The sequence below is a fragment of the Caulobacter vibrioides genome, assembly GCF_002858865.1.
Taxonomy (GTDB): domain Bacteria; phylum Pseudomonadota; class Alphaproteobacteria; order Caulobacterales; family Caulobacteraceae; genus Caulobacter; species Caulobacter vibrioides.
Genome location: NZ_PJRR01000016.1, coordinates 216,318 through 271,121, shown reverse-complemented (window position 1 = coordinate 271,121; position 54,804 = coordinate 216,318). Strand labels below are relative to the sequence as shown.

General features: G+C 67.2%; 57 protein-coding genes, 1 other RNA gene and 1 pseudogene (2 of these 59 running past the window's edge). 18 read left to right on the top strand and 41 right to left on the bottom strand.

Translation table 11 applies throughout. The features are described 5' to 3' along the window. The 3 genes from CVUC_RS13360 to CVUC_RS13350 all read right to left on the bottom strand — a co-directional run. Positions 1–3,142: the 5' portion of an error-prone DNA polymerase gene (locus CVUC_RS13360; protein WP_096034315.1), read on the bottom strand. Its footprint begins 110 nt before the window's first position; the window shows 3,142 of its 3,252 coding nt (coding positions 1–3,142); the start codon lies at positions 3,140–3,142; its stop codon lies beyond the left edge, outside the window. Between the two features lie 125 nt (positions 3,143–3,267). Further along, positions 3,268–4,908 (bottom strand): Y-family DNA polymerase, encoded by a 1,641-nt coding sequence (locus CVUC_RS13355; RefSeq protein ID WP_272865296.1) that lies wholly within the window; start codon positions 4,906–4,908, stop codon positions 3,268–3,270. Next, on the bottom strand, positions 4,826–5,626 hold the full coding sequence (locus tag CVUC_RS13350) for an ImuA family protein (protein WP_164468227.1): 801 nt from the start codon (positions 5,624–5,626) through the stop codon (positions 4,826–4,828). The genes CVUC_RS13355 and CVUC_RS13350 overlap by 83 nt, the downstream gene beginning before the upstream one ends. A gap of 109 nt (positions 5,627–5,735) precedes the next feature. Between CVUC_RS13350 and CVUC_RS13345 the strand changes: the two genes are divergently transcribed. Then, entirely contained in the window at positions 5,736–8,972 is a 3,237-nt protein-coding gene (locus CVUC_RS13345) for an acetyl-CoA carboxylase family protein (RefSeq protein WP_096034317.1), read from the top strand. Positions 8,973–9,007: 35 nt separating this feature from the next. Here the strand turns inward: CVUC_RS13345 and CVUC_RS13340 are convergent, their stop codons facing one another. Then, the gene (locus tag CVUC_RS13340; protein WP_024265927.1) at positions 9,008–9,376 is read right to left on the bottom strand and encodes a VanZ superfamily protein; all 369 of its coding nucleotides are present in this window, start codon (positions 9,374–9,376) and stop codon (positions 9,008–9,010) included. Between the two features lie 146 nt (positions 9,377–9,522). Further along, complete coding sequence (gene serA, locus CVUC_RS13335) at positions 9,523–11,103, bottom strand: phosphoglycerate dehydrogenase (protein WP_096034318.1); 1,581 nt, start codon at positions 11,101–11,103, stop codon at positions 9,523–9,525. Between serA and CVUC_RS20855 the strand changes: the two are divergent. Beyond that, a pseudogene (locus CVUC_RS20855) lies at positions 11,102–11,173 on the top strand (hypothetical protein); the annotation flags it as partial. The gene serA and the pseudogene CVUC_RS20855 overlap by 2 nt on opposite strands. Positions 11,174–11,254: 81 nt before the next feature. Here the strand turns inward: CVUC_RS20855 and CVUC_RS13330 are convergent. From CVUC_RS13330 to CVUC_RS13320, 3 genes are all read right to left on the bottom strand, one after another. Continuing rightward, positions 11,255–12,445, bottom strand: a complete 1,191-nt coding sequence (locus CVUC_RS13330) for a phosphoserine transaminase (RefSeq protein ID WP_096034319.1) — start codon at positions 12,443–12,445, stop codon at positions 11,255–11,257. A gap of 135 nt (positions 12,446–12,580) precedes the next feature. Further along, positions 12,581–13,003, bottom strand: coding sequence for a hypothetical protein (locus CVUC_RS13325; protein WP_096034320.1), 423 nt, complete (start codon positions 13,001–13,003; stop codon positions 12,581–12,583). A gap of 70 nt (positions 13,004–13,073) precedes the next feature. Continuing rightward, positions 13,074–13,403: a hypothetical protein gene (locus CVUC_RS13320; protein ID WP_096034321.1), complete on the bottom strand. Its 330-nt coding sequence runs from the start codon at positions 13,401–13,403 to the stop codon at positions 13,074–13,076. A gap of 82 nt (positions 13,404–13,485) precedes the next feature. Between CVUC_RS13320 and CVUC_RS13315 the strand changes: the two genes are divergently transcribed. Together CVUC_RS13315 and CVUC_RS13310 are read left to right on the top strand one after the other, a co-directional pair. Further along, positions 13,486–15,459: an ATP-binding protein gene (locus CVUC_RS13315; protein ID WP_096034322.1), complete on the top strand. Its 1,974-nt coding sequence runs from the start codon at positions 13,486–13,488 to the stop codon at positions 15,457–15,459. Positions 15,460–15,596: 137 nt separating this feature from the next. Next, on the top strand, positions 15,597–15,962 hold the full coding sequence (locus CVUC_RS13310) for a hypothetical protein (RefSeq protein WP_010921053.1): 366 nt from the start codon (positions 15,597–15,599) through the stop codon (positions 15,960–15,962). 6 nt (positions 15,963–15,968) lie between these two features. Here the strand turns inward: CVUC_RS13310 and CVUC_RS13305 are convergent, their stop codons facing one another. The 18 genes from CVUC_RS13305 to ruvC form a co-directional block, all read right to left on the bottom strand. Continuing rightward, positions 15,969–16,796 carry a PhzF family phenazine biosynthesis protein gene (locus tag CVUC_RS13305; protein ID WP_096034323.1) on the bottom strand — a complete coding sequence of 276 codons (828 nt, stop codon included), beginning with the start codon at positions 16,794–16,796 and terminating at the stop codon, positions 15,969–15,971. A gap of 91 nt (positions 16,797–16,887) precedes the next feature. Next, complete coding sequence (locus CVUC_RS13300) at positions 16,888–17,472, bottom strand: nucleotidyltransferase family protein (protein WP_096034324.1); 585 nt, start codon at positions 17,470–17,472, stop codon at positions 16,888–16,890. Continuing rightward, on the bottom strand, positions 17,469–18,272 hold the full coding sequence (gene thiD, locus CVUC_RS13295; protein WP_010921056.1) for a bifunctional hydroxymethylpyrimidine kinase/phosphomethylpyrimidine kinase: 804 nt from the start codon (positions 18,270–18,272) through the stop codon (positions 17,469–17,471). Before thiD ends, CVUC_RS13300 begins: the two co-directional genes overlap by 4 nt. 52 nt (positions 18,273–18,324) lie before the next feature. After that, the gene (gene folP, locus CVUC_RS13290; protein WP_096034325.1) at positions 18,325–19,149 is read right to left on the bottom strand and encodes a dihydropteroate synthase; all 825 of its coding nucleotides are present in this window, start codon (positions 19,147–19,149) and stop codon (positions 18,325–18,327) included. 10 nt (positions 19,150–19,159) lie between these two features. Continuing rightward, the gene (locus tag CVUC_RS13285) at positions 19,160–21,139 is read right to left on the bottom strand and encodes a hybrid sensor histidine kinase/response regulator (RefSeq protein ID WP_233279795.1); all 1,980 of its coding nucleotides are present in this window, start codon (positions 21,137–21,139) and stop codon (positions 19,160–19,162) included. A 265-nt stretch (positions 21,140–21,404) separates the two neighbouring features. Further along, positions 21,405–23,285 (bottom strand): ATP-dependent zinc metalloprotease FtsH, encoded by a 1,881-nt coding sequence (gene ftsH, locus CVUC_RS13280; protein ID WP_096034326.1) that lies wholly within the window; start codon positions 23,283–23,285, stop codon positions 21,405–21,407. A gap of 96 nt (positions 23,286–23,381) precedes the next feature. Continuing rightward, positions 23,382–24,608, bottom strand: coding sequence for a tRNA lysidine(34) synthetase TilS (gene tilS, locus CVUC_RS13275; RefSeq protein WP_096034327.1), 1,227 nt, complete (start codon positions 24,606–24,608; stop codon positions 23,382–23,384). Then, positions 24,599–25,453: a tol-pal system protein YbgF gene (ybgF, locus tag CVUC_RS13270; protein WP_096034328.1), complete on the bottom strand. Its 855-nt coding sequence runs from the start codon at positions 25,451–25,453 to the stop codon at positions 24,599–24,601. Before ybgF ends, tilS begins: the two co-directional genes overlap by 10 nt. Positions 25,454–25,530: 77 nt before the next feature. Continuing rightward, complete coding sequence (gene pal / locus CVUC_RS13265; protein ID WP_010921062.1) at positions 25,531–26,097, bottom strand: peptidoglycan-associated lipoprotein Pal; 567 nt, start codon at positions 26,095–26,097, stop codon at positions 25,531–25,533. Between the two features lie 196 nt (positions 26,098–26,293). Then, positions 26,294–27,625 carry a Tol-Pal system beta propeller repeat protein TolB gene (tolB, locus tag CVUC_RS13260; RefSeq protein WP_164468228.1) on the bottom strand — a complete coding sequence of 444 codons (1,332 nt, stop codon included), beginning with the start codon at positions 27,623–27,625 and terminating at the stop codon, positions 26,294–26,296. Next, positions 27,622–28,434 carry a cell envelope integrity protein TolA gene (tolA, locus tag CVUC_RS13255; protein WP_096034329.1) on the bottom strand — a complete coding sequence of 271 codons (813 nt, stop codon included), beginning with the start codon at positions 28,432–28,434 and terminating at the stop codon, positions 27,622–27,624. The genes tolB and tolA overlap by 4 nt, the downstream gene beginning before the upstream one ends. Before the next feature lie 7 nt (positions 28,435–28,441). After that, positions 28,442–28,960, bottom strand: a complete 519-nt coding sequence (locus tag CVUC_RS13250) for an ExbD/TolR family protein (RefSeq protein WP_096034330.1) — start codon at positions 28,958–28,960, stop codon at positions 28,442–28,444. Positions 28,961–28,964: 4 nt separating this feature from the next. Further along, entirely contained in the window at positions 28,965–29,663 is a 699-nt protein-coding gene (gene tolQ, locus CVUC_RS13245; protein WP_010921066.1) for a protein TolQ, read from the bottom strand. A gap of 114 nt (positions 29,664–29,777) precedes the next feature. Beyond that, a complete protein-coding gene (gene ybgC, locus CVUC_RS13240) occupies positions 29,778–30,221 on the bottom strand; it encodes a tol-pal system-associated acyl-CoA thioesterase (protein WP_010921067.1) in 444 nt (147 codons plus the stop codon). Further along, positions 30,218–31,084 (bottom strand): FtsW/RodA/SpoVE family cell cycle protein, encoded by an 867-nt coding sequence (locus tag CVUC_RS13235; RefSeq protein ID WP_096034331.1) that lies wholly within the window; start codon positions 31,082–31,084, stop codon positions 30,218–30,220. The genes ybgC and CVUC_RS13235 overlap by 4 nt, the downstream gene beginning before the upstream one ends. After that, entirely contained in the window at positions 31,074–32,114 is a 1,041-nt protein-coding gene (gene ruvB, locus CVUC_RS13230) for a Holliday junction branch migration DNA helicase RuvB (RefSeq protein WP_096034332.1), read from the bottom strand. Before ruvB ends, CVUC_RS13235 begins: the two co-directional genes overlap by 11 nt. Beyond that, a complete protein-coding gene (gene ruvA / locus CVUC_RS13225; RefSeq protein WP_096034333.1) occupies positions 32,111–32,728 on the bottom strand; it encodes a Holliday junction branch migration protein RuvA in 618 nt (205 codons plus the stop codon). The genes ruvB and ruvA overlap by 4 nt, the downstream gene beginning before the upstream one ends. Next, the gene (gene ruvC / locus CVUC_RS13220) at positions 32,725–33,246 is read right to left on the bottom strand and encodes a crossover junction endodeoxyribonuclease RuvC (RefSeq protein ID WP_012640705.1); all 522 of its coding nucleotides are present in this window, start codon (positions 33,244–33,246) and stop codon (positions 32,725–32,727) included. The genes ruvA and ruvC overlap by 4 nt, the downstream gene beginning before the upstream one ends. 125 nt (positions 33,247–33,371) lie before the next feature. Between ruvC and CVUC_RS13215 the strand changes: the two genes are divergently transcribed. Next, on the top strand, positions 33,372–34,796 hold the full coding sequence (locus CVUC_RS13215; RefSeq protein ID WP_096034334.1) for a M20/M25/M40 family metallo-hydrolase: 1,425 nt from the start codon (positions 33,372–33,374) through the stop codon (positions 34,794–34,796). A gap of 119 nt (positions 34,797–34,915) precedes the next feature. Further along, positions 34,916–35,872 (top strand): TIGR02594 family protein, encoded by a 957-nt coding sequence (locus CVUC_RS13210; RefSeq protein ID WP_010921073.1) that lies wholly within the window; start codon positions 34,916–34,918, stop codon positions 35,870–35,872. Here the strand turns inward: CVUC_RS13210 and CVUC_RS13205 are convergent. Continuing rightward, positions 35,869–36,057: a hypothetical protein gene (locus tag CVUC_RS13205; protein WP_012640706.1), complete on the bottom strand. Its 189-nt coding sequence runs from the start codon at positions 36,055–36,057 to the stop codon at positions 35,869–35,871. The two genes, CVUC_RS13210 and CVUC_RS13205, sit on opposite strands and share 4 nt — an antisense overlap. A gap of 48 nt (positions 36,058–36,105) precedes the next feature. On the opposite strand from CVUC_RS13205, the gene CVUC_RS13200 reads away from it, so the two are divergent. Then, positions 36,106–36,303 carry a hypothetical protein gene (locus tag CVUC_RS13200; protein WP_010921074.1) on the top strand — a complete coding sequence of 66 codons (198 nt, stop codon included), beginning with the start codon at positions 36,106–36,108 and terminating at the stop codon, positions 36,301–36,303. A gap of 5 nt (positions 36,304–36,308) precedes the next feature. Here the strand turns inward: CVUC_RS13200 and CVUC_RS13195 are convergent, their stop codons facing one another. The 8 genes from CVUC_RS13195 to zauP form a co-directional block, all read right to left on the bottom strand. Then, a complete protein-coding gene (locus CVUC_RS13195; protein WP_096034335.1) occupies positions 36,309–37,271 on the bottom strand; it encodes a phosphoribosylaminoimidazolesuccinocarboxamide synthase in 963 nt (320 codons plus the stop codon). A gap of 67 nt (positions 37,272–37,338) precedes the next feature. Continuing rightward, positions 37,339–38,094 (bottom strand): YebC/PmpR family DNA-binding transcriptional regulator, encoded by a 756-nt coding sequence (locus tag CVUC_RS13190; protein WP_010921076.1) that lies wholly within the window; start codon positions 38,092–38,094, stop codon positions 37,339–37,341. A gap of 94 nt (positions 38,095–38,188) precedes the next feature. Continuing rightward, positions 38,189–39,022 carry a TIGR00282 family metallophosphoesterase gene (locus CVUC_RS13185; RefSeq protein ID WP_010921077.1) on the bottom strand — a complete coding sequence of 278 codons (834 nt, stop codon included), beginning with the start codon at positions 39,020–39,022 and terminating at the stop codon, positions 38,189–38,191. 21 nt (positions 39,023–39,043) lie between these two features. After that, positions 39,044–39,688: a 5-formyltetrahydrofolate cyclo-ligase gene (locus CVUC_RS13180; RefSeq protein WP_096034336.1), complete on the bottom strand. Its 645-nt coding sequence runs from the start codon at positions 39,686–39,688 to the stop codon at positions 39,044–39,046. Between the two features lie 102 nt (positions 39,689–39,790). Beyond that, positions 39,791–39,953, bottom strand: a non-coding RNA gene (gene ssrS, locus CVUC_RS13175) — 6S RNA. 69 nt (positions 39,954–40,022) lie between these two features. Beyond that, positions 40,023–42,008 carry an alpha/beta hydrolase family protein gene (locus CVUC_RS13170; protein ID WP_096034337.1) on the bottom strand — a complete coding sequence of 662 codons (1,986 nt, stop codon included), beginning with the start codon at positions 42,006–42,008 and terminating at the stop codon, positions 40,023–40,025. A 69-nt stretch (positions 42,009–42,077) separates the two neighbouring features. Then, complete coding sequence (locus tag CVUC_RS13165; RefSeq protein ID WP_010921080.1) at positions 42,078–42,404, bottom strand: cell division protein ZapA; 327 nt, start codon at positions 42,402–42,404, stop codon at positions 42,078–42,080. A 3-nt stretch (positions 42,405–42,407) separates the two neighbouring features. Next, positions 42,408–42,791: a cell division protein ZauP gene (zauP, locus tag CVUC_RS13160; protein WP_096034338.1), complete on the bottom strand. Its 384-nt coding sequence runs from the start codon at positions 42,789–42,791 to the stop codon at positions 42,408–42,410. 215 nt (positions 42,792–43,006) lie between these two features. On the opposite strand from zauP, the gene gap reads away from it, so the two are divergent. The 3 genes from gap to fba all read left to right on the top strand — a co-directional run bounded on the left by gap (position 43,007) and on the right by fba (position 46,641). Beyond that, the gene (gene gap / locus CVUC_RS13155; protein ID WP_010921081.1) at positions 43,007–44,014 is read left to right on the top strand and encodes a type I glyceraldehyde-3-phosphate dehydrogenase; all 1,008 of its coding nucleotides are present in this window, start codon (positions 43,007–43,009) and stop codon (positions 44,012–44,014) included. A 178-nt stretch (positions 44,015–44,192) separates the two neighbouring features. Then, positions 44,193–45,383, top strand: a complete 1,191-nt coding sequence (locus tag CVUC_RS13150) for a phosphoglycerate kinase (protein WP_096034339.1) — start codon at positions 44,193–44,195, stop codon at positions 45,381–45,383. Between the two features lie 166 nt (positions 45,384–45,549). Continuing rightward, positions 45,550–46,641, top strand: coding sequence for a class II fructose-bisphosphate aldolase (gene fba / locus CVUC_RS13145; RefSeq protein ID WP_010921083.1), 1,092 nt, complete (start codon positions 45,550–45,552; stop codon positions 46,639–46,641). Between the two features lie 50 nt (positions 46,642–46,691). Here the strand turns inward: fba and CVUC_RS13140 are convergent, their stop codons facing one another. The 3 genes from CVUC_RS13140 to CVUC_RS13130 all read right to left on the bottom strand — a co-directional run bounded on the left by CVUC_RS13140 (position 46,692) and on the right by CVUC_RS13130 (position 48,704). Then, a complete protein-coding gene (locus tag CVUC_RS13140; RefSeq protein ID WP_096034340.1) occupies positions 46,692–47,372 on the bottom strand; it encodes a DUF1109 domain-containing protein in 681 nt (226 codons plus the stop codon). Positions 47,373–47,533: 161 nt separating this feature from the next. Further along, positions 47,534–48,178: an anti-sigma-F factor NrsF gene (gene nrsF, locus CVUC_RS13135; RefSeq protein WP_096034341.1), complete on the bottom strand. Its 645-nt coding sequence runs from the start codon at positions 48,176–48,178 to the stop codon at positions 47,534–47,536. Further along, positions 48,165–48,704 carry a sigma-70 family RNA polymerase sigma factor gene (locus CVUC_RS13130; protein WP_096034342.1) on the bottom strand — a complete coding sequence of 180 codons (540 nt, stop codon included), beginning with the start codon at positions 48,702–48,704 and terminating at the stop codon, positions 48,165–48,167. Before CVUC_RS13130 ends, nrsF begins: the two co-directional genes overlap by 14 nt. 188 nt (positions 48,705–48,892) lie before the next feature. Here CVUC_RS13130 and CVUC_RS13125 point away from each other — a divergent pair, with 188 nt between their 5' ends. From CVUC_RS13125 to CVUC_RS13100, 6 genes are all read left to right on the top strand, one after another. Next, on the top strand, positions 48,893–49,174 hold the full coding sequence (locus CVUC_RS13125) for a DUF2282 domain-containing protein (protein WP_012640710.1): 282 nt from the start codon (positions 48,893–48,895) through the stop codon (positions 49,172–49,174). 78 nt (positions 49,175–49,252) lie between these two features. After that, positions 49,253–50,095 carry a DUF692 domain-containing protein gene (locus CVUC_RS13120; RefSeq protein WP_096034343.1) on the top strand — a complete coding sequence of 281 codons (843 nt, stop codon included), beginning with the start codon at positions 49,253–49,255 and terminating at the stop codon, positions 50,093–50,095. Next, positions 50,088–50,852, top strand: coding sequence for a DNA-binding domain-containing protein (locus CVUC_RS13115; protein ID WP_096034344.1), 765 nt, complete (start codon positions 50,088–50,090; stop codon positions 50,850–50,852). Before CVUC_RS13120 ends, CVUC_RS13115 begins: the two co-directional genes overlap by 8 nt. Continuing rightward, positions 50,849–51,301 (top strand): DoxX family protein, encoded by a 453-nt coding sequence (locus tag CVUC_RS13110; RefSeq protein WP_096034345.1) that lies wholly within the window; start codon positions 50,849–50,851, stop codon positions 51,299–51,301. Before CVUC_RS13115 ends, CVUC_RS13110 begins: the two co-directional genes overlap by 4 nt. A 123-nt stretch (positions 51,302–51,424) precedes the next feature. Then, the gene (locus tag CVUC_RS13105) at positions 51,425–51,925 is read left to right on the top strand and encodes a response regulator (RefSeq protein ID WP_096034346.1); all 501 of its coding nucleotides are present in this window, start codon (positions 51,425–51,427) and stop codon (positions 51,923–51,925) included. Beyond that, positions 51,922–52,350 (top strand): chemotaxis protein CheE, encoded by a 429-nt coding sequence (locus CVUC_RS13100; protein ID WP_096034347.1) that lies wholly within the window; start codon positions 51,922–51,924, stop codon positions 52,348–52,350. The genes CVUC_RS13105 and CVUC_RS13100 overlap by 4 nt, the downstream gene beginning before the upstream one ends. Positions 52,351–52,360: 10 nt before the next feature. Here CVUC_RS13100 and CVUC_RS13095 read toward each other — a convergent pair whose 3' ends face one another. Next, complete coding sequence (locus CVUC_RS13095) at positions 52,361–52,936, bottom strand: tryptophan-rich sensory protein (RefSeq protein ID WP_024265930.1); 576 nt, start codon at positions 52,934–52,936, stop codon at positions 52,361–52,363. Between the two features lie 164 nt (positions 52,937–53,100). Here CVUC_RS13095 and CVUC_RS13090 point away from each other — a divergent pair, with 164 nt between their 5' ends. Continuing rightward, positions 53,101–53,622, top strand: a complete 522-nt coding sequence (locus tag CVUC_RS13090; RefSeq protein ID WP_096034348.1) for a GNAT family N-acetyltransferase — start codon at positions 53,101–53,103, stop codon at positions 53,620–53,622. Here the strand turns inward: CVUC_RS13090 and bfr are convergent. Beyond that, complete coding sequence (gene bfr / locus CVUC_RS13085; protein ID WP_010921095.1) at positions 53,619–54,098, bottom strand: bacterioferritin; 480 nt, start codon at positions 54,096–54,098, stop codon at positions 53,619–53,621. The two genes, CVUC_RS13090 and bfr, sit on opposite strands and share 4 nt — an antisense overlap. 152 nt (positions 54,099–54,250) lie before the next feature. Then, a complete protein-coding gene (locus tag CVUC_RS13080) occupies positions 54,251–54,436 on the bottom strand; it encodes a (2Fe-2S)-binding protein (protein ID WP_010921096.1) in 186 nt (61 codons plus the stop codon). 131 nt (positions 54,437–54,567) lie between these two features. Between CVUC_RS13080 and thiE the strand changes: the two genes are divergently transcribed. Continuing rightward, a protein-coding gene (thiE, locus tag CVUC_RS13075) for a thiamine phosphate synthase (protein ID WP_096034349.1) crosses the window boundary here: on the top strand, positions 54,568–54,804 show its beginning. Its footprint extends 408 nt past the window's final position; the window shows 237 of its 645 coding nt (coding positions 1–237); it begins with the start codon at positions 54,568–54,570; its stop codon lies beyond the right edge, outside the window.

Here is a 54,804-nt window from a genome sequence, read left to right as displayed (position 1 = left end):
TGAAGCGCTCGGCCACCACGTGGATCACGTTGTCGGCCCGCTGCACCCGCCCGTGGACGATCAGGAACGAGGCGGTCATCACCACGTTGCGGGCCGCGTCGAACCGGTCTTTCCAGACCACCGCATTGGCCACGCCCGTCTCGTCCTCAAGGGTGACGAACACCACGCCCTTGGCCGTGCCGGGCCGCTGGCGGATCAGGACAAGACCGGCCACCGACACCCTGGCGCCGTCCTTCAATGACAGCAGTCGCTCGGCCGGAACCACGCCCCGGGCGGCCAGCATCGATCGATAGAAGCCGATCGGATGGGCCTTCAACGAGAGGCTGGTGGTGCGGTAATCCTCGGCCACCTCCTGGGTCGCGGCCATGGCGGGCAAGGCCACCCGCTCTTCGAACAGCGGCAGGCCCGCCAGCAGCGGCGCCTGAACCGGGGCCTTGTGCTCGCCCTTCAGTCCCTTCACCGCCCACAGCGCCTCGCGCCGGCTGAGCCCGACCGAGGCGAAGGCGTCGGCCTCGGCCAGAAGTTCCAGCGCCTTTTGCGGCACGCCGCCCTGGGCGAATTCGGCCGGCATGCGCGCGCCCTCGGCCCTGGCCTTCAACAGCGGCGGGATGTCGAGCGTCTCTCGCAGACCCTTGATCTGGCGAAAGCCCAGCCGCACCGCCTTCCAGCGCGGCCGCGTCTCCTGGCAGGCGACCTTGTCGTGACGAACGCGAGGCGGTCGGAAGCCCGTGCTGATCGGCGCCAGGGTGCAGTCCCAGTCGCTGGTCAGAATATCCGGCGGCAGCACCTCGACCCCGTGCTCTCGGGCGTCCCGCACCAGTTGGGCCGGCTGGTAGAAGCCCATCGGCTGGGCGTTGATCAGGGCCGCGCAGAACACGTCGGGCCAGGCCCATTTGATCCAGGCCGAGACATAGACCAGCTTGGCGAAGCTGGCTGCGTGGCTCTCGGGAAAGCCATAGTGGCTGAAGCCCTCGATCTGCTTGAAGCAGCGCTCGGCGAAGGCCCGCTCATAGCCGCGCCCGACCATCCCCTCGATGAACTTGTTGCGATAGGCGTCCGGCGAGCCCAGGTTGCGGAACGTGGCCATGGCCTTGCGCAGGCCATCGGCCTCGTCGGGCGTGAACTTGGCCGCCTCGATGGCCAGGCTCATGGCCTGCTCCTGGAACAGCGGCACGCCATAGGTCTTGCCCAGAATCTCTTGGAGCTCGTCGGGCGGACCATGCTCGGGCGAGGGCTTGGGCCAGTCGACCGGCTCCTCCTTGTTCCGTCGCTTCAGATAGGGATGGACCATGTCGCCCTGGATCGGCCCCGGACGCACGATCGCCACCTGGATGACCAGATCGTAGAATTCGCGCGGACGGAGCCTGGGCAGCATCGACATCTGGGCGCGGCTCTCGACCTGGAACACGCCTACGCTGTCGGCCGCGCAGAGCATGTCGTAGACGCCCGGGACCTCCTTGGGGATATCGGCCAGGTCCTTCAGCCAATCTTGGCCGTGGTCTTCGCGCAGCATGGTCATGGCCCGCTGGATGGCGTGCAGCATGCCCAGCGCCAGGATGTCGACCTTCATCAGGCCCAGGCTGTCGATATCGTCCTTGTCCCACTCGATGAAGGTCCGGTCCTTCATCGCCGCCTTGCCGATCGGCACGGTCTCGTCCAGGCGGCGCTTGGTCAGGACGAAGCCGCCGACATGCTGGGAGAGGTGACGCGGAAAGCCGATCAGGTCGTTGGCCAGCCCGACCGCGCGGGCGATCTCCGGCGCCTTTGGATCCAGGCCTGCGTTGCGCAGATGATCCTCGGGCAGGCCGTCGCCCCAGCTGCCCCAGACCGTGCCGGCCAGCAAGCTGGTGACGTCCTCGGTCAGGCCCAGCGCCTTGCCCACGTCCCGGATGGCGCTGCGCGGCCGGTAGTGGATCACGGTCCCGCAGATGGCGGCGTAGTCGCGGCCGTAACGCTGGAACACGTACTGCATGACCTCCTCGCGACGGTCGTGCTCGAAGTCGACGTCGATGTCGGGCGGCTCGCCCCGGTTCTCTGAAATGAAACGGGTGAACAGCAGGCGATGCTCGGTGGGGTCGATCGCGGTCACGCCCAGGCAGAAACAGACCGAGGAATTGGCCGCCGAGCCCCGCCCCTGGCACAGGATGCCCATGCTACGCGCCTCGCGCACGATGTCGTGCACGGTGATGAAGTAGTTGGGGTAGTCCATCTTCTCGATCAGCCGCAGCTCCTCCTGGATCTGGGCTGTGACCTTCGGGCTGACCCCGTTCGGATAGCGCCAGGCCGCGCCCTTCCAGGTCAGGTCGGTCAGGTGCTGCATCGCCGTCTTGCCCGGCGGGACCGGTTCGTCCGGGTACTGCTCGCGGATGTCCTTCAGGTCGAAGCCGATGCGTTCAACGATCTCGACCGTGCGCTCGACCGCGCGCGGCCAGCGATCGAACAGGCGCGCCATCTCCTCAGGAGACTTGATGTGGCGCTCGGCGTTGGCCTCCAGTCGGAAACCCGCCTCCTGGATCGCGCAGTGCTCGCGCACACAGCTGATCACGTCCTGCAGCGGACGTCGCTCCGGGCCGTGATAGAGCACGTCATTGGTGGCGACGATCGGCGCGCCGGAGGTCCGACCGAGACTCTCGAGCCACGCCAAGCGCTGGAGATCGCGTGCGGCATAGGCCCGACTGGCGGCCAGCCACGAACGGCCCCGCAGGTCGCCGGCCATGCGCGTGAGATGCTGCTCGAACGAGTCATCGAGAACCCGGGGCGGCACGATCAATCCCAACTGCCCCTCGGAATGGTCGAGAAAATCTCTCCAGGTCAGGTGGCACTCGCCCTTCTCGGCCCGCAGCTGCCCGATGGTCAGCAGCCGGGTCAGGCGGCCGAACGCCTCGCGGTCGGTGGGGTAGCAGAGCAGGCTGGGGGCGCCGTCCATGAAGTCCAGACGGCAACCGGTCAGTACACGGATCGATCGCCGTTTGGCCGCCGTCCAGGCGCGCACCACGCCGGCCAGACTGTTACGGTCGACGATGCCGATCGCCGTCAATCCCAGCGCCTCGGCTGTTAGCGCCAGCTCCTCGGCGTGCGAGGCGCCGCGCAGGAACGAGAAGTTGGTGGTCGCCTGCAGCTCGGCATAGGCGGGAAGGCGCATGTTAGGTCCTCCCCCTCGCGGGGGAGGTGTCGGCGTAGCCGACGGAGGGGGAAGCCTTTAAGCCTTGCCCCTCCCCCCTCCGACGCTTCGCGCCGCCTCCCCCATAGGGGGAGGATTTGAGCCCCCTAACCAAACAGGCCATGGATCCACCATTTCGGCGCGTCCTCGCCGCCATAGAGGCCCTGACGGAAGATCCAGAACCGCCCCCCGGCGTCATCCTCGACGCGGTAGTAGTCCCGGATCTTGCCGGGTCCGGTCTGGCCCTTCTCCACCCCGACCCGCCACCATTCCTGACCGATACGCTCGGGTCCCTCGGCCCGCCGGACCCGATGGGAACGCCCCCGCCAGGTGAACAGACGCGGCGGGTAGTCGGGGAGTTCGGCGGCGATGGCGACGATCGCCTCGGGCCGCTTGAACAGCCGCACCGGACGCGGCCGGTCGGCGTCCCAGCGCGCCGCCGCCGGCGGGTCCAGCGGCCCCACGCGCACGACCGAACGCTCGGGCACATGGCTCTCGAACGGATCGGCGCGCCAGACCCGGTTCTCGCCCAAGCGGTTGACTAGGCGATCGATCAACGGCGCCAGCGTCTCGTCGGCGCTGGCCGCAGCGTCCGCGTCGAGGCGCGCCTGCGCCGCCGCCATCGGCTCCACCGCTGAGGCGTGGACCGTCACCACCTCGATGCCGAAGCCCGGATCGACCATATCCAGCTTGGGCTTGACCAGCCTGGCCAGTCGCTGGGCGTCACGGCCGATCCGCGCCAGCCCCACGCGCACGGGGAAAGCCCGCCCGTCCAGGCGGTGGAACACGACCTCGAAACGCTTGGCGCCGCGCCCCTCGGCCTCCAGCCGGGCGCAGATCAGGGCCAGGGCGTCGGCGGCCACCCGGGCCAGATCCTCAGGCGCGCTGATCGGCTCGAAAAAGGCAAGGCGGTCAAACCACGGCGAGGCCGGGCGGCGGAAGGTCAGGGCCTCGCTGGCCGCGCCTAGGGCTTGGTCCAGGCGCAGGACCGCCGCCAGTCCGAACCGCTTGGCCAATTGGGCGCGCGGTAAGGCCAGCACCTGCCCGACGCGATGCAGGCCCAGGCGCGGCAGTTGGGCTTCGGCGGCGTCGCCAAGCCGCAGGGCCGCGACGGGAAGGGTCGCGATCGCGGCGCTCTGCTCGCCGGGCGGCGCAATGGCGAGGTCCGGGCCGGACCTCGCCAGGGCCCAGGCCGCGCCGGCCGTGTCAGCGATCGCCGCCCGCGCCGGCACGCCCCAGCGCGCCAGTCGCGACACTAGGTCGACCAGCATGGCCGCCTCGCCGCCCCACAGGTGGTCGGTCCCGGTGATGTCCAGGAAGAGGCCATCGTCACCGTCGATCGCCACCGCCGGCGAGAAGCGCACGCACCAGTCGCACAGCGCCTCCAGCGCCGCGCGATCGGCCGCCGGATCGTGGTCGGCCGTGACGAGGTCCGGGACCAGGGCGAGGGCGTCGGCGGCCTTCTGCCCGGGGAAGAGACCCATAGACCGAGCCTGATAATCGACGGCGGCGAGGCGGCGGGTTCCGCGTTCGGAGACGAGGAGGGCGAAGGGGAATCCTCCCCCCAGCGGGGGAGGTGTCGCCGCAGGCGACGGAGGGGGAAGTCCTGCTGGCTCGGCCCCTTCCCCCTCCGGCCTGCGGCCTCCTCCCCCTTGGGGGGAGGATTTATCCGAAGCGTCGTCCGGCCTCCGCCGCCGCCACGTCGTGATCGGCCAGTTGGGACACCAGACGGAAAGGATGCGGGCCATGGCCGGCCTCCTGAGCTTGCAAGATCCAGCCGCCGGGACGCCCGCCCCGGCAGCGCTCGAGTTCGACCCGCCAGCGCGGCGGGCCCAGGCCGATGTCGTCCGGCGGCGGACCGCTGGGCGCGGGCGCGATCCGCCAGCGACTGAACGACGCCGAGCCGGAGACGAGCCTTGGCTTGCCCCCTGCTCGTCCCCCGTAGGGGCGGCGGTGCAGCACCACGCCAAAGCCGCCACGCTTCTCGCAGGCCAGTTGCAGGCGGCGCCCGGCGGTCAGGTCCGGAGCCTCGGCCTCGGCCACAGCGGCGGCGACGCCTTGGGTCGACAGCGCGTCCTCCAGCAGCGACAGGGTTTCAGCCTCATCGCGGGCCCGCACCTGGATCAGCCTCGCCGCCGGAAACCCCAGCCCCAGCAGGCCTGGCGCGAAGAGATCGGCCCGTCGCGCCACCCAGACCACCGCTCCGCCCTTCCGATCTGTCAGCCCACGGATCAGCTGGGTGACAAAGGCGGCGGGCGCGGCGCCGGTTTCGTCCTCCAGCCCCGCACCGGTCACCTCATGCCAGCCGCCCAGCGGCAGACCACCGCCCGGAAAGCACCCGTCGATCAACGGCTCTCCGAACGACAGCACCGGAGTCGGAGTCCGAGTCCCCGCTTCCATCGCGGCGATCCGGCCTCTCAGGGCCGCAAGACGCGCCTCGCGCGATCCGGCCATTCCCAACTCCATGTTCCACTTTTGTTCTTATCTTCCCGGACTGGAGAGTCAAGGCTTGGAGAGTCGCGTCCAACCGGCCAAAGTGTCTCAAACGGCCGTATGAAGCCCTGCAGGAAGCGTCATGTCCCTCTCCCGCGTTCTGATCGCCAACCGGGGCGAGATCGCCGTCCGGATCGCCCGCACGGCGGCCGAGGCGGGGCTCGAGAGCGTGGCAGTCTACGCAGCCGACGACGCGGGAAGCCCGCATGTCACCGCCGCCGATCGCGCCGTCGCCCTGCCGGGCGCGGGGGCGCGGGCCTATCTCGACATCGCCGCCGTTGTCGCCGCCGCCAAGGCGCAGGGCTGCGACGCATTGCATCCCGGCTATGGCTTTCTGTCGGAGAACCCCCATCTCGCCCGCGCGTGCGCCGAGGCCGAGATCGTCTTCATCGGCCCCTCGCCTGAGCACCTGACGACGTTCGGCGACAAGGCCGCCGCCCGCGCCCTGGCCGCCGAGCGCGGCCTGCCGCTGATCCCCGGAACCGGCGCGATCACGCTGGAGGCCGCCCGCGCCTTCCAGGCCGAGCACGGCGCGATCATGCTGAAGGCCCGGGCCGGCGGCGGCGGACGCGGCATGCGGATGGTGCTCGACCCCGGCGAACTGGACGCCGCCTTCGCCGCCTGCGAACGCGAAGCCCTGGCCGCCTTCGGCGACGGCGGTCTCTATGCGGAAAAGCTGATCGAGCGCGCCCGCCACATCGAGGTGCAGATCGTCGGCGACGGCGATCAGGTGCTGGCGCTCGGTGATCGCGACTGTTCGCTACAGCGGCGCAACCAGAAACTGGTCGAGATCGCACCGGCCGCCCTGCCCGACAACCTGCGCGCCGCCCTGGCCGGCTGGTCCGAGCGCCTGTGCGCCGGCTATCGCGGCCTGGCGACCGTCGAGTTTCTGGTCGACGCCGATCCGCATTCGCCCTCGGGGGGCGAGGCCTTCTTCATCGAGGTCAATCCGCGCCTGCAGGTCGAGCACACGGTCACCGAGGAGGTCACGGGCCTGGACCTCGTGCGGCTACAGTTCGATCTGGCGGCGGGTCACCGCCTGGGCGAGCTGGAGCTGACCAACACCCCGCCGCCGTTCGGCGTGGCCATCCAGGCGCGGATCAACGCCGAGACCCTGACGCCTGAGGGTCAGGTGCGCCCGTCGACCGGGACCTTGAGCGCCTGGACGCCGCCGGGCGGCCCCGGCGTGCGCGTCGATGCGGGCGTCTCAGCGGGGCTCACCATCGGCGCGGCCTATGACAGCCTGCTGGCCAAGGTGATCGTCAGAGGACGGACGCCCGGCGAAGCCTCCAGCCGGCTGGACCGCGCCTTGACCGAGCTGAAGGTCGCCGGCGTGGCGACCACCGCGCCGCTGGTCCGCGCCATCCTGGCCCATCCGACCGCCGTGACCGGTGAGGCGACGACCACCTTCATCGCCCAGCACGCCGAGACCCTGGCCGCCGAGGCTCAGCGCCTGACGCCCGAGACCACGGCGAGCGTCACGCGCTTCGAGGTCCTGGCGGGCGCCGAGCCTGTCGTTGCGCCTCTGGCGGCCACGGTCGGCGCCATCACGATCCGCGAAGGCGACCTCGTCCGTCCGGGTCAGGCCCTGGCGGTGCTGGAGGCGATGAAGATGGAGCATCTGGTCTGCGCCAGCGCCGGCGGCCGGGTGGTGAAGATCGCCGTCCAGGGCGAAGCGACCGTCGCCGAGGGCCAGCCGCTGGTCTTCCTGGAGCCGGCGGAGGTGGAGAGCGCACTCGACGGGGAGACCGTCGAACAAGACCTGGACGCCCTTCGCCCGGACCTTGCCGAGGTGGTCGCCCGCCATCGCCACACCCTGGACGAGGCCCGCCCCGAGGCGGTCGCCAAGCGGCGCAAGACCGGCCACCGCACCGCGCGCGAGAACATCGACGACCTGGTCGATCCGGGCAGCTTCCTGGAATACGGCGCCCTGGCTATCGCCGCCCAGAAACGACGGCGCTCGACCGAGGACCTGATCGCCAATACGCCCGCCGACGGGCTGATCACCGGCATCGGAACCGTCAACGGCGCGCTGTTCCCACCCGACAAGGCGCGGACGGCGGCGCTGGCCTACGACTTCACGGTGCTGGCCGGGACCCAGGGGGCGATGAACCATCGCAAGTCCGACCGGCTGATGGCGCTGATCGCTGACCAGAAGCTGCCCGTGGTCTGGTTCGCCGAGGGCGGCGGCGGGCGTCCGGGCGACACCGACACGACCGCCGTGGCCGGGCTGGACGTACCGACCTTCCGCAGCTTCGCGCAACTGTCCGGCCTGGTTCCCAAGATCGCCATCGTCGCGGGCCGCTGCTTCGCCGGCAACGCCGCCATCGCGGGCCTGTCAGAGATCATCATCGCCACCCGCGACAGCAACCTCGGCATGGGCGGCCCGGCGATGATCGAAGGCGGCGGGCTGGGCGTCTTCCGTCCGGAAGAGATCGGGCCGTCGGCTCATCAGTGGAAGAACGGCGTCATCGACATCCTGGCCGACGACGAGGCCCATGCCACGCGGCTGGCCAAGCAGGCGCTGTCCTACTTCCAAGGAACGCTATCGACCTGGACCGCACCCGACCCGCGGCGCTTGCGCCACGCGATCCCGGAGAACCGCCTGCGCGTCTATGACGTGCGCGGCCTGATCAACCACCTCGTCGACGAAGGCTCGTTCCTGGAGCTGCGCGGCGGCTTCGCGGCGGGGATGGTCACCGGCCTGATCCGGATCGAGGGCCGCCCCATGGGTCTGATCGCCAATGATCCGCGCCATCTGGGCGGGGCCATCGACTGCGAGGGCGCCGAGAAGGCCGCCCGCTTCCTGCAACTGTGCGACGCCTTCGCCCTGCCGGTCTTGAGCCTCTGCGACACGCCGGGATTCATGGTCGGGCCAGACAGCGAGGACGCCGCCGCCGTGCGCCGGGTCAGCCGCCAGTTCATCGCCGGCGCCAAGCTGCGCTCGCCGCTGTTCACGATCGTGACGCGCAAGGGCTATGGCCTTGGCGCCCAGGCCATGGCCGGCGGCAGCTTCCACAGCCCCGCCTTCATCGCCGCCTGGCCGACCGGAGAGTTCGGCGGCATGGGCCTCGAAGGCGCCGTCAAGCTGGGCTACCGCAAGGAACTGGAAGCCGAGACCGATCCGGTCAAACAGAAGGCGCTCTACGACCAGCTGGTCGCGCGGCTATACGCGGCGGGCAAGGCCACCAGCATGGCGGCGGCGCTGGAGATCGACGCGGTCATTGATCCCGCCGACACGCGGCGCTGGCTGATCGGCGGCCTGGACACGGCGGCGGGCGTGAGCCGGCCGTGGGAAGTGCGGGTGGACAGCTTCTGAACAATCCTCCCCCGCTGGGGGGAGGATTTTCCATTCTAGTCGTCCGCGTTCAGCCACTGGGTGGCGATGATCGGCCCAAGGAAGAAGCCAATGCCCAGCGCGTCGGCCACGATGTCGAACACGTCCGCGTCGCGGCCGACGATCGGCAGCCCCTGCAGGACCTCGATGCCGATCCCGAAGCCCAGCAACACTGCGGCGATCTTCCACGGCCGGCTGCGCGGCAGGGCCATCGTCGCCAGGAAGGTGAGGCCGTAGAAAACGATGAAGTGCCTGGCCTTGTCCCAGGGGATCAGGCCCGTGTTGTCGTCGCCCGGCGCCAGAGCGGCGTAAAGCGTGAACACCACAGCGGCGACGAAGACCAGGAGGCCAGGCCAGCGGATCTTACGGGGAAGCAGCAGGGACATTCGGGGCCTTTGAGTTCCCTCTCCCCTTGCGGGAGAGGGTGGCCCGAAGGGCCGGGTGAGGGGTCGCGCCGGCCATACCGTGTAACCCCTCATCCGTCATCCTTCGGATGACACCTTCTCCCGCAAGGGGAGAAGGGCGATCAGCCTCAGAACGTCAGAGCGCGCGCTTCCTTCACGTGCGGCAGCGCCTGAATCTTGGCCAGCAGGCCCGCGTCCGGCGCCTGGTCAACGCCCACCAGCGCGATGGCGTCCTCGTCGGCCGAGACGCGGCCCAGGTTGAAGGTGGCGATGTTGACGCCCGCCTCGCCCAGCAGCATGCCCAGCGCGCCGATGAAGCCCGGCTTGTCCAGGTTGTTGACGTACAGCATGGCCGGCGAGAAGGCCGCGTCCAGCTCCATGCCCTTGACCTCGACGATGCGCGGGGCGCCGGCGATCACCGTACCGGCGAAGGCGCGCTTGCCCTTCTCGGTGGTGATGGTCACGCGCATCAGGCTGTCATAGGTGGGGCTGACTTCCTGGCGGCTCTCCGAGACGGTGATGCCGCGCTCCTTGGCGATGGCCGGGGCGGAGACCATGTTGATCTCGGCCAGCATCGGCTTCAGCACGCCCGCCAGGGCGGCCGAGGTCATCGGCTTGACGTTGAGGTTCGAAACCTCGCCCTCATAGGCGATGTCGATCGCCTTGACGCCGAAGTCGACCATCTGGCCCGCAAAAGCGCCGATCTTTTCGGCCAGGGCCACGAACGGCTTCAGCTTGGGAGCCTCTTCGGCCGTGATCGAGGGGCTGTTCAGGGCGTTGGTGACCGCGCCGGTCAGCAGGTAGTCGCTGACCTGTTCGGCGACCTGCAGGGCGACGTTCTCCTGGGCTTCATTGGTGCTGGCGCCCAGGTGCGGGGTGGCCACGACCTTGTCGCTGCCGAACAGCGGGTTTTCTTTGGCCGGCTCAACGGTGAACACGTCAAAGGCCGCGCCGCCGACGTGGCCCTCGTCCAGCAGCTTGCGCAGGGCGGCTTCGTCGACCAGGCCGCCGCGGGCGCAGTTGACGATCATCACGCCCTTCTTGGTCTTGGCCAGGTTCTCGGCCGACAGGATGTTGCGGGTCTTGTCGGTCAGCGGGGTGTGCAGGGTGATGACGTCGGCGCGGGCCAGCAGCTCATCGAGTTCGACCTTCTCGACGCCCATTTCCACAGCGCGCTCGGGCGACAGGAAGGGGTCGTAGGCCACGACCTTCATCTTCAGGCCCAGAGCGCGGTCGGCGACGATGCCGCCGATGTTGCCGGCGCCGATCAGACCCAGGGTCTTGGCGTAGAGCTCCACGCCCATGAAGCGGTTCTTTTCCCACTTGCCGCCTTGCGTCGAGACGTCGGCGGCGGGGATCTGGCGAGCCAGGGCGAACATCATGGCGATGGCGTGCTCGGCCGTGGTGATCGAGTTGCCGAAGGGTGTGTTCATCACGACGATGCCCTTGGCCGTGGCGGCCGGGATGTCGACATTGTCGACGCCGATGCCGGCGCGGGCGATGACGCGCAGCTTGTTCGCGGCGGCGATCACGTCCTTGTCGAGCTTGGCGCCCGAGCGGATGGCGATGCCGTCATAGTCGCCGATCACGGCGATCAGTTCATCCTTGGACAGGCCGGTCTTGATGTCGAAGTCGAGGCCGCGGTTCTTGAAGATCTCGACGGCGGCGGGGCTGAGCTTGTCGGCGATGAGGACGCGGGGAGCGGTCATTGGGGATTTCCTTGCGGAGAATAGGTTGGGAAGCCCCCTCCACCGCCGTTCGGCGGTCCCCCTCCCCCGATAGGGGGGGAAGGGGGAAACGCGATCCTTCTTCCCCCTCTGGGGGAGGAGCGCGAAGCGCGGAGGGGGCCCGTAAAGGGCTTTAAGCGGCGGCCAGTTCGGCGGAGACGGTGGCGAAGGCCCAGTCGAGCCAGGGCGTCAGGGCCTCGAGGTCCGAAGCCTCGACCGTGGCGCCGCACCAGATGCGCAGGCCGGCCGGGGCGTCGCGATAGCCGCCGATGTCGAGGGCCGCGCCCTCCTTCTCGAGCAGGCTGGCCAGCTTCTTGGCGAAGTCGGCCTGGGCGTCTTCCGGCAGGGCGGCGATCGCGGGATCGACGACCTTCAGGCACACCGAGGTGTTGGAGCGGATCTCCGGCGTGGCGGCCAGGAAGTCGACCCAAGGGGTCTTGGCGACCCAGTCAGCCAGCACCTTCAGGTTCTGGTCGGCGCGGGCCTGCATGGCTTGCAGACCGCCGATGGACGAAGCCCACTTCAGGGCGTCCAGGGCGTCTTCCACGCAGAGCATCGACGGGGTGTTGATCGTCGCGCCCTCGAAAATGTCGAGGCTGACCTTGTTGCCCCCATCCTTATTGGCCTTGGTCATGCGGAACAGCTTCGGCATCGGCCAGGCCGGCGTGTAGCTTTCCAGGCGGGCCACAGCGCGCGGCGACAGGATCAGCACGCCGTGCGCGCCTTCGCCGCCCAGCGCCTTCTGCCAGGAGAAGGTCACGACATCGAGCTTGGTCCAGTCGAGATCCTGGGCGAAGGCCGCCGAGGTGGCGTCGCAGATGGTGATGCCTTCACGGTCAGCCGAGATGAAGTCGGCGTTGGGCACGCGCACGCCCGAGGTCGTGCCGTTCCAGGTGAAGACCAGATCCTTGGCTGGATCGACCTTGGACGTGTCGGGCAGCTGGCCGTACGGGGCGCTCAGCACCTCGACGTCGGGCAGCTTCAGTTGCTTGGTGACGTCCGTGACCCAGTCCTTGCCGAAGGACTCGAAGGCCATCAGCTGCACCGGGCGCGCGCCTAGCATCGACCACATCGCCATTTCGACGGCGCCGGTGTCCGAGCCGGCGACGATGCCGATCAGGAAGTCGGCCGGAACCTCCAGCACTTCGCGCGTCTGGTCGATGGCTGCCTTCAGGCGCGCCTTGCCCAGCTTGGAGCGGTGCGAGCGACCCAGGACGGCGTTTCTGAGATTTTCGGGGGTCCAGCCCGGGCGCTTGGCGCAGGGGCCGGAAGAGAACTCGGGGCGAGCCGGGCGGATCGCCGGCTTGGCGAGGGTCGTGGTCATAGCGATGTCTCCCATCCTTACAGATGGACTGCGCCCCGTTGGGGGGGCGTGGCCCGCCGGCGAGAAACCGCGTCTGGAGGGGAATTGCAAGGAGAGATTTGTCGCGGAGGCGCGAAAACCACCCGCTGCAGGGAATTATTTGTCCGCGCGACGAGCGGCCAGGATGACGCCGACCAGCAGACAGCAGAGAACGCCGAGCGTCACTAGATTGTTTACGGTGGCGTAGAGCTTGTCGTAGCTCTTGTTGGCGACAAGGTAGTAGGCGTGAAGGCTGAACTGCACACCTTGCAATAGGACTGCGACACCTAGCCAAGCGGTCGTATGGCGCAATGCGAGAAGCAAGAGCCCCAAGGCTAACGCGCCATCGAGCGCCAGATAAACCCCGCGCACGGTGTTCGTATCTGGGATAAAGCCCGACAGGGTGAACCCTATGGTTACGAGAAGGACTAAGAGCGCCCCTCGCCTTTCGGCCTCGCCTCCCCACCGCCGAGCGGTGAAAAAAGCTACAGCCAGGAGAAGCCAACCGGTCAGTACGAGGATTTGAAGGTGGGCGAACATAAGAACTAAGCCTCTAACCGAGATTAGAGGCCTAGAGTGTTAAACTATCGCAATGTGCGATCACGAAAACTTAGACAACCTCACGGAGGCCTTGCGGCGGCGGAAGCTGCTCTTCCTTGATCAGGCCACCCATGCGGGTGCGAATGCCAACGCGCAGGCGCGTTTCATCCAGTTGGCTATGAGCCTCGACGAGGGCGCTGCGGGCCGCCGCCAGGGCTTGGATCGCGTCGGCGACCTTCGAGCAAGCCGCGTCGCCGACCGTGGCCGAAAGACCCAGATCCTTACGAGCCTGCATCAGCTCGGCCATCATGCCGGAAACCTCGATCATCGCAGCGTCAACAGCCGCTTCCGTCGCGAACAACTTGGTCGCCACGCGTTGAGCAACAAAAACCTTTTCCACGCCCGCCTCCAGTTAATGAAACACTAATGAAAAAGGTAAACGAAATGTTAAAGCGAAGGCAACGCAAAAATGTGCGTTAGCGTTGTTTTGTCGCGCAACTCTCCTTTCGGATGGAAGCGAAGCGTTAGGAACATTCAGGCATACTCTCGCCAAGAGTGAAGTGCTGGGTGCGATGTCCGAAAACCGCAACCATAACGTGTCAAGCCACGCGCCGCTGCAGGCGCGAATCGCCGGTGTGGCCCTGGCCACGACGGTGCTCGCGCTCGTGGCCGCCTGCCTTTGCTTCATGCTTCAACAATGGAGCGTGGCGCGCCAGGAGGCGCGCGCCAACCACGAGGTGCTGGTGCAGATGGCCGCCGCCGGAGCCGCGGCCCCGCTGGCGGACCACAACATGGTCGGCGTCTATCGAGCCCTGGAAGCCGTGGCCAAGGCGCCGGGCGTCGCCGGGGTCCGCATCATCGACGCCAAGGGACGCGCCGTCGCTCAGCTGGGCGAGGCCAATCCTTCTAACGCCGACACACTGCAGCGCCCGATCAAGCTCTCATCGCAAACGGTCGGCACGCTGGTGCTCGTGGCCAAGCGCCCTGGCCTCGCTCAGACTCTGGCGCGTGATCTGGCGCTGACGGGCGCGCTGTTTTTCGGCGCGGCGGGCATGGCGATCCTTCTGGCCAACAGTCTGGCCCGACGCCTGGCCCAGCCTATGGAGCGGCTCTCCGAAGCCATGCACGAAACCGCCGTCGGCGGACGCTTCAAGGCTCTTGAGGAGACCGTTGACGACGACGTCTTCCGCAGCCTCATCGCAAGCTTCAACCACCTGGTGGCGCGCCTGGAATGCAATGATCAGGATCTGCGCGGCGCCATGGCCGAGCTGGTCAAGGCGCGTGACGACGCCAACGCCGCCAACGTCCTGAAGTCGCATTTCCTGGCCAATATGAGCCACGAGATCCGCACGCCGCTCAACGGCGTGTTGGCGATGGCCGACGTCATGGCGATGGACCAGCTCAGCGACATCCAGCGCGAGCGCCTGGCGGTGATCCGCGAGTCAGGCGCGGTGCTTCTGGGCGTTCTGAACGACGTGCTGGACCTGTCCAAGATCGAGGCCGGCCGGCTGGAGATCCAGGATCGGCCCTTCGACATCGCGCAGCTGGCGCAGTCGATCCGCGAAACCTTTGTGCCCCAGGCCCGGGCCAAGGGCCTGGCCTTCGAGGTCGGTGTCGCGCCGGAAGCTCAGGGCCTGTGGCGCGGCGACGCCGATCGCCTGCGCCAAATCCTGGGCAACCTGATTTCAAACGCGCTCAAGTTCACCCTGGACGGCGCGGTCGCCGTGCGCTTCGCCTCGGCCGAGGACGGCTCGGGCCTGCGGATCGATGTCGCTGACACCGGTATCGGGATCTCGCCAGAGATTCTGCCGCGCCTGTTCGACAAGTTCGTCCAGGCTGACAGCACGACCACGCGCCGCTTTGGAGGCTCGGGACTGGGCCTGGCCATCTGCCGCGAGCTGGCGGCGATGATGAACGGTTCGATCAAGGTGCAAAGCCGCGAAGGCCGAGGCTCGACCTTCACCGTGCTGGTGGGGCTACCGCGCGAGGAGACCCTGACCGACGTCCACTATATCGATGACGGCGATCCGATCATGGCGCCGCCCGCCGCCGAACCGCCTCGCCTCCGGGTCCTGGCGGCCGACGACAACCCGACCAATCAGAAGGTGGTGGCGGCGGTCTTGGCCCCGCTGAACGCCGATGTCACCCTGGTCGATGACGGCGCGGCGTGTGTGGAGGCCTGGAAGACCGGCGACTTTGACGTCGTGCTGATGGATATCCACATGCCGGTGATGGACGGCCTCGAGGCCGCCCGCAGCATTCGTGCGACGGAACAAGCGGAAATGCGTCGGCGCACCCCGATCATCGCGGTCACGGCGAACGCCCTGACTCACCAGATCGAGGAGTATCTGTCCGTGGGCATGGACGGCCACGTCGCCAAGCCTATCGAGGTCAGCAAACTCTACGACGCCATCGAGGCGGCGATGGCTGGTACGCGGCTTTCGCGCGCCGCGTGAGGCTGACGATAGACCGCTATCCAACATGAACGCAGGATAACGAGCGGCTCAGAACCGCTTCAGGCTCGCCGTGTTTCTCTTGGCTCAACGTCGCTTACCCCCGCAGCGACGGAGACATTCAAAGAGGAACCGAACCGATGAAGAAGATCCTGATCCCGATCGTTGCGGTCTCGGCCCTGGCCGCCGCCACCGTTCCTGCTGCGGCCTCGGCCCAGTCGATCAATGAGCGCCAAGACAGGCTGGAGCGCCGTATCGACCGGGGCCTGTACAACGGCACGCTCACTCGCCATGAGGCCTATCGCCTGCGCGCCGAGTTGCGCGAGGCCGCCCGCTTGGAGCACCGCTATCGTCGCGACGGCCTGAGCCGTTGGGAGCGCGCTGACCTTGATCGTCGCTTCGACCGCATCAGCGCCCAGATCCGCTACGAGCGCCATGACCGCGACTACGGCTATGGTTATGGCTATGGCCATGACCGCGACTATCGGGGCGACCGCCGCTGGTAGTCCCGCCTAGTTGCGAGCCGGTTCCAGCCGGAGCTGGCTCTCCATCACCGTAAAGCCGCGGCCGCGCAACAGAACGCGCGCGCCGCGGTTTTCGCATTCCAGGTCACCGCCGCGCCCCGGATAGGCCTGATGGAACTTGAGCCGGCCCGCGCCGAGCTTGTCGCCAAACAGCGGCATCAGGATGCAGTGGGCCGAGCCGGTCGCCGGATCCTCCGGGATGCCGAAACCGGGCGCGAAGAACCGGCTGACCACAGCGTAGTCGGCGCCGGCGTCGGCCTGGGCGACGACCACGGTCTGCCCTGCTCCGCCCGTCGCCTCGCCGCCGATCACCTTCAAGGCGCCAAGGTCCGGCCTCAGCTGACGGACAGTCGTCTCGTCGTCGACGACCGCGACCAGATAGGCCCCCGCCCAGACCTCGCGTGGCCGCACGCCGAGCGCCTCGGCCAGTCCCTCGGGGACCTCGGTCCGGCGCGGCGGATCGGCGGGAAAATCCATCTCCAACTGGTCGTCCGCGCGGCGGACGGTGAGCACGCCAGAAAGCGTTTCGAAGCTCAGCATGGCGACATCGACGCCGAGCTCTTCGAACAACACATGGGCGGCGGCGAGCGTGGCGTGGCCGCACAGCGGCGCCTCCAGCGTCGGGGTGAACCAGCGCAGTCCAAAGCGGTCAGGATCGGCGGTCTTCAGCAGATAGGCGGTTTCGGCCTGGTTGTTCTCGGCCGCCAGGGCCTGCATCCAGGCGTCAGTCGGCCAGACGTCAAACGGCTCCAGCACACAGGCCGGATTACCCCGGAAGGGACCGGTGGCGAACGCGTCGATGGTCCACTGGCGCATGGCGAGCCTCTGGCGAAATCGGATGAAGGCCCCTGTTATGCGCCGCGGAGACGGCCCGCAAAGCCTTTATCGCCCCAGCGACCATCCGGGCTCAGGGTTCGATCGAGATTTCCGGCCACCGCGCCTTGGCCGACGCCGTGGTTCGCGCCCAACCGCCCGCACCTTTGACGCGCAAGGGATTCGGACGAAGGCGCAGGGCGAACAGGTCCTCCAACCCGAATGGCGCCCAGACCTGGAGGCTGTCATCGGCCTGGAGACGCACACCCACGCAGAAGGCCGTCGCGACAAAGCGCTTCAAGGCTGCGGCGCTGTCCTCCAACGGCGGATAGGGCTCGTCGGCGCCGAACTTCTTTTCGAACCACAGATGCACGCGGGCCTGGTTACGCACCTCGACGAGATCGCGCAGGGGCGGCTCGAACGCTGCGGCGACGCGCTTGATCACCACGTCCTCGGCCTCATAGGAGGTGTCGCTGTCGTCGTGATAGGCGACGTCGTAGTCCTTGATGCCGTAGTCCGGCGCCCGGCCCGTCAGGTGATTCCAGACCGGCTGGTAAACCGCGCCCGAGAAGATCATCCAGTCCGGCAGGTCCAGCTCACGGACCGTCTTCAGGACATGCATCGTCGTGGGGACGCCGCGTAGGATCTCGACGAAGCGCTCTTCGAGACTTGAGGTCATGTCCGCAGGGTCCAGCCGTGATCCAGAGGCCCGTGGCCGGCGCCGAAGCCGGGCGCGCGCAGCATGGCCTCGTGCACATAGTTCCAGGCCTGAGCGACGGCTTCTTCGAGCTTCAGGCCCTTGGCCAAGCCGGCGGCGCAGGCCGAGGCGAGCGTGCAGCCCGTGCCATGCGTATGGCGCGTGTCGATCCGCTCGCCTTCGAAGGTGGTCTCGCCTGCTGGCGTCATCAGCACGTCAACCACGCGCTCGCCGGCCACATGACCGCCCTTCATCAACACCGCTCGGGCGCCGAGGGCGAGCAAAGCCTCGCCCGCGCGACGCAGATCCTCGGTGGTCTCAACGACAAGGCCTGTCAGCGCCGCAGCTTCGGGCGCATTGGGCGTGAGCAGGAACGCGCGCGGGATCATCAGGCTCTTCACGGCGCCGATCGCCGCTTCCGCCAGCAGGGGAGCGCCTCCCTTGGCGACCATGACAGGATCCACCACGGCCGGAACGCCGCCGGCGTGGTCCAACGCCTGGGCGACGATCTCGACGACCGCTGCATCGCCCAGCATGCCCGTCTTGATCGCATCCGCCCCGATATCGTCCAGCACGGCCCTGGCCTGCGCGGCGATCACGTCCAGCGGGATCGGGTGGACGCCTGTGACGCCCAAGGTGTTCTGCACCGTGACGGCGGTGATCGCGGTGGCCGCATAGCCGCCGAGCGCGGTGATCGTCTTGATGTCGGCCTGGATCCCCGCGCCACCACCGGAATCAGAGCCGGCGATGACGAGAACGCGACCTTTGTGAGCTTGGGACATGCAGCGTTCTTAGGCGGGAATCGGACGCGCACAAAGGGCGCTTGGATGCGCCTTAAGGGGGCGACCCGGCGCCACGAATAGCCCGCAGCACATCCAGCGCCTGGACGGTTTCGCGCACATCGTGGACCCGCACGGCCGCCACGCCCGCCTCGGCGCCGGCGAGATGCGCGGCGATCGAGCCGCCAAGACGGTCGGAGGCTTCATGGGCCGAAGAGTCGATCCCGGCGATGAACCGCTTGCGGCTGGCGCCCAACAGGATCGGATAGCCCAGAGCGACGAACCGCGGCAGGGCGGCGATCAGCGCGAGATTATGCGCCAGCGTCTTGCCAAAGCCGATGCCCGGGTCGAGCCAGATCTTGTCCTTGGCCACCCCGGCGGCCATGGCCGTAAACGCCCGCGCCAGCAGGAAGGCCTCGACCTCGGCCACGACGTCGTCATAGCGCGGCGCGTCCTGCATCGTGCCGGGCTCGCCCAGCATGTGCATCAGGACCACCTCGCAGCCCAGTTCGGCGGCGACTTCCGGGGCGTCCGGCGAGAACCGCAGGGCGGTGACGTCGTTCCACATCGTCGCCCCGGCCTTGACGGCGGCCCGCGCGACGGCCGGCTTCATCGTATCGATGGACACCGGAACATCGCTGGCGCGCCGCACCGCTTCAATGAGGGGAACAACCCGCAAGATCTCGTCAAACTCGGACACGGGCGCCGCGCCGGGACGCGTGCTTTCGCCGCCGATGTCCAGGATGTCGGCGCCCTGGGCGATCAGGCGACGCGCGTGCTCGACACCATCCTGCGCCGCGAGAAACTTGCCCCCGTCAGAGAAGCTGTCGGGCGTGACGTTGACGATCCCCATCACCCGGGGCCGGAAGGCGGTGCTCATGGCGCCAGCCTTACGCCTCCCCCAGCATCCGGTCGACCCGCCCGGTCAGGTCGCTGACCGCAAAGGGCTTGGTCAGCACCTCCATGCCGTACTCGATATGCCCGTGGTTCAGGACGGCGTTCTCGGCGTAACCGGTGATGAACAACACCTTGAGGCGCGGCAGGAGGGCGCGCGCGCCATCGGCGACCTGACGGCCGTTCAGGCCGCCCGGGAGACCAACATCCGTAATCAGCAGGTCGACCTGACGACCAGACTGCAGGATTCTCAGACCCGCCGCGCCATCAGGCGCCTCCAGACAGGCGTATCCAAGCTCTGACAAGGTGTCGACGACCAGCATCCGCACCGTAGGCTCGTCGTCGACAACCAGAACCGTCTTGTCGGCCTGGACGTGCGGCGCGTACGGCGCTGTCGTACTGGTCTCAACCTCCTCCTCGCCCAGATGACGGGGAAGATAGAGGCAAACCGTCGTACCGTGGCCGACCTCGGAATAGATCCGAACATGGCCGTTCGACTGCCGGGCAAAGCCGTACACCATCGACAATCCCAGACCGGTCCCCTGACCGATCGGCTTGGTGGTGAAGAAAGGATCGAAGACGCGCTCAAGCGTCGCCTTGTCGATGCCCGTACCGGTGTCGCTGACACTCACCGACACATACTGCCCGGGATCCAGCCCGTGTTCGCGCGCGGCCGGCCCGTCGAGCCACCGGTTGCTGGTCTCGATCATGATCTTCCCCCCGTCCGGCATCGCGTCGCGGGCGTTGATGCAGAGATTGAGGAGGGCGTTCTCCAACTGGTTGGCGTCCACGAGGGTGGGCCAAAGCCCCGTCGCCGCGACGTTCTCAACCTTGATCGACGGTCCAACCGTCCGTCGGACCAGCTCGACGAAGTCCGGCAACAGCCTGTTGACGACCATCGGGCGTGGCGCGAGCGTCTGGCGCCGCGAAAAGGCCAGGAGGCGATGGGTCAGGGCCGCCGCCCGGCGCGCTGCGCCCTGGCCGGCCGTCAGATAGCGCTCAACCTCCCCGGCGCGCCCCTGCGCTAGGCGCGCGCCGATCATCTCGAACGACCCCGAAATGCCGGCCAACAGATTGTTGAAATCGTGCGCGAGACCACCCGTGAGCTGGCCTACCGCCTCCATCTTCTGCGCCTGCCGCAGCGCCTCCTCCGTGCGCTCACGCTCGGCCAGGGCTTGGGCGATGCGGCTCTCGAGCGTCTCGTTGAGACCGCGCAGATCCGCCTCGGCGCGCTTGCGGGCGGTGACGTCCTGGAACAGCACCGCCACCTGCTTCAACTCGGGCGGCTCGATCCGAAAGGACGACAGTTCCAGGTGACGGCCCGTCGCCACCAGCTCTTGCTCGAAGCGGATGGGTTCTCCAGTCCGCAGCACTGCGCCATAGCGGGCGACCCATGCGTCGGCCTCCTTAGGCACTACCTCCCGAAGCGTCTGACCCACGACGTTGAAAATGCCGGCGTGCCGCTCGTAGGCGGCATTGGCCATGATGTGGACGTAGTCGCTGTCTGGCCCGTGCGGCCCGTCGAAGAACTCGATGACACAGAAGCCCTCGTCCATCGACTCAAAGAGCGCCTGATAGCGACGCTCGTCGGCGCGGTGGGCCCGCTCCTGCCGAACCCTTGCGGTGATATCGTTGCACAGGACCAGGACGCCCAGCACCTGCCCCTCATCACCGCAAACCGGCGAGAACATCAGGTTACACCAGGCCGCCTCGCCGTTGTCGCGCGTGAAACCGACACATTCCTGGACAACGCTCTCGCCCGCGCGCGCGCGCCGCAGCAGCGGAAGGCCGGCGGGAATGGGGAAGACATCGTCGAAACGTGCGCCCAGACCCCGGGCGACCAGCAGGGCGCGGGCGGCGTCGTTGTGCAACAGCAACGCCTCGTCACCCCAAGCCAGGAACGATGGGATGGGCGAGGCCAGCATCATGCCGGCCGCAACCTTCAGCGCCGGCGGCCACGCTTGGGGAAATCCCATCGGGGTTTCGGACCAGTCATGCGCAGCGATGGCCAGCCCTGCATCCCCCATTCTCGCCAGGAAGGCCGGAGGATCAGGGGGGGCTGGCAAGCCCCTCGGCTGGTTGGCGGACACGGTATCCAATCGAACAGCCCCGAAGCCGCATTGGCACGGCCAAGCTTTAACGGGCCTCGCGGTTTCCGGTTGCGGCGCGTCGCGAAAAAATCTGGCGAACAAAAAAGCCGGCCCTTTCGAGCCGGCTTTTCGTTGAGACCTTTGATGAGGGTCAGGCGGTGACGCTGGCGCCCGCGCCCGGCGACAGCGGCACCAGGGACGGCGCGATAACCGCCGTGGCCGCCTCTTCCTCTTCGCGCTTGGGGGGGATGCCCTTGAGGATGTCGGCGATCTCCTCGCCGGACAGGGTCTCGTACTCAAGCAGGGCCTTACCCAGGGTGTGTAGGTCGTCGATCTTCTCGGTCAGAATGCGGCGGGCCTCGTCCAGGCCGTACTGCACCAGACGCTTGACCTCGCTGTCGATCAGACGCGCCGTCTCTTCCGAGACGTTCTGGGTCCGGGCGACCGAGTGGCCCAGGAAGACCTCGTCCTGGTTGTCGCCATAGGCCACCGTGCCCAGGATGTCGGAATAGCCCCAGCGGGTGACCATGTTACGGGCCAGATCCGTGGCCGCCTTGATGTCACTGGACGCGCCCGAGGTGATGTTCTCCTTGCCGAAGATGATCTCCTCGGCCACGCGGCCACCCATCATGATGGCCAGGCGGCTGGTCATCTGCTGGTACTTCATCGAGTAGCGGTCGCCTTCCGGCAGCTGCATGACCATGCCCAGAGCCCGGCCGCGCGGCACGATGGTGGCCTTGTGCACCGGGTCGGCCAGCGGGACGTTCAGCGCCACGATGGCGTGGCCGCCCTCGTGATAGGCCGTCAGCTTCTTTTCTTCCTCATTCATGGCCATCGAGCGACGCTCGGCGCCCATCATGACCTTGTCCTTGGCCTGCTCGAAGTCCTGCATGGTGACCATGCGGCGGTTCTTGCGGGCGGCCATCAGGGCGGCTTCGTTGACGAGGTTGGCCAGGTCGGCGCCCGAGAAGCCTGGGGTGCCGCGCGCCAGCGTCTTGACGTCGACATCGGCGGCCAGCGGCACGTTCTTCATGTGCACGCGGATGATCTTCTCGCGGCCGGCGACGTCGGGGTTGGGCACCACGACCTGACGGTCGAAGCGGCCCGGACGCAGCAGCGCGGGGTCCAGAACGTCCGGACGGTTGGTGGCGGCGATCAGGATGATGCCTTCATTGGCCTCGAAGCCGTCCATCTCGACCAGCAGTTGGTTCAGCGTCTGCTCGCGCTCGTCGTTGCCGCCGCCCAGGCCCGCGCCACGATGGCGACCGACCGCGTCGATTTCGTCGATGAAGATGATGCAGGGCGCGTTTTTCTTGGCCTGCTCGAACATGTCGCGCACGCGGCTGGCGCCGACGCCGACGAACATTTCGACGAAGTCCGAACCCGAGATGGTGAAGAACGGCACGCCGGCTTCGCCCGCGACCGCGCGGGCGATCAGGGTCTTACCCGTACCCGGAGGACCCACCAGCAGGGCGCCCTTGGGGATCTTGCCGCCCAGGCGCTGGAACTTGGCCGGGTCCTTCAGGAAGTCGACGACCTCCTGCAGTTCTTCCTTGGCCTCGTCGACGCCCGCGACGTCCTCGAAGGTGATGCGGTTCTTGTTCTCCGTCAGCAGCCGCGCCTTGGACTTGCCAAAGCCCATGGCGCCCTTCGCGCCGCCCTGCATCTGACGCATCAGAAACAGCCAGACGCCGACGACCAGAAGGATCGGCAGCAGCTGCACGAGGATGGCCAGGAAGCTGATCGAGCCGCTCTTGAACTTCACGTCCGCGTTCTTGGCCACCATGCGGTTGACCAGTTCCTCGGAATTCATCGGCGCGTTGACCGTCAGGGTCTTGTTGTCGGCGGTCTTGGCCAGCACCGTTTGGCCGGCGATCTCGGCCGACTTGATCTTGCCCGCGTCAACGTCCTTGAGGAGCTGCGAATAGCTGATCTCGCTGCTGCTTTTCGTACGCGAGTTCTGGCTGACGACAAACACGCCGCCCAGCACCGCCACGATCACCAGCCAGATGGCCAGGTTTCTGAAATTCATACGCCTTGTCTTCCTAGCGAGTGGGGTCTTCCCAGCGAATAGGGTCTCGACCAACCAAGATAGGGGGTCTTGAGCGCTTGCGCCACGGACGTGACATCAGGTCACGGATTCTTGGTCGAGAAGGCCGACCGCAGCCTTGAACCGATCTAGAACGAGCGAACGCACGCGCGCTTCTCCATCGGCTTCAAGCTGCAGGTCGTCAAGCACGAGCTCCCCCGGAGCGTCACCGTCCAGGCTCAGCAGCACGGGCAGACACGGGCGCACGGCGGGCGCGATGGCCGAAAGTCTGGCGCGCTGCTCGGCGGGCAAGCTGGAGGTCCGCCCGCGCAGCGCGACGACCGCGAGCGCGGTCTTGCCCGCGACAACCTCCCAGCGACCGTCCCACACCCCGCAAGCCCCTGGAGCAAGATCAAGTCGGGCCAGTCCGCCGCGCGCGGCCTCGCCGGCGTCGCGGCAGATCAGCACCGCCTGATCGGCTTCGATCCGCGCGCCCGCCAGCGTGGCGGTAAACCGCGCGCCCGACCTTAGACGTTCGACCAGTCGCGCCAGGCGATCTCCCCTCGGGGGGCGCTCAGCGCCGCTGGCGCAGAGCAGGGCCGCCGCCAGGTGGGCGGGAACGACATCCCGGGGCAGGCGGATCGCACCGGCGGGATCAATCTCGAAAACCCCCGGCGGCGGCGACTCTCTCAGCGGAAGGGGCGGGGCGAGCGCCCCGGCGGCCCGAGCGCGCGCCCGTGCGTAGCGCAGGTCGAGATTGGCCGGGTCATCGAGCCAGGTTTCACCTTCCCGCGTAAGCGCGTCCCGGATTTCCGCACGCGTCAGCGTCAGCAGCGGGCGGAGCACGAACAGCCCTCGCCCCTCGGGCCACACCGGCGACGGCGCCCACGCCCGAGGGTTGGACACGGAGGAGCCCTCGGCGCGCATGGCCACACCCTCGGCGAGATCGCTGGCCGTATGGCCAAGGATCAACACCCGGGCTCCAGCCTCGCGCGCAGCGGTGGCCAGGAGCGCATGACGCGCCCGTCGCGCAGCGGCGGGAAGTCCTGTGCGAGGCTTTTGGTCCGTCCAGGTCAGTCCAAGGGCGGCGGCGCCGAGCGCCCGCGCCTTGGCGACCGCCTCCGCCGTCCAGGCTGCGCTTTGGGGCTGCAGTTGGTGGTCAACAACCAGGGCCAGCACCGGGCGGTCCAGAGGACGCGCCCAGTCCAGAACCGTCTTGAGCAGGAACAGCGAGTCTCCGCCGCCGGAAAACCCGACCGCGAGCGGCGCACGGGACGCCGGATCGAGCCGCCGGTCTAGAGCGGCTCGAACCTGATCTAGGCGCACTTGGCCGCGACGCGGGTCGAGGCCGCGCGCGAGTTCACCTGAGCGGGCGCCTTGGGGTAGCGCTTGGCCAGTTCGTCGAGGGTTCGACAGGCTTCGGTGGTCTTTTTCAGCGCGACCATCGACCGGGCGAGCTTCAAGGTCGCGTCAGGGGCCCAGCTGGTCTGTGGCCAGCCGCGGATCGCACCGATGTAGTTGCCGGCGGCGTCGGTATAGGCCTCGCGCACGAACTGCGTTTCACCCAGCCAGTAGCGGGCTTCCGGCGTCCTGGCGCTCTCCGGGTAATTGTTCACATAGGCTGCGAAGGCCTGCTCGGCATTGGCGTAATCGCCCGCCAACAACAGATCCTTGGCTTGCTTGAAGGCGACCGCCGGGTCGGCGGGCGGCGCGGGCGGCGGTGGGACATCTCCGGCCAGCGGCGGTGCGGCCTGGGCGGTCGCGGCCGCCTGCAGGTCGGCCAGCGTCTTCTCAATCGCGGCCAGCCGCTGCTCCAGCGCGTCAGCGCGAGCCTTCTGGTCAGTGGCGGCGCGCTGGGCCTTGGTCAGCTCGAAGTTCGTCGACTCGTTCTGGCCGTTCAGCCGGGTGAGCGTCTGCTCCAGGTCGGACACGCGCTCATTCAGCGCCGCGATCTGCGCGTCGGTCTCGGCCGGCTGCACCACCACCGGCTTGCCCGTATCGCGACCCTGGAAGACGATCGAGCGCAGCTCGCGCACGACCTTCTCCATGCGCTCGACGCGCTTGGCCGAGCGGTCATCGAGCGGATCGGCCGGCGGCAAGGGCGTCTGGGCCACCGCGACGGCGGCGGTGGAAGCGAACAGGACGGCGAGCAGGGCGGATTTCAGCGTCATGGCCGTGATTTACCGATAGAGCCGAGACAAAACTAGGGCGGCTTCCCGCTTGAGAAGCCGCCCTGTCTGAACGCGTCTTAGCGAGCGCCGTCCGTGATGGCCGTGCGGCCGTTCCGGTTCTTGGCCCAGGCTTCTTCGCTCGAGCCCGGATCGATCGGACGTTCCTTGCCGAACGAGATCGTCTCGATGCGCGCGCTCGAAACGCCCTGAGCGATCAGGAAGTCGCGCACGGCATTGGCGCGGCGAGCGCCCAGAGCCAGGTTGTACTCACGCGTGCCGCGTTCGTCGGCGTTGCCTTCGATGCGGATGCGCACGCTCGAATAGCGGTTCAGCCACTGGGCCTGACCGGCCAGCACCGGTTGGGCGTCGGCGCGAATGACGTATTCGTCGGTGTCGAAATAGACCCGGTCGCCGATATTGACGACAAAGTCCTGCACCGAACCGGGCAGGATACCGCTGGTCACCGGCGGCGGAGCCGGCGGCGTATACGGAGTCGGTTGGGTCGGCTGCGGCTGAGCGGGCGGCGGCGTGACGGGCTGGGGCTTCGGACGCGAAGCGCAGGCGGCGAGCGAAGCGGCGGCCAGGCCGACGAGCGCCAGTCTAGCGGCGCGCTGGGTGTCGAAGCTCATCCAGTTTCTCCTCAAGTCAACGAACTCTGGACACGATCCATACCTGCGCAAAGCTTGGAATGGACCCTCTAAATGTCTGACCAAGCCTCACAATGATGTCAGATGCCCGTCAGATGACGCGGATTCACTTGCAGCGGGAATAAGCCTCGCCGTGACCATCCTCAGCCGGGAACGCCCCGGTCCGGTTAAGGTTGCGCCCCCCACTCGGGGCCTAGTCCAGAAGGGGCGACCAGGCGGGGTCGGAGGCGGAACCGCTATAGGCCGCAGGGCGCAGGATCCGCCCCGTGATATCGACGGTCCACAGCCGCGGATTACCGCTCGCGCCCTCGCGGAAGAACATCAGCACCCGCCCGTTCGGCGCCCAGGTCGGCCCCTCGTCCAGATAGCTGGTGGTCAGCAGGCGCTCATCGCCGCCGTCGGCGCGCATGACGCCGATGTGGAACTCGCCGCCCGTCTGCTTGGTGAAGGCGATGAAGTCGCCCCGCGGGCTCCACACCGGCGTGGTGTAACGACCACCGCCATAGGAGATGCGCCGCACGCCCGAGCCGTCGGTGTTCATCACATAGATCTGGGCCTGACCGCCCCGGTCGGAGTTGAACACGATCTTGGTTCCGTCCGGCGAGAACGACGGCGAGGTGTCGATGGCCGGATCGGTCGTGATCCGGGTGGTCGCGCGCGAGCGCAGATCCATCACATAGATGTCGCTGTTGCCGTTCCGCTCGACCGAGAAGGCCACCTTGCTGCCGTCGGGCGAGAAGCGCGGCGCAAACACCATGCCCGGGAACTTGCCGACCGTTTCCTGGCGACTGGTCTCCAGGTTCAGCAGGTAGATCGACGAGCCGGTCGGCCGCAGGGCCATATAGGTCAGTTCCTGGCTGGTCGACGAGAAGCGCGGCGTCATCACGATGTAGGAGCCATCGGTCAGATACTGCGGGTTGGCCCCGTCCTGGTCCATGATCGCCAGGCGCTTGACGCGGTTCAGCTTGGGGCCGCTTTCGGCGACGAAGGCCACGCGGGTGTCGAAATAGCCCTTCTCGCCGGTCAGGCGCTCATAGACCGCGTCGCTGATCTTGTGCGCCACGCGACGCCAGTTGTCGGGCGTGGACGAGAACTGCAGCCCCAGAAGCTGCTGCTGGCTGAACACGTCCCACAGGCGGAAGTCCACGCGCAGGCCGCCGTCGGCGCCGACGGTCACCTGGCCGTTGATCAGAGCTTGCGCGCCGGTGGACTGCCAGTCGGGGAAGCGCGGCTGCACGTTCACGTCGGCCAGCTTGTCGGGGACGCCCGCCACGTTCAGCGGCTGGAACAGACCCGAACGCTCGAGATTGCCGGTGATGACCTGGGCGATCTCGGCCCCGCGCGTCGAGCCTGAGAAGACCGGAATGGCGATGGGCAGCGGCTTGACCGCGCCGGCGTTGATGTCGACCTCGATCTGCGCGGCGGCCGGAGTGACGAAGGCCGCGCCGCTCAGCAGGGCGGCGACCATCAGCAGCAGGGCTCTAAGGCGCATCGGGGTCTCCTTGTTCATCTTTTCAAGCCTCAACGCGAACAGGCCTGTTTTGCATTGAAGTTGAGGGCGATTTTCTGACCGTACAGGTCCGACGGCAGGTAAGCGAACGGCGAGGCGGCGAACAATGCGCGGATGGCGCGGTCCGAGGCGGCCTTCACAACGGGATCGGGCGAGGACGTGCCGGGCGACTCCGGCTGGCCGACCACCCGACCACCCGGTCCGATCACGAACACCACGCGCACATTGACGTTGGAGCCGCCCTCGACCTCGCAGTTCGGGTTCCAGCGATCCTGCACCTCGCCCTGCAGGCGACCCAGGGCTGCGGCCGAGAGCCCGGTGGCCGCGCCCATGGCCGGGCGGGCCGAGACCGAGGTTTCCGCGCGCGCGGGCCCCTTGGGCGCATTGGCGGTGGGCTTGCCGGTCGCCTTCTGGGTCTTGGCGATCGAGGCTTCGAGCGAGGCGAAGAAGTCGTTGTCCGCCTTCTTCTGCGGCGTCGGCTTGGCGGGTGTCGGTTTGGGCGTGGGCTTGGGGGCCGGCGTCGGCTTGGCCGGCGCGGCCGGTGCGGGCGTCGGCGTGGGAGCTGGAGTCGGCGCGGGCGGCTGCGGCGTCGCCTCGGGCGTCGGCTCAGGCGTCTGGGCGGTCTGCTCCTCCAGCGCCTCCTCGGCGGGACGCACATTGGTCGGACCATTGGTGACGATGGTGACCGGCACCGACTCGCCGATGGTGATCGGCTCGGACTGTTTCCACGGCAAGCCGAACGCGATCACCGCCGCCACGGCGCCGTGCAGGGCGATCGACCCCAGCAGGGCCGGAGACAGAGTCTGTTCGCGGCGAGCGCTCATGCCGCGCCTACTGCGCAGGCCGCAGGTCGGCCGCGCCTTCCGGCTGCGCGTCGCGCGGGGCCGCGCCCGTCGAGGGACCGCCGGTCTCGGTGATCAGGTTGATCTTGTTGAAGCCGGCGTTCGACAGGCCCGCCATCACCTGGGCCACGACCGCATAGGTCGCGCCGCCGTCGGCGCGCACGAAGATCGGTTTGTCGTAGCCATCGCCCGCGATCGCGCCGATGCGCGGCGCCAGGTTCTCGAACGGGATCTGGGTTTCGCCGACAAAGATCTGGCCGTCCTTGCGGATCGACACGGTGATCGGCTCGTCCTGGTTCTGCAGGGCCGCGGCCTCGGTCTTGGGCAGCTCCAGCGGAACCCCGGCCGTCAGCAGCGGCGCAGAGATCATGAAGATGATCAGCAGCACCAGCATCACGTCGACCAGCGGCGTGACGTTGATCTCGGACAGCGCCCCGCGCGAGCGGCGGCCGCGACGACGGCCTCGGCGCCCGCCCGTCGCGAAGGCGTCGTTGGAGGACATCGCCATCGGCTCAGACCCGCTCGGCCAGGCGACGCTGGATCGCGGTCGACAGGTCGTCGGCGAAGCCTTCCAGGCGGCCGGCGTACTTGCCCGCGTCGGTCGAGAACTTGTTGTAGGCGATATAGGCCGGGATGGCGGCGATCAGGCCGATGGCCGTAGCGAACAGCGCCTCGGCGATGGACGGCGCGACGACGGCCAGCGAGGTGTTCTTCGACAGCGCGATGTTCTGGAACGCGTGCATGATGCCCCACACCGTGCCGAACAGGCCGATGAACGGGCTGGCGGTGGCCACGATCGCCAGGCTGCCGAGGCCTTCTTCGACCTTGGTGGTCTCGCGCGCGATCTGGGTGTCGAGGATGCGGTCGATGCGGGCGATCAGGAAGCCGGCCTGGGTTTCGCTCATCGCGCCCTTGCTCTTGGCGTCACGCCATTCCTTCAGCGCCGCCTGCAGCATGCGCGGCAAAGCGTGGCGCGGATTGGCCCCGGCTTCTCCCGCGACATCCTCCAGCGAGCGACCGCCGCTGACCTGCTCCTCGAAGCGGTTGGCGGCGCGATTCAGCGCCTGAAAGCGGAACAGCTTGTCCAGGATCACGGCCCAAGAGCCCAGAGAGGCCAGGATCAGACCGATCATGACGCTCTTCACGACCCAGTCGGCTTGCATGAACAGGGCGAAGAACGAGAAATTCGGGGCGGCGGCCGCGGCGTCCATTCGGGATAGGCTCCGTTGGGTCGTCTGATCAGGACTGGAGAGCGCCGTATGGCATGAAGCGGCGCTGGGGTGAAACTATGACAATCGTCGAGCGATCCGGAAAATCGACATCGCTCAGCTGTCGGTCGGGATCAGCCAGGGTGAGAGCTTGGCCAGCATATCCGGCGTCGGCCGACGCGGTCGTCCCGAGAGGCTGATACAGACCGCAACCACCGTGGCCTCGAACAGCACCTCATCGCCGCGCGTGATCGTCTGGCGGACGTGCAGCCGAACGCCCTCGGCGCGCTCGAACAGGGTGCGCACCAGCAAGGCGTCGTCGATCCGCGCCGCGCGCTTGAAGTCCAGCTCCATGCGGATGACCGCAAAACCGGTGTCCTGTTTGGCGAGCTCGGTGTGCGAGATGCCCACCGCCCGGAAGAAGTCGCTGCGCCCCCGCTCCAGATAACGCAGGTAGTTGGCGTGATAGACGATGCCGGTGAAGTCGGTGTCTTCGTAATAGATGCGCACCGGCAACTGGTGCTCACGGCCCTCGAAGACGCCGGCGGTGGGTTCGATCATGGCGCAGGCGGGTCCTGGTCGACGGAATCACCGAGCACCAGACCCAGGGACAGGCCCCAGGCCAGGATCGGCGCAGCGCCGTAGCCTAGAACAGGCGCAGGATAGTTTCCAAACAGGTTCCCGGCGATCCAGCCGGTCCACAGGGCGGCCAGGGCCAGGGCTTCGGCGCGACGCTCGGGCCGCGCGCGGGCGACAAGGAGGAACGGCGCGGGCAGACTGATCATCAACACGCCGGCCAGCACGCCCAGCACCGGATTGGCGGCGAACGTCTGGTCCAGAAGTCCCTCGACATAGGGCACGGCGGGCAAGGTGTCGGGCTCGACCCAGGCGCCGTAGGCCAGGAGACCGGCGATGGCCACGCACGCCCAGGGAATCGCCTGACGGGGCCGCTCGACCAGCGCCGCCGCCGCCAGCGCCAGGGCCCAGGCCAGCGACGAGGCCGCGTCGTGTTGGTAGAGCAAGAGCAGGGCGATCAGGGCTGCGATGGGCGCCACACGACGGTCGCCAAAGCCGCTGGCGAAGGCGAAGGCCGCGAACGGCAAGACGATGGACGCGGTGTGCAGTTGGACCGGCCCCAGCGCCACCCAGCGCTTGGCCCCCTCCAGCGAGACGCCGTTCATCAGCGTCAGGACCAGAGCCAGGCCACAGGCGGCCATCAGCACCCAGAGACGCCAACGGGCCCGCCGCCAGAACCACCCGACGAGGAGCGCAAGGCCCGTCGCCAGCCCGGCGGCGAGAGCCTGGACGATCAGCGCGTTGCGCGGCGCGCCGGCCGCGCTGATCGCCGCAAGGGAGACGGCGAGGCCGACAGCGGCGAGACCGGCGGTCAACAGGCGGATCAGGCGCATGCTGCTAGCCTTCATCGAACAAGGCTCCCTGCGCCTGCCCCGGCGGGGCGGCGGGCGGCGTTAGACCCAGATGCAGATAGGCCTTGCCGCAGGCCATGCGGCCGCGCGGGGTGCGCTGGATGAAACCCTGCTGCATCAGATAGGGCTCGATCACGTCCTCGACCGCGTCGCGGGCTTCGGCGATGGCGTAGGCGATGGTTTCGACGCCCACCGGGCCGCCGCCATAGTTCTCGATCATGGCGCGCAGATAACGGCGATCCAGGCTGTCGAGGCCGCTTTCGTCGACCTCCAGGCGGGCCAGGGCCATGGCGGCGGCCTTGCGGTCGATGCTCATCGCGCCGTCGGCGGTGGCGAAGTCGCGCACCCGGCGAAGCAGGCGGCCTGCGACGCGCGGCGTGCCTCGAGCCCGCTTGGCGATCTCGTCAGCGCCGTCATCGGTCAGGGGCGCGCCCATCTTGCGGGCCGCGTGCTGCAGCACGTGGCGCAACTCGGCCGGGGTGTAGAACTCAAGGCGGATCGGGATGCCGAAGCGGTCGCGCAGGGGCGTGGCCAGCATCCCCGCCCGCGTCGTGGCCGCCACCAGGGTGAAGGGCGCAAGATCGATGCGGATCGAGCGCGCCGAGGGCCCCTCGCCGATCACCAGGTCCAGCACATGGTCCTCCATGGCCGGATAGAGGATCTCCTCGACGTTCGACGACAGGCGGTGGATCTCGTCGATGAAGAGAACGTCGTTGGCTTCGAGATTGGTCAGGATGGCCGCCAGGTCGCCCGGCTTGTTCAGCACCGGACCCGAGGTGGCGCGGAAGTTCACCCCCAGCTCGCGGGCGACGATCTGCGCCAAGGTGGTCTTGCCCAGGCCCGGCGGCCCGAACAGCAGCACGTGATCCAGCGCCTCGCCCCGGCCCTTGGCGGCCTCGATGAAGACGCGGAGATTACCCTTGGCCTGCTCCTGACCGACGAACTCGGCCAGGGTCTGGGGCCGCAGGGCGCGGTCGGCAGGCGCGAGGTCGCCGTGCTGGGGCTCGCCGGAGATGACGCGGGTCATCGCCCAAGCTCCTTGAGGCCCGCCTTGATCAGCGCCTGGACAGTCGCCTCTTCACCCAGCTCGGCGGCGGCCGCTTCGACCACGCGGCGGGCGTTCACCTCGGCCACGCCCAGGCCCATCAGGGCCGCGACGGCGTCGCCGGTCGGGGCGGGCTTGGCGGGCGCGGACGGCGCGGACGAGGTCGGGGCGCTCATCAGCACCGGCGCGTCGGTGATCGGCTTGTCCTTCAGCTCGGTGACGATACGCAGGGCCAGCTTCGGCCCCACCCCGTTGGCGCGACCGACGGCGGCCTTGTCTTCGCGCGCCACCGCGCTGGCCAGCTCGGCCGGCGACAGCACGTCCAGCACCGCCATGGCGGCCTTGGGCCCGACACCCTGGATCGCCTGTAGCAGCACGAAGGCGCGGCGGTCCTCGCGAGTGAGGAAGCCGTAGAGCCGCAGGCCTGCGCTCTCGCTCCACTGGCTCTCGATGTGCAACAGGGTCTCTTCGCCCAGGGCCGGCAGGCGCTGGAGGGTGCGGTGACCGCAGCGAACCAGATAGCCGACGCCCATGACGTCGATCAGGGCCTCTTCCTCGCCGACCTCGGCGACGGCCCCGCGCAGGCGGCCGATCATGCGACCCTCCGATTGGCGACACGCAGGTTGGCGTGGGTGATGGCGACGGCGAGCGCATCGGCGCAATCGGCCGTGGTCTTGCCCGCGGTCGGCAACAGCCGCGCGATCATGAAACCGATCTGAGCCTTGTCGGCCGCGCCGGTCCCGACCACCGCCTTCTTGACCAGGCGCGTGGAATACTCGGCCACGAGCAAGCCTGCGCGGGCCGGGGCGATCAAGGCGGCGGCGCGGGCGTGGCCCAGCTTCAGGGTCGACTGGGCGTTGGTGTTCAGGAACACCTCCTCGACCGCCGCCTCGTCGGGGCGATGCTGCTCGATCACCGCCGTGATGCCTTCGAACAGGTGCAGTAGCCGATCGGCGAACTCGGCCTTCTCGTCAGGCGTGATCACGCCATGCGCGATGTGGGTCATGCGCGAGCCCTCGACGGCGAGCACGCCCCAGCCGGTGCGGCGCAGGCCGGGATCAAGGCCGAGGATCCGGGTCGGAAGGCGATTCGCGTTCATCATGTGTTCTCGCACTTTCCTCGCTTCCGCCCCCGAGGAAAAGCCCCGTCTTCCCTAACGGAGGGTAAACAACACCCCCTTGCGCGCGACCGCGAGGCAAGCTCTGCTGCCCGCCACAAGGTCTTGGGGAGACGAATTCGATGAAGCCGATGGCATGGATGACGGCGGGCGCGCTGATAGCGCTGGCGACGGCGGCGAACGCGCAGACGGCCGAGCCGCCCAAGACCGTTCGTCCAGACCAACTGGCCTTCCGCGACCTCTACAAGGAGCTGGTCGAGATCAACACCACCCTGTCGGTCGGCTCGTGCACTGCGGCCTCCGAGGCCATGGGCGCCCGGCTGAAGGCGGCCGGCTTCCCAGAAGCCGACGTCAGGGTCGTGGTCGAGCCCAAGCATCCGCGCGAAGGCAATCTCGTCGCGGTCCTGCGCGGGACCGACGCCACGACAAAGCCCATGCTGCTGCTGGCCCATATCGACGTGGTGGAGGCCAAGCGCGAGGACTGGACTCGCGATCCGTTCAAGCTGGTCGAGGAGAACGGCTATTTCTACGGACGCGGCACGTCGGACGACAAGGCCCAGGCCGCCATCTGGGTCGACAGCCTGATCCGGCTGAAGCAGGCGGGCTTCAAGCCCAAGCGCGACATCAAGATGGCCCTGACCTGCGGCGAGGAGAGCGAGGGCTATAACGGCATCGAAGACCTGCTGAAGAACCACCGCCCCCTGGTCGACGCCGAGTTCGCCCTGAACGAAGGCGCCTCCGGCCTGCTCGATGAACAGGGCAAGGCGGTCATGCTCGAGGTCCAGGCCGGCGAGAAGGTCTACCAGGACTTTACGCTCACCGTGACCAATCCGGGCGGACATTCCAGCCGCCCCGTTTCGCCCAATGCGATCTATCAGCTGTCCGCAGCCCTTGACCGGATCGGCGCCTATCAGTTCCCGCCGCGTTTCAACGACGCCACACGGGGCTACTTCACCCAGATGCAGGCGCGCGTCACGCCGGAGCAGGCGGCGGCCATGAAGACGCTGGTCGCCGACGTCAACGATCCGACCGCGCTCGCCTTGATCACCAAGGACCGCACATGGAATTCGATGCTGCGGACCACGTGCGTCGCCACCATGGTCAGCGCGGGTCACGCGCCGAACGCCCTGCCCCAGCGGGCTACGGCGAACATCAACTGCCGTATCCTTCCCGGAACGCCCATCGATGAGGTCAAGGCCAAGCTGACCGAGCTGGCTGCGGATCCGGCGGTCGCCGTGACCCTGGCCCACAGCTCCAAGCCCGCCTCACCGCCCCCGCCGCTGACGCCGGCGATCATGGGCCCCATCCAGAAGAACGCCGCCAAGCTGTGGCCCGGCGTTCCGATCCTGCCTGTCATGTCGACCGGCGCAACCGACGCGGTCCACACCAGCGCGGCGGGCATTCCGACCTATGGCGTCACCGGCCTGTTCCATGGTCCCGAGGGCACCGGCGCTCACGGCCTCAACGAGCGCATGCGCGTCAAGTCGCTCTATGAGGGGCGCGACTTCTTGCACGGGCTTATCCAGGACTATGCGGGCGGGAAGTAGGGACGCGGCAGGGCGACATGTTGCGGCCCTTGAGGCGGAGAACAATTCCAAAGATTGCCAAACACATAAAAGCTCTCTTAAATTGAATTCTCGAAGTTCGCCCGTTAGAGGATGGCATCATGCCGAGCCCTCCCAAGAAGGCCTCTTCAGCGGGCGACGGCGACGCGCCGTCCCCAAACGAAGCAACGCTCAAGGCGCTGGCAATGGACCTGCGCGAAAAGGAACTAGTTCTTCGCGAAAAAGAACTGGAGCTCAAGGCCAAGTCACAGCCTCTGGCGGCGTGGACGAACCCGGCCATCGTGGGGATCTTCATTGCCGCGATCGGCCTAGCCGGCAATGCGGTAGTCGCTAGGATCAACGGAGTCCTGACACACGAACTAGAGCAGCAGCGAGGCGAATACGCCCGGGTTCTGGAAATGATCAAGGTCGGCGACCCCGATCAAGCCGCCGCCAACCTTCGGATGCTGCTGGATTCTGGCCTGTACACGGACCACTCTGGCAAGCTCGACGGCTATCTAAAGAACCGGAAGTCAGGCGAGGGCGCGTTCCTGCCGACGACCACCGGCGAGCCAGCCAATACCAGCCTTGAACGTAAGCTTGAACCGGCCTCCCAGCAGATTCTTGAGAATGCCTCCAAGGCGGATGCCCCCTGGCTTAAGTTTGCGCTCAAAGAGGTCGGCGTCAAAGAGATTGCCGGCCCGAAGAATAATCCTCGCATCGTCGAGTATTTGAAATCGACAGATACGTCGGTAGACCTAAACGATGAGATATCCTGGAATAGCGCCTACCTTAATTGGGTCTTTAAGCAAGCCGGTGTCGAAGGCACCAACTCCCTCATGGGCAAGACATGGGAGACGTGGGGTACTCCAATCAAACGGCCGCGTCCGGGTGCCATCGTCATCTTTCGGAGGGGCGCACCAGGCGCATGGTCCCGCCACGCCGGCTTCTATGTCGGCCCTGGGAAACAGCCCAATACGATCGTTGTTCTAGGCGGCAACACGTTCGATTCAGTGACGACAGCCGAGCTGAACGCCGATCGTGCTGTCGCCTTCAGGTGGCCAGAGTCCAAGCGCTAGGGGGCCTTGGTCTCGCGCCGTGAGGCGGCCTCGAAGGCGAAGAGCTCTGGCAGGGCTAGACTAGTGAAGGCCGAAGCGTGGTGCGGGCGGCAAGTAGGGCGGGAGGCCGACATCACCAGCAGAATCGGCGGCTGCCGCTGCGGCGAGATCCCATAAGTCCTGACAGCGGCGGCGCTATTCCACATCGCCTGCCACTACCGTGACCCCCAGTACGTGGCCGGCGGTCGCGCAACTTGACCATGGTGTTCCAGGCGGACTCGCATGAGGTGTCCGCCGGGGAGATCCGCGTGTTCCGCGCCAGCCGTACGAGCGGCGGGCTCGACGACGCCTCGGACCTTAAGGTCCGGGCCGACATGTACATATCCAGCGCGCTACCGCGGCATCGACTGCATGAAGACGTGCTTCTGTTCGAGCAGAACCCGCCAGACTAAGCGCCCTACCCTGCCAGATAGGCGTCGAGATTGCGCTTCACGCGGGCCATGACCGGCTCGCTTGCGTCGGACGCGGCGAAGGTCTGGCCGGTGATGGCCTCAAACGCCTCGATATAGACCGCCGAGGTCTGGGCGATCAGCTCGGCCGGGATCTCGGGGATCGGGTCGTTGTAGGGGTCGCACCGCTCAGCCACCCAGGCGCGGACGAAGTCCTTGTCGAAGCTATCCGGCCGCTGCCCCGCCGCGAACCGGGCCTCATAGGTGGCGGCCTTCCAGAAGCGGCTGCTGTCGGGCGTGTGGATCTCGTCGGCCAGCACGATGGCGCCGGTCTCATCCAGGCCGAACTCGTACTTGGTGTCGGCCAGGATCAGGCCCCGCTCGGCGGCCATGGCCTGGCCGCGCGCGAACAGGGCCAGGGCGTAGGCGCTGAGCTGCGCCCACTGGGCGGGCGTAACCAGCCCTTGGGCCAGCACCTCGTCCGGCGACAGCGGCGCGTCGTGGTCGCCGTCGGCGGCCTTGCTGGTCGGGGTCAGGATGGCTTGCGGCAGGCGCTGATTGGCCTTCAGGCCGTCGGGCAGCGTCACGCCGTACATCTGGCGCTCGCCCTTGTTGTACAGCGTCAGGATCGAGGTCGAGGTCGTCCCCGCCAGATAGCCGCGCACCACCAGCTCGACCGGCAGCATCTCCAGACGCTTGCCGATCAGCACGTTGGGATCGGGATAGGCCAGCACGTGGTTGGGGCAGATGTCCGCCGTGGCGTCGAACCAGAACCGCGCGGTCTCTGTCAGCACCTGCCCCTTGCCCGGCACCGCGCACAGGTTGCGGTCGAAGGCGCTGAGTCGGTCCGAGGCCACGATCACGCGGCGACCGTCAGGCAGGTCGTAATTGTCCCGCACCTTGCCGCGATAGTGGTTGGGCAGGCCAGGCAGGTCGACGACAGCCAGGGCGTTGGGGGCGGAAAGGGTCACCGGAGCCTCGGTCTTTCAGGGATACGCAAAGACGAAGGGGAGGCCCGTCCGGACCTCCCCCAATTCATCAACCCAGCTTGGCCAGGTCTTCGTCGCTGATGTCTTCGTTCGAGTAGACGGCCTGGACGTCGTCGTCCTCGTCCAGCATGTCGAGCAGCTTCATCAGGGTGGCCACGGCGTCGCCGGTGACCGGGACCTGCATCTTCGGACGCCAGGCGATCTTGGTGTTCGACGCCGCGCCGAATTTGGCTTCCAGGGCGGCGGCCACATCGTTCAGGCTTTCGAAGGCGGTGTAGACCGTGTGGCCCTCGCCTTCCTCGTCCATGTCGGAGGTGACGTCATCGGCGCCGGCCTCGATGGCGGCTTCCATCATGTCGTCTTCCGACGCGGCCTTGGCCGGATAGCTGATCTGGCCGACGCGGTCGAAGTTGAAGGTCACCGAGCCGGTGGCGCCCATATTGCCGCCCATCTTGGTGAAGTAGGAGCGGACATTGGCGGCGGCGCGGTTCTTGTTGTCGGTCAGCACCTCGACGATGATCCCGACGCCGCCGGCGGCCACGCCTTCGTAGCGGATCTCCGAATAGTCGGCCGCGTCGCCCATCTGCGACTTCTTGATCGCGCGCTCGATCACGTCCTTGGGCAGGCTTTCGGCCTTGGCGTTGTTCACGGCCAGGCGCAGGCGCGGGTTCATGGCCGGATCGGGCAGACCCGTCTTGGCCGCCACGGTGATCTCCCGCGACAGCTTGGAGAACAGCTTGGACCGCGCGGCGTCGGCGCGCCCCTTGCGGTGCATGATGTTCTTGAATTTCGAATGGCCGGCCATGCGCGCGCGCCCTCTGTCGTCGGTGAGGTTCTGGAAGGCCGGGCTTTTAGCCCCTCGCGAGCGGGTTTGACAACAAAGCCCGCCTTTTGCGGCCCTAAACCGTGGGAATGGTCTCTTTCAGCCGCCCGCCCACCCGGATCGGTTCGACCCGGACCGCCAGGCCGGTGCGATCGTCGGTCTCGACGAACACGCCGCAGACCGTGGCCGGGCCGGAGGCCGGCTGGTAGCGGCCGCCGCTGATCTTGGTGGTGAAGCGCCGCAGGGGCTCTTCCTTCTGGTTGCCGATCACGCTGTCATAGTCGGCGCAGGCGCCGGCGTCGGTCTGATAGGCGGTGCCGCCGGGGAGAACCTGGCAGTCGGCGGTCGGCACGTGGGTGTGGGTGCCCACCACCAGCGAGGCGCGGCCGTCGCAATAGTGGCCCATGGCCATCTTTTCCGAGGTCGCCTCGCAGTGCATGTCGACGATCACCGCATCGGCCACCTGGCCCAGCGGGGCCTTGTCCAACTCGCGGTCGGCGGCGGCGAAGGGGTCGTCCATGGCGTCCATGTGCACGCGGCCCAGCAGATTGACCACGAACACCGTCTTGCCCGAGTCGGTCTGGAACAGGTGGCTGCCCCGGCCCGGCGCGTCGGACAGGATCGGATAGTTGGCCGGCCGGATCAGGCGCGGCTCGCGCACGATATAGGTCAGGGCCTCGCGCTGGTCCCAGCTGTGATTGCCCAGGGTCAGGCAGTCGGCGCCGGCCTCGAACAGCTCGCGCGCGGTGTTCTCGGTGATACCGAAGCCCGCCGCGGCGTTCTCGGCGTTGATGATCACGAACTCGAGGCCGAGCTGACGACGAAGGTCGGGCAGATGGTCGGCCAGGCCGTCACGACCCGACTTGCCGACGACATCGCCGAAGAAGGCGAAACGCATCGATAGTCCCAAAAAGCGGAATGTGCAGGCCCGTTACCCGGCCATGTCCTTGACGGCTATATATTCTTTTTCAGTAAGGATCGCGTCCAGCCTTTGATCGTGCGCCTCGTGCGGCAAATTCTCCGCTTGTTGACCGCTGTAGGCGAGGCCCAGGACGAAGACGGGGCGCCGCGAGCGCAGAAACGCCAAGGCGCGATCATAGTAGCCGCCGCCCTGGCCCAGCCGCACGCCGTCGCGCTGGAAGGCCAGCAAAGGCGTGACCACCAAGTCTGGAACGATCATCGGCTGCTCGCGTCCGGGCGCCAGCAGGCCGATCTTGTCGCGCTTGAGGGGTTGGCCAGGGGTCCAGCGCCGGAAGATCATCTTGCCGCCATCGGGATTGACCACCTTGGGCAGGGCCAGGGTCCAGCCCGCCTCGGCCATCTGCTCGGCCAGGATGAGCGGCGAAATCTCCGAGCCCAGCCCATGATACAGCGCCGCGACCTTGCCCCTTGGATCGGGGAATAGCCGCGCCAGCGGGGCGCGGGCCTGCTCGGCGATCATCCAGTCGGCCTGGGGCGTCTCGATCGCCAGTTGCTTGCGCTGGTTCCGCAGAAAGACGCGGAGGGCGGTCTTGGCCGCGACGGGATCGACGATGGTCATTCCGTGAAAGCTGGCATCCCGGTCCAGCGGCCGCAAGGCCGCGCCGAACCGGGAGCACGGCGCGCGCCACGCTTTCGGCGATCCCGGCTCGGCGTGCTGCGCACTTGGCCGGGAAGACAGCTCTTATGGAGAAAAGGTGGCGGCGCCGCGAAGAACCGTGAAGACGTTTCAATCCACTCGAACCTGTTAGTTACAGGTGGGCCCCGTGTTCCCGCAGCCACGGCCACGGGAGGGAACAGGTCCCGATAGAGAGATTAAGGTCCCTGGGAATAGAAATCTTCGACGAGAGCCACAGCAAGACCCGCCACCTGTCTATATAGTCGCTAGGCCGCTCCAGCGATAGGGGCGGCCTTATCCGGCCAGCTCGGGCCTAGAAACCCAAAGCGGTTCGCAAGAACGCATCCGCCTTGCCCAGCATTTGGGTTCGCGCTGCGTCGTCGGCCAGCTGGTGATCCAGGCCCTTGAACTCAATCAGCTCCACCGACCGGCCAGCCGCCTTCAGCTTGCGCTCCATAAGGCGTGACTCACCGATGCCCACATTGGCGTCGAGATCGCCGTGAAACAGCAGCACCGGCGCCTTTATGGCCGCCGCGTTCTGGGCCGGAGAACCCTCGGTAACGTGAGGCCCTCTGCCGATAAACGCGCTGGCCTGTAGGTAATTCTCGAAGTTCAAGAACTCGTTGCGCAGCATTTCCAGGTCTGTGACCGGTGCGATCGCCACCACCGCCTTAAAGAGATCAGAATCCAGCACCGCCGATTGGAGGGCCGCGTAGCCGCCATAGGACCAGCCGACGATAGCCAGCTTGCCCGGCGCTGCGATGCCTTCCTTCTGCAACCAGCGCCCACCATCGTTCACGTCGCCGATCGCCGTGCGCCAGGACTGAAAGCCGTTCTTCTGAAACCAGTCTGCGCCGTAGCCGCTCGAGCCACGATAATTAGGTTGCAGCACCGCGTAGCCTTGCTGGGCGAAAAACTGCGCCAGCCAGTCGAAGCCCCATTCGTCCCGCGCGCTGGGTCCGCCATGCGGCATGACGATAGCCGGAAGATTCCTTCCGTCACTGCCGGCAGGCAGGGTGAGATAGGCTGGGATCTGGACACCGTCCGCAGCCGGATAGGTGACCGCCTTAACCGTCGCCAGCTTCAAGCCCTCCAGCTGAGGCCGGGCGCCAGTCAGATCCTGAAGCTTTCGCGTCGACTTGTCGAAAATGTAGTAGACGCCCGGATCGCTGTCGCCGCCGGCAAACAGAAGCAGCTTGGATTCGTCGGCGGACGCATCGATGAAGGTAACAATCCGTCCAGCTAAAGCCCTGCCCAGAGCCGCGCCGAGCTTGCGCAGTTCTGGGTCGAAAAACTCGGTCTCGCGACGATCAGTGACAAAGTAGGCGCCGACCACCCGATCCTGTCGTCCGATCCGAACGAGCCCGGCGACATCAACGTCGGGACGAGCGAGGACAAGGTCCTGAGTCAGCGATCCGTCGAGCGAGACCTTGAAGAGCGCCTGACGGCCGTCCTTCTCATTAAAGCCATAGGCGACGTTCAGCTTCGGATCGACGGCGTACGGATTGAAGCCGGTATAGCCGGTCGGGCCGCTCACCACCTGACTCAGCGGGAGCCACTCGCGCTTGCCTTCCTGTCGGTAGAGATAGGCCGTCCGCGCGCCGGCATAGCCTGATGTGCCGCGGGTCGGCCGCAGACCCAGAATTCGGACGGAGCCCCGACCGTCGCTGATGTATTCGACGGCATTGGGATAGGGCTTTTCGACAGACCGCCGCGCCAAGGTGACCGTGTCGACCCTTTCCACGCCCAGACCATCGTCTTCGCTGGCCGTTCGGGTGTTGGTGGTCATCTCCGGAAGATAGTTCCGGGTCATCAGAATGGCGCTGGCCGAGGCGTCGGCTGACCAGTCGATCACTGAGCCCCCGTCCTGAGCGACGCCGATCGACCGATTATTGCCTGCCTCGGTCATCATCTTCATGTCACTGCCGTCGTTATTCAACGCCAGGACACGAGTGTATTGAACGTTATTTTCAGCACTCTTGATGATAGCGTATATCTTGCAGACCAGTCGGGTCTCTGTAGACCAGCGACATCCTGAAAGTCTTTCCGGCTCGCCACTGGAAACGAGGATTGTCTTGGAAGTCCCCGCCGCGATGTCGATAACCAGGAGCTTCGCGCCACGCACGCCACTGGGCGCTACCAGGGCCACCTGCTTACCGTCCGGCGACAAGCTGATCTGTTGAACATACTCCCGAGCGCCGAAGGCCGCGGCGGCGGTTCCCTCGGCCGCCAGGACAGGACCGCCAAAGCACAGCCCCGCCAGCACAAGCGCAATTCTCAGTTTCATTGAAGACCCCATCCCTGATCACAGGGACGATAGGCGAGGCCGCGCGCGCAGCACAACCTTAGTCATCAAGAATAAAGGCAACTACTCAGTCGCGAGCTTCTCGATCCGCTCCGCCGCCGCGTCCAGCGCCCGGATGGCGGCGATCTCGGCCTTGGTGCCTTCCTGCTGCATGCGGGCGATCTCGGCGTTGGCGTGGGCCAGGCGCAGCTTCATGTCCGACAGCTCGTCGGCCAGCAGCAGGGCGCCCATCAAAAAGAGGCGCGTCTCGCCCAACTGGCCGACATCCTGGCTGACCTGGCGAACCTGGCGGTCGAACAGGCGCGCCAGTTCGGTCAGGTGAGGCTCCTGCCCGTCCTCGCAGCCGACCATGTAGGGCCGGCCGTTCACCTGGATGGTCACCTGAGCCATGGATCAGGCCTCCTCGGAGTCTTCGAACAGGTCGTCGTCGTCACCCGGCGCGTGCAGGTCGTTGGCCACGCTCTCGTCGCCCAGCGCGGCGCGGATCTCGGCGATGGCGCGGCCCAGCGCGACCGAGGCCTGCTCGCCGGCTTCCTCCAGCGCCTTCTCGCGTTCGCGGGCGGCTTCCAGGTCGGCGACCAGACGGGCGCGCTCGTCGTCATCGAACAGGGAAGGCTCGGTCACGGCCAAGGGCGACGCCACGGCGGACGTCGCCGCAGCCGCCAACGCGCGCTGGGTCTCGGCCGCCTTGGCCGCGATACGCTGCTCAAGCTGGCTCACCGCCCGTTCCAGGCGGCGCACGGCAAGGTCGAGGGCCGTACTGTCGGCCGGGATCATCGGCGGAAATCCATCATGCGACGCAACATATAGATCGAGCGGGTCTAAGCCAGACGCGGGGGCGATAATTGGGCGATGCGCAGCCCATAGCAGCTTTCTAACGACGGTTGTCAGTTTCTCGGGCTTGACTTCGCGTCTTTCCCCCGCAAAACGCGCAGCAAAACAGGGAACGCCGGTCGATCACGCCTGGCGGCCACACATCAGGAGAATGACCCATGGCTGTTCGCGTCGCCATCAACGGCTTCGGCCGCATCGGACGTCTGGTCCTGCGCTCCATCGCCGAGCATGGCCGTCGCGACATCGAGGTCGTCGCCATCAACGACCTGGGCCCGGTCGAGACCAACGCCCACCTGCTGCGCTATGACAGCGTGCATGGCCGCTTCCCCGGCGTCGTCACCTCGGGCGAGGACTGGATCGACGTCGGCATGGGCAAGATCAAGGTCACGGCCATCCGTAACCCGGCCGAGCTGCCGCACAAGGACCTGGGCGTCGACATCGCGTTCGAGTGCACCGGCATCTTCACCAGCAAGGAAAAGGCCGCCGCGCACCTGGAAGCCGGCGCCAAGCGCGTGCTGGTCAGCGCCCCGTGCGACGGCGCCGACAAGACCATCGTCTTCAAGGTCAACGACGACACCCTGTCGGCTGACGACTTGGTCGTCTCGAACGGCTCGTGCACCACCAACTGCCTGGCCCCGATCGCCAAGGTCATCCACGATCTGGTCGGCATCGAGCGCGGCTACATGACCACGATCCACAGCTACACCGGCGACCAGCCGACGCTGGATACGATGCACAAGGACCTCTACCGCGGCCGCGCGGCGGCCCTGTCGATGATCCCGACCTCGACCGGCGCGGCCAAGGCTCTGGGTCTGGTCCTGCCGGCCCTGAAGGGCAAGCTGGACGGCTCGTCGATCCGCGTCCCGACCCCGAACGTCTCGGTGGTCGACCTGAAGTTCGTCCCCGGTCGCGAAACCACTGTCGCCGAGCTGAACGACGCCCTGAAGGCCGCCGCCGCCGGCCCGCTGAAGGGCGTGCTGGGCGTCACCGACGAGGCCCTGGTCTCGACGGACTTCAACCACATCGCCGAAAGCTCGACGGCGGCCCTGGCCCAGACCCAGGTCATCGAAGGCAAGCTGGGCCGTGTGCTCAGCTGGTACGACAACGAATGGGGCTTCGCGACCCGCATGAGCGACACCGCGCTCGTGATGGCGAAGTTCCTGTAAGGAACACTCCAACCCCCGCTCCGCAAGGCGCGGGGGTTTTGCTTGGCCGTCGCCGCGCGGCCGCCCTCGTCCTTCGACGGGCTCAGGATGAGGGCTATTGCGACGCCCGCTCTTGGATCCTCATCCTGAGCCTGTCGAAGGACGAGGATCCAACGCTTAGATTTTCAGGATCCTCCCGATGACCTTCCGCACCCTCGACACCGCCGACCTCGCCGGCAAGCGCGCCCTGGTCCGCGTGGACTTCAACGTCCCGGTCGACGGTGGAAAGGTCGCCGACGACACCCGCCTGCGCGCGGCCCTGCCGACCATCCAGTACCTGTCCAAGCAAGGCGCCAAGGTGGTGCTGCTGGCCCACTTCGACCGTCCCAAGGGCAAGGTCGTGCCGGAGATGAGTCTCGCCTTCGTGGCCGAGCCGCTGGCGGCCCTGCTGGGCGCGCCGGTCGCCTTCGCCGGTGACTGCGTCGGCCCGGCCGCCGCTGAGGTCGTGAACGGCCTCGCCGATGGCGGCGTCGCCTTGCTGGAGAACGTCCGCTTCCACGCCGGCGAAGAGAAGAACGACGCCGAGTTCGCCAAGGCCCTGGCCGCCAATGGCGACGTCTATGTCAACGACGCCTTCAGCGCCGCCCACCGCGCCCACGCCTCGACCGAAGGCCTGGCCAAGCTGCTGCCCGCCTATCCGGGCCTGTCGATGCAGCGCGAGCTGGAAGCCCTGGACGCGGCGCTGGGCAATCCGAAGAAGCCGGTGATCGGCATCGTCGGCGGCTCCAAGGTCTCGACCAAGCTCGACCTCTTGAACAACCTGGTCGCCAAGCTGGATCGCCTGGCGATCGGCGGCGGCATGGCCAACACCTTCCTGTTCGCCCAGGGCCACGATGTCGGCGGCTCGCTGTGCGAAAAGGACCTGGCCGACACCGCCCGCGAGATCATGGAAAAGGCCAAGGCCGCCGGCTGCGAACTGCTGCTGCCGGTCGACGTCGTGGTCGCCAAGAAGGTCGCGCCGGGCGTTGAGACGGCGGTTCGTTCGCTGGGCGAAGTCCAGGCTGACGACCTGATCCTGGACGCGGGCCCGGAAAGCGCCAAGCGTCTGCTGGCCGCCATGGACCAGAGCCTGACCTTGATCTGGAACGGCCCTCTGGGTGTTTTCGAGGTGCCTCCGTTCGATGAAGCGACCGTTTCCGCAGCGAAACATGCCGCTTCGCTCGCCAAATCGGGTAAAATCGTAGCCGTGGCCGGTGGTGGTGATACAGTCGCCGCTCTGAACCACGCAGGCGTGTCGGCCGACTTCACCTTCGTTTCGACGGCGGGCGGCGCGTTCCTGGAATGGATGGAGGGCAAGACGCTCCCGGGCGTCGCGGCGCTCGAATCCTGAGATAGTCTTCTGGCGCGGGTCATGCAGGCTCGCGCCGGAACGACGATCAACTGTACTGAAGACTGACGACTTAAAGACTGACGATCCTGGGCAGAGAGCGCTTCAGCGCCGGGCCCCAAAAACAAGAAACGACCCAAACCACTTAACGCTTGCAGGAGAGAAATACGTGGCTCGCATCACGCTGCGCCAGCTGTTGGACCATGCCGCCGAGCATGAGTACGGGCTGCCCGCCTTTAATATCAACAACATGGAACAGGGCCTGGCGATCATGGAGGCCGCAGATGCGGTCAACTCGCCGGTCATCATCCAGGCCTCGCGCGGCGCGCGGAACTACGCCAACGACATCATGCTGGCCAAGATGATCGACGCCCTGGTCGACATCTACCCGCACATCCCGGTCTGCATGCACCAGGACCACGGCAACGGCCCGGCGACCTGCGCCACGGCGATCCAGTACGGCTTCACCTCGGTGATGATGGACGGCTCGCTGATGGAGGACGCCAAGACCCCCGCCAGCTACGAGTACAACGTCGAAGTGACCCGCAAGGTCGTGCAGATGGCGCACAGCTGCGGCGTTTCCGTCGAGGGCGAGCTGGGCGTGCTGGGCTCGCTGGAGACCGGCATGGGCGAGGCTGAGGATGGCCACGGCTTCGAAGGCAAGCTGTCGCACGACGAGCTGCTGACCGATCCGGACCAGGCGGTCGACTTCGTCGCCCAGACCGGCGTCGACGCCCTGGCCATCGCTATGGGCACCAGCCACGGCGCCTACAAGTTCACGCGCAAGCCGGACGGCGACGTTCTGGCCATGAACGTGATCGAGGAAATCCACCGCCGCCTGCCCAACACCCACCTGGTGATGCACGGCTCCAGCTCGGTCCCGCAGGACCTGCAGGACATCATCAACCAGTACGGCGGCGAGATGCCCCAGACCTGGGGCGTGCCGGTCGAAGAGATCCAGCGCGGCATCAAGCACGGCGTGCGCAAGATCAATGTCGACACCGACAATCGGATGGCCATCACCGGCGCGATCCGCAAACTGCTGGTCGAGAAGCCGGGCGAGTTTGATCCCCGCGCCTATCTGAAGCCCGCCAAGGAAGCCATGCGCAAGGTCTGCCAGGCCCGCTTCGTCGAGTTCGGTTCTGCCGGCCACGCCGACAAGATCAAGCCGATGTCGACCGCGACCATGGCCAAGCGCTACGCGTCCGGCGAACTGCACGCCAAGTTCGGCGCCAGCGCCGCCAAGGCCGCCGCCGAGTAACCGGCGCGATCGAATGGATGTGAAAAAGGGAGGCCTTGGCCTCCCTTTTTTTATTCGACCGCCGCGCCCTCGATCAGGGGCGCGCGGGCGCGCCTGATCCGGCCGAAGAGATCGACCAACAGCAGGCCCGCCACGCCACAGGTCAGTATGCCCGCCGTGTGCCAGGGCGCGATGAAGGCGAAGGTCGTGAACGGGCAATGCAGGCCAAAGACGACATCGGCGACCGCGCCGCAGGCCACACCGCCCGCGAACCCGACCAGCTTGGGCTTTTCAGGATCGACACTGGCAAGACCGTAGCTGGCGAACAGCAGCATCGGGGTCGCGATGGCCAGGATAGCGACGATGCAGGCCAGGGCGGTGGGCCAGTAGAGACGCATCAGCGCCTCAGGGTTCATCGCCAGCGCCTGCACGAGGCCAAAGGTCAGGAAACCGCCCGCCACCCCCGCCGCCAGCAGAAGCGGAACCAGGCCCCAGCGCCGGCCGCGCGCCATGCGACACGCAGTCACGCCGGCGCCGATCGCCAGCACGAAGGCGTAGCCGATCTTGATCCAGAAAACCGGCGCCTGAACCGCCGCCGCCAGATCAGGCCGTACGCCGAGCCAGGCCAGAACCATCAAAAGGCCGCCAAGAGCCCCGGCTACGGCCACTTCGGCGAGGCGCCACAGCAGATTCTCCGCCGACCAGATGGCCGCGCCGCCAGACGTCGGTGTGAGGGTCTCGTCGATGGTCACGCGCCTTTCCCCACAGAGCCTTGCGGCTTTTGCGCCAAGCCAATCGCGTCTCCCCCCGCGAAAGAGGCGGCACTTCATGGGCGGAACGGCGGCTTGTCAATCGACCGGAGCGCGAGGCTCAAGAATTTGCACTCGCGGCGCCGCGCGCCACGGGCGGTTGCTCACCACCTCAGCAGCCAGCGTCCCGCCCAACCGCCGATCAGGCCCAGCGCCAGAACGCCTAGGCTGTACCAGAGCGCCAGGAAGGTGAAGGTGTGCTCGGGGCAATGCAGGCCATAGACGGTGGCGACCACGCCCCCGGAGAACAGCCCCATGGCGAAGCCCGCCAAGCCCGGCCGGGTGGGCGCCATGCCGCGCAAGGCCCAAAGTCCCAGAGCCAGCATCGGCAAACCCAGCACCAGGATGCGCGGGCTGCACGAGCGCCATGAGTATCCGTGCAGCAGCTTCAGCGCGGCCTGCACATCAGGACTGGTGATCGCCTGGTAAATCCCTGCGACGGCGCAGGCCCCGAAAACCACCGCGCCGATAATCCAGCCGCGTCGACCCGAGCCGCCGGGCCGCGACAGGCGCTCCACGGCGAGATAGCCGGCAAGCCCCAGCAGACCGGTATAGATCGCCTTCACCCAGAACATGGGCCCCAGGATCGCCTGACCCAGATCCGGGCGAGCCTGAAGCCAGCCCAGCACCAGAAGCAGCGCAGCCAGACCGCCCAGGCCTGCGACAAAGGCGAGGCGGCGCGGAGGCGCGGGCTCAGACCCCCGCCCTGCATCGGCGGCCAGGGCGTCGATCAGATCATCCGTCCGCACGACGCATCCTTTCGGCCAGGGCCTTCAACGCCCGATGGAGAGCGACCTTGGCCGCGCCCTCGGAAATGCCCGCCCGAGCGCCCGCCTCGGCCAGTGACAACCCCGTCAGCTTCACGTCGCTGACCAGCATTCTCTGTCGCTGAGGCAGGCTGGCCAGGGCGCGGTCCAACTCCAGGGCGACGCCCGGGTCCGGCGCATCGTCGGCCAGGAAGTCGACATGGTCCTCAAGCGGCAGCGTCTGACGGATCTTTCGGCGCCGCCAGTGATCGATCAGCTTGTAGCGCGCCACCGCATGCGCCCAGGCGGTGAACGGCTGGGCGCTATCCCAGGTCGATCGCTTGAGATGCACCGCCAGCAGCGTCTCTTGCACCAGATCCTCCACATCGCCGGGCGCGCCCGACATGCGGCGCATGAAATAGGCGCGAAGCCGGACACCGAGCAGCGCGAGACCTTCGCGGTAGGCGGCGGTGTCGCCGTCCAGGCCGCGTAGCATCAGCGCCTTCAATCGGGTCTCGGTGTCCGTCACGCCAGCCCCTAGTTCGCGTGCGAGGCCACGATGGTTACATCGTGTCTTCATCGCCCGAAACGGGCGGCCTGCGCGGCGGTGAAATTTTGTTCGCCGATCACTGTAACCTCGGCCACCCCAGGAACGAACTCTCCCACGACCGAGCGGCGCAGGGCCGCCTCGGCGCGAACCCACCAGGAGAGTCTCTCATGACCCGCACCGCCACCACCGCCGCCCTGGCCGCCGCTATCGCTCTTTCGGCCGGCGTCTCCATCGCCGCCGCCGATGAGCACAAGGCCGGCGCCCAGACCGAGAAGTGCTATGGCGTCTCCAAGGCCGGCGAGAATGACTGCAAGGCCGGCGCCGGCACCTCGTGCGCGGGCACTTCGAAGGTCGACTACCAGGGCGACGCCTGGAAGATGGTCAAGAAGGGCACGTGCGTCACGATCAAGACGCCCAAGGGCATGGGCTCGCTGACGCCGAAGGCCTAAGCGCCGAACCATCGTTCCCCGTCGCTTCCGGCCGCTCCCAAAGAGCGGTCGGGAGCGGCGCGCCTCTAAGATCAGACCATGACCCCTTCCGCCGGCCTTGGCCTCAAATCGCAGCACTATGGCGACGCGATCGCATGCGACGCCGAGGGCCTCTGGTTCGAGGTTCATCCTGAAAACTACATGTCCGCCGGAGGGCCCCGTCTCGCCGCTCTCGAAGCCGTGCGAGCGCGGCGTCCCGTCTCGCTACATGGCGTGGGGCTGTCTCTGGCGGCCGACACCGACCCGGATCCCGAGCATCTGCAAGCCCTGAAGCGGCTCGTCGATCGCTTCGACCCGTTCGTCGTTTCCGAACATCTGGCCTGGTCGACCCATCGCGGGGCGCATCATCCAGACCTCCTGCCCTTCCCCCGCACACGCGCCGCCCTCGACCGCATCTGCGGCAATGTCGCCCGGATGCAGGACGCCCTGCAGCGCCGCGTGCTCATCGAGAACCCCTCGCTCTACCTCCCGCTCAAAGGGCATACGTTGAACGAGGTCGACTTTCTCGAGGCCCTGGCGACCCGCACCGGCTGCGGACTGCTCGTGGACGTCAACAACGTCTTCGTCAGCGCCCAGAATCTCGGCTATGCGCCCGAGACCTATCTGGACGCCCTGCCCGCTCACGCCATCGGTGAGATCCATCTGGCCGGGCACGCGCCGGATCCGGGCGGCTCAAACCTCCTGATCGACACCCACGGCGCGCCGGTCGCGGAGGTGGTTTGGACGCTGTATGCGCGCCTGATCGCGCGCATCGGGCCACGCCCAACCCTGATCGAGCGTGACGACGACATTCCTGACTTCGCCGCCCTGATGGCCGAGCGCAACCGCGCCGTCGCCGTGCTGGCGTCCAGCCAGACCGCTCGCGAGCCCGCGCATGTCTGAGTTGCTGGCCTTCCAGGACGCCTTCGTCGCCGCTCTCGCGGGCGAGGACGAGCGCCTTTCGCCCTGGTGCGCAGGGCACGATGCGCCTCGGGGTCTCGGCGTTTATCGCAACACGATCGCCAAGGGATGCGTCGACGCGCTGGCCGAGAACTTCCCGACAGTCCGCGCGCTTGTCGGCGAGGAATGGTTCACCGGCGCCGCGCTGCTGTTCTCCCAGCAATCACCGCCAACGCACGCGGCGCTGCTCGACTATGGCGCGGACTTCCCGTCCTGGCTGGAGCGCTTTCCGCCGGCCGGCGAGCTGCCCTACCTCGCCGGCGTCGCCCATCTTGATCGCCTGTGGATCGAAGCCCTGTTCGCCGCCGAAGCGCCGCATCTGCAGGCGGCGACCCTTTCATCGCTTTCATCGGGCGCCCTGGCGGCGGCGCGTCTTGATCCTCACCCCAGCCTGCGGATGGCGACTTTCGACGCGGGCTTGCCCGGACTGTGGCTGGCCGCCCGCGCGGGCGATGAGACGCTTGAGCTGAGTGAGGCGCCGCAGACCCTGATGCTGATCCGGCGCGCCGGGAGCGTCACAAGCCGTCTCTTGGGCGAGGCCGAAGCCGCATTTCTGCGCGCAGTTCGACACGGTGAGCCCCTGGGCGTCGCCGCCGAGCACGCCGCCGAAGCCGATCGTGAAACGCCGATCGCGACCCTTTTCGCCAGCCTGATCGCCGATGGCGTCTTCACCAACCTGGACCTGGAAACGCAACCATGACCTCCCCCGTCTCGCCCTGGCGCACGCCCTTCATCCTGTTGGCGAAGGGGGCGGAAAAGCTCCTGCCGGAAGACATTCTGGCGCTCGTCGCGCGCTTGGGTGTCGCGGCGATCTTCTTCCAATCCGGCAGAACCAAGGTGGACGGCTTGCTGCACATCACGGACGGGACGTACGCGCTGTTCGAGACGGAGTACGCCTTGCCGTTGATCCCGCCCGATCTGGCCGCTCACGCCGCCACCTATTCCGAGCACCTGTTCTCGATCCTGCTGGTCCTGGGTCTCTTCACCCGGATGTCCGCCCTGGCCTTTCTGGGCATGACCGCCGTGATCCAGGTGTTCGTTTATCCCGACGCCTGGCCGACGCACCTGTCTTGGGCGGGCCTGCTACTGGTCCTGATCGCGCGGGGCGGCGGCAGGCTGAGCCTGGACCATGTGACGCGAACGCCCTGAAAACACCCGCTCTGCGACAATTCGCCCCACACTAGAATGAATAGGCTTTATGCCCGTTAAGAGTGTTTTTGCTCCTTCAGATCACCGTTACCGGAACGTTGTTCACATTCCGCAGAGGTCGACGTGGGCAGGCAAGCAAACACGTTCAAGTTCCAGGAGGCCGGCGTCCTGATCGTGGACGAAAACACCGGGTTCATGGATCTGACAGCGCAGATTCTCCTGGGCTTCGGCTTCAGGAAGCTGGAGCGGCGGGGTCTCAAGGAGGCGGAGACCCGCGCCGGCTTTGACCCCGACCTGATCATCGTGGACCCGTTTCCCGACCTGGACACGGGCCTTCGCCTGATCGAAGACCATCGGCGGAAGCAAACAGCGGGCTCGCCACCGGCCGTCGTGATCGTGTTGACGGGCCATACGCCGCGCCCCCTCATCGAGAAGGCGCGCCGCGTGGGGGCCGACTACATCGTAGCCAAGCCCTTTTCGGCCAACACCCTGCTGGATCGCATCCTCTGGAGCACGTCCTCGGTCTTCGCCAATGTCGCTTCCGGGGAGCTTGGGGACGACGACACTGACGACACCCCCCTCCGGGCGTCGATCCAGAGCGCGACAGCGGCGCTTCTCCAATGACCGCCAGCCGCCTGACACGCTTCGTCGACCTGCCGGGCGGAATCGATATCCGCACTGCGCTCGTCCGCGCCCAAGCGAACGCCGAGGCCTATCGCGGATCGGCCCTGGAATTGATTGATCAGGCGATCGAGGCTCTGATCGTCGCCGGCGAGGACGTCGACGCGGCCACCGCCGCACGCCTGGCCGAGACCATCCGCTCACTGGCGGGCATGTTCGAACTGGCGACGCTGGAGCAGTCCGCCGCCAGTCTGTGTGACATGGTCCGCGCCCTGGTCGAGCGCGGCGCCTGGGACTCCCGAGCGGTGTGGGTCAATATCCGAGCGCTCAAGATCATCCGGCAGCACGGCGACAGCGAGAACCTTCAGGAGGTCCTGGAGGGCCTCCGTCGGTTAGGCGCCAGAGCCGCCGCCGGCCGTCAGACCTGACCGTCCTCGATCAGTGCAAGGTGGGACCGCGGGGAACTGACCGCCGCCAGAGCTGGCTGGTGAGGGCGTTGGCGACGCCCAACCATCCCAGGTCAGGCGCAGTGCCGCCGCCGACCTTGCGCGCTTCGAGCGCATAGGCCGCCGAGGCCGCCATCGACGCGGTGGCGGCGCCGAGTTGGCCGCCGACGCGCTTGGCGCCCAGGCCCAGCCACAGAGCGTTGAAGCCCTGCACCAGGCTCCAGATCGTCAGCGCGCGCGTCCTGGCCGGGCTCGAGGGCGCGTTCCAGGTCCGCAGTCCGGACAAGGTCATGGCGATGAACAGCGGCGGCAGCAGCAGGCTGGTCAACGGCTTCGGCTGATGCGCCACAGGCTCGTGCATTTCGGCGAACTCGACGGCGTACATCTCATCGTCGAGGGCCCGTTCGTGGCGGCGGCCCATGATCATCGCAGCGATGATCGCCCCGCCGGCCAGGGCCGCGCCAAACGCCACCTGCGCAACCGGATGGTGACGTTCGCGATGATCGAGCTCAAACGCCTCGCGGCCGGCAAGGGCGCGTTCCCGCGCGGTTCCGTTGGCGATATGCATGCGACGCTCCTCGTGAACTCTAAGGTTCAAACAGTCCAGCTCGGCCTTGGTTCCAGGCCACTCTGACCGCTTCAGGGTATCATGACCGGATAGCGCCCGCGACGCAAAGGACCGCGCCCACGCCTTGGGCTGGCTCTTGCGGTGAAAGTGGGGAAATCTGGCGCATGCCCCTCACGATCCGCCCCGCCCGTTTCGAAGAACTGCCGGCCGTACAGGCCATCGAGCGGCTTTCCGCGCGAAGGTTCGTGGGGTGGATCGACGCGCTTGCCGACGATGATCCCTCGCCCCTGGAGCGCCTGGCGGAGCGGTCGGCGTCCGGGAGATTGCTGGTCGCGGATGTGGAGACAGGCGAGGGCCCGAAAGCCGCCGGCTTCGTGATGTTTCGACCGTTGGAGAACAGCCTCTATATCGAACAGATCGACGTGGCGCCGGCCTTCGAGCGCCGCAGGATCGGCGCGACCCTGATCAATGCTGTGGCCGACCGCGCCGTCGCCCTCGGCCTTTCCGGGCTGACGCTGTCGACCTTCCGCGAGATCCCCTGGAACGCGCCCTACTATCGCAGGCTCGGCTTCGTCGACCTCGACGATGAGGCCCTAGGTCCCGCCTTGGCGGAGGTTCGACGCGAGCACCTGGCTCGGGGCCTCGACGAAAGCGCCCGCGTCTTCATGATCCGAAAAGTACCTTAGGCGGGTAGCTCGCCCATGGCCGACTGGAGGTAGTTGGCTTCGCCCAGCGACTTCACCAGCGACAGCTGGGTTTCGAGGAAGTCGATATGCTCCTCGGTGTCGCTGAGGATCACGCGCAGGAGTTCGCGGCTGACATAGTCGCGCGCCTGCTCGCACTGGATGATGCCGGGGATCAGCGTCTCGCGCCCCGCCAGCTCGACCTGCAGGTCGCTGTTCAGGCACTCGGGCACGGTCTCGCCGATCTTCAGCTTGTGCAGGTCCTGAAGGTTGGGCAGCCCCTCCAGGAACAGGATGCGGTTGATCAGCATATCGGCGTGTTTCATTTCGCCGATGGATTCATCATAGGTGATCTTGCCGAGGCGCTTGAAGCCCCAGTTGTCGTACATCCGCGCATGCAGGAAGTACTGGTTGACCGCCGTCAGCTCGTTGGTGAGCACCGCGTTGAGCAGTCGGATGATGCTGGGATCGCCCTGCATGGCGGCCTCCTTAGGCGTCGAGGATTCGTACTGGCGGCGACCGTGGGGCAAGCCGAAACGGCGTTCAACCTGAATGTGTGCAAGTGTTTCGCGGTCTCACGGAATTCCGCGAGAACGCGTCTCGGTCGCGAAAATCGTGGCCCGACGGGGGGTTATTCGGCGGCGTAAGCCAGCGCTTCGCGGCTTTCCTGGATCATCTGACGCATCTCGCACACGCACTTGGCGCATTGGGCCTGGCAGCCCTTGTGACGGAAGATGTCAGCCGGCCGCGTAGCGCCAGCGTCGATGGCGGCGCGGACTTCGCGCTCGCGGATGCCGTTACAGTTGCAGACGTACAAGGAAAGAACGCCTTACCCGATTGAGTGTCATTCTCATCTAGCGCACCGCGACCGCTTTTGCAACTGACTCTCACTATGGTTAGCAGCGGCTGGAGGTCGCATGCCGAGGCGAATTGGCCTAAAGCGACCGCATGACGCTCGACTGCCGCCTCTACCTGATCACGCCGCCCGCCCTGACCGACCTCGCCGACTTCGGGCGCCAGCTGGCCCGCGCGCTGGAGGGCGGCGACGTCGCCGCCCTGCAGATCCGGCTGAAGGACGCCCCGGATGACCTGGTGGCCGCCGCCGTGGACGTGCTGGCCCCGATCGCCCAGGCGCGCGATGTCGCGGTGATCCTGAACGATCGTCCCGATCTCGCGGCCCGCCTT

Excerpts from the sequence above, each read along its gene's own strand:
- CVUC_RS13215 (WP_096034334.1), top strand. The coding sequence starts at position 33,372 with ATGAAGCCGATGGCATGGATGACGGCGGGCGCGCTGATAGCGCTGGCG.
- ruvB (WP_096034332.1), bottom strand. The coding sequence starts at position 32,114 with ATGACCCGCGTCATCTCCGGCGAGCCCCAGCACGGCGACCTCGCGCCT.
- folP (WP_096034325.1), bottom strand. The coding sequence starts at position 19,149 with ATGAGCACCGCCTTCCGGCCCCGGGTGATGGGGATCGTCAACGTCACG.
- CVUC_RS13350 (WP_164468227.1), bottom strand. The coding sequence starts at position 5,626 with ATGGAGTTGGGAATGGCCGGATCGCGCGAGGCGCGTCTTGCGGCCCTG.
- CVUC_RS13110 (WP_096034345.1), top strand. The coding sequence starts at position 50,849 with ATGACCTCCCCCGTCTCGCCCTGGCGCACGCCCTTCATCCTGTTGGCG.
- CVUC_RS13100 (WP_096034347.1), top strand. The coding sequence starts at position 51,922 with ATGACCGCCAGCCGCCTGACACGCTTCGTCGACCTGCCGGGCGGAATC.
- CVUC_RS13355 (WP_272865296.1), bottom strand. The coding sequence starts at position 4,908 with ATGGCCCGCATCCTTTCCGTCTGGTGTCCCAACTGGCCGATCACGACG.
- ybgC (WP_010921067.1), bottom strand. The coding sequence starts at position 30,221 with ATGATCGAACCCACCGCCGGCGTCTTCGAGGGCCGTGAGCACCAGTTG.
- bfr (WP_010921095.1), bottom strand. The coding sequence starts at position 54,098 with ATGCAGGGCGATCCCAGCATCATCCGACTGCTCAACGCGGTGCTCACC.
- ruvA (WP_096034333.1), bottom strand. The coding sequence starts at position 32,728 with ATGATCGGCCGCCTGCGCGGGGCCGTCGCCGAGGTCGGCGAGGAAGAG.
- serA (WP_096034318.1), bottom strand. The coding sequence starts at position 11,103 with ATGACCGCTCCCCGCGTCCTCATCGCCGACAAGCTCAGCCCCGCCGCC.
- thiD (WP_010921056.1), bottom strand. The coding sequence starts at position 18,272 with ATGTCCCAAGCTCACAAAGGTCGCGTTCTCGTCATCGCCGGCTCTGAT.
- tolQ (WP_010921066.1), bottom strand. The coding sequence starts at position 29,663 with ATGGACGCCGCGGCCGCCGCCCCGAATTTCTCGTTCTTCGCCCTGTTC.
- CVUC_RS13165 (WP_010921080.1), bottom strand. The coding sequence starts at position 42,404 with ATGGCTCAGGTGACCATCCAGGTGAACGGCCGGCCCTACATGGTCGGC.
- CVUC_RS13095 (WP_024265930.1), bottom strand. The coding sequence starts at position 52,936 with ATGCATATCGCCAACGGAACCGCGCGGGAACGCGCCCTTGCCGGCCGC.
- CVUC_RS13300 (WP_096034324.1), bottom strand. The coding sequence starts at position 17,472 with ATGACCTCAAGTCTCGAAGAGCGCTTCGTCGAGATCCTACGCGGCGTC.
- CVUC_RS13170 (WP_096034337.1), bottom strand. The coding sequence starts at position 42,008 with ATGGGGTCTTCAATGAAACTGAGAATTGCGCTTGTGCTGGCGGGGCTG.
- CVUC_RS13120 (WP_096034343.1), top strand. The coding sequence starts at position 49,253 with ATGACCCCTTCCGCCGGCCTTGGCCTCAAATCGCAGCACTATGGCGAC.
- CVUC_RS13090 (WP_096034348.1), top strand. The coding sequence starts at position 53,101 with ATGCCCCTCACGATCCGCCCCGCCCGTTTCGAAGAACTGCCGGCCGTA.
- CVUC_RS13125 (WP_012640710.1), top strand. The coding sequence starts at position 48,893 with ATGACCCGCACCGCCACCACCGCCGCCCTGGCCGCCGCTATCGCTCTT.
- CVUC_RS13305 (WP_096034323.1), bottom strand. The coding sequence starts at position 16,796 with ATGCGCCAGTGGACCATCGACGCGTTCGCCACCGGTCCCTTCCGGGGT.
- CVUC_RS13150 (WP_096034339.1), top strand. The coding sequence starts at position 44,193 with ATGACCTTCCGCACCCTCGACACCGCCGACCTCGCCGGCAAGCGCGCC.
- zauP (WP_096034338.1), bottom strand. The coding sequence starts at position 42,791 with ATGATCCCGGCCGACAGTACGGCCCTCGACCTTGCCGTGCGCCGCCTG.
- CVUC_RS13205 (WP_012640706.1), bottom strand. The coding sequence starts at position 36,057 with ATGTGGAATAGCGCCGCCGCTGTCAGGACTTATGGGATCTCGCCGCAG.
- ybgF (WP_096034328.1), bottom strand. The coding sequence starts at position 25,453 with ATGACGCTGAAATCCGCCCTGCTCGCCGTCCTGTTCGCTTCCACCGCC.
- CVUC_RS13330 (WP_096034319.1), bottom strand. The coding sequence starts at position 12,445 with ATGACCACGACCCTCGCCAAGCCGGCGATCCGCCCGGCTCGCCCCGAG.
- CVUC_RS13115 (WP_096034344.1), top strand. The coding sequence starts at position 50,088 with ATGTCTGAGTTGCTGGCCTTCCAGGACGCCTTCGTCGCCGCTCTCGCG.
- CVUC_RS13190 (WP_010921076.1), bottom strand. The coding sequence starts at position 38,094 with ATGGCCGGCCATTCGAAATTCAAGAACATCATGCACCGCAAGGGGCGC.
- CVUC_RS13340 (WP_024265927.1), bottom strand. The coding sequence starts at position 9,376 with ATGTCCCTGCTGCTTCCCCGTAAGATCCGCTGGCCTGGCCTCCTGGTC.
- ftsH (WP_096034326.1), bottom strand. The coding sequence starts at position 23,285 with ATGAATTTCAGAAACCTGGCCATCTGGCTGGTGATCGTGGCGGTGCTG.
- CVUC_RS13285 (WP_233279795.1), bottom strand. The coding sequence starts at position 21,139 with ATGGGATTTCCCCAAGCGTGGCCGCCGGCGCTGAAGGTTGCGGCCGGC.
- gap (WP_010921081.1), top strand. The coding sequence starts at position 43,007 with ATGGCTGTTCGCGTCGCCATCAACGGCTTCGGCCGCATCGGACGTCTG.
- CVUC_RS13250 (WP_096034330.1), bottom strand. The coding sequence starts at position 28,960 with ATGGCGATGTCCTCCAACGACGCCTTCGCGACGGGCGGGCGCCGAGGC.
- CVUC_RS13325 (WP_096034320.1), bottom strand. The coding sequence starts at position 13,003 with ATGTTCGCCCACCTTCAAATCCTCGTACTGACCGGTTGGCTTCTCCTG.
- tolA (WP_096034329.1), bottom strand. The coding sequence starts at position 28,434 with ATGAGCGCTCGCCGCGAACAGACTCTGTCTCCGGCCCTGCTGGGGTCG.
- CVUC_RS13210 (WP_010921073.1), top strand. The coding sequence starts at position 34,916 with ATGCCGAGCCCTCCCAAGAAGGCCTCTTCAGCGGGCGACGGCGACGCG.
- CVUC_RS13235 (WP_096034331.1), bottom strand. The coding sequence starts at position 31,084 with ATGAAGGCTAGCAGCATGCGCCTGATCCGCCTGTTGACCGCCGGTCTC.
- CVUC_RS13310 (WP_010921053.1), top strand. The coding sequence starts at position 15,597 with ATGAAGAAGATCCTGATCCCGATCGTTGCGGTCTCGGCCCTGGCCGCC.
- CVUC_RS13345 (WP_096034317.1), top strand. The coding sequence starts at position 5,736 with ATGTCCCTCTCCCGCGTTCTGATCGCCAACCGGGGCGAGATCGCCGTC.